Genomic DNA, 57,671 nt, shown 5'->3' with positions numbered 1-57,671 from the left:
TGATTGACGTCTCCATTCGCAATATAGCGCTGGACATCACGCACCATCTGCTCGAATTGCGGTCCAGTTACCGACACTTCCACATTTTCAGGTCTTGTATAATCGATTGCATAGTCAGCTGGCGATAGTAATCGACTTACGATGCCGGCTTCTGCCGCCTCCATCCATTCCCTTTCCACTTCCGACGCATCCAACCCCCGCCCAGGCAGTGTCATGAAATAAGCGGTATCCGTTTCGAGATCGAGGACTGCCCAACGGTCAAATAAATAGAAGAAGACGTCCGGTGCCTCTAGGTCATCCACAGTCATTTCAGGAATCGGCTCATATGTCCGGGCGTAATCATAGCTGATGAACCCGATAGCACCTCCTTGGAAGTCCGGCAGCTCCGGTACATTGTCCATTTTCATCGATTCGACGAATGAAGATACTAGTTCAAGAGGTTCGCCTTCCCTTATTTCCTTCGTCCCGTCACGCCATTGAAGTTCCAATGATTGGTGCTGCTTGCTTGTTAACGTTACTAACGGGTCGACACCCGCGATGCATAGTTTGCCTGTTCGTCCGCTTTCCAGCAAAACGTGCTGTTCCACCGTTTTCGCAAGTTCTTTATATGCGTAAAAAAATTGCTCCTTCGTCATTTCAGTCTTCTTATAATCAGGATGCAATTTATCCATTTCATTTTCCCCCAGCTCGATTTAATATAGATATCTTAACGTGTAAAGCAGGGTTTAGGCTACTATTCTGAATAAAAAAAGAGAGCTGCATTAGCTCTCTCTTCAACAATCCTTCTCTTATTCTTCCTCAAAATGATAAAGCGGGGTGCTTAAGTATCGTTCGCCGTTCGACGGAAGAATAGCAACGACCTTTTTGCCTTTCCCAAGCTTTTCTGCAACTTGGAGCGCCGCGAAAATGGCTGCCCCGGAGGAGACGCCGCCCAGGATTCCCTCTTCCCGTGCAGCTCTTCTAGCAGTATCATAGGCTTCGTCATTCGTCACTTGAATGATCTCATCATAAATGTCCGTGTCGAGCACTTTCGGTACGAAGCCCGCACCGATCCCTTGGATTTTATGAGGCCCTGGCTTTCCACCCGAAAGGACTGGCGAATCTGTCGGCTCCACGGCAACGATACGCACGTCCGGGAAGCGCTCTTTCAATACGCTGCCCGCCCCGGTAATCGTCCCTCCTGTACCGATGCCTGAGATGAATGCATCGACCCGATCGAGCGCATCGGCAATTTCCGGTCCTGTCGTCAGACGATGCACTTCCGGATTAGCTTCGTTATTGAATTGCTGCGGCATGAACCAGCCGTTCTTCTCAGCGAGCTCTTCCGCTTTACCGATAGCCCCTTTCATCCCTTCCGCTCCAGGTGTAAGGACAAGGTCTGCTCCATAAGCGCGCAATAGATTCCGGCGCTCCATGCTCATCGTATCCGGCATGACGAGAACTGACTTATATCCTTTTGCGGCTGCAATCATCGCAAGACCAATGCCGGTATTCCCGCTCGTCGGCTCAATGATCGTGCTACCTTCCTTCAAATCTCCAGACTTCTCTGCAGATTCAATCATTGCAAGCGCAATCCTGTCTTTTACACTCGATCCCGGATTGAAGTATTCCAGTTTTAAATAAATGTCCGCACTGTCCGGATTTGTCATACGGTTCAACTTAACGAGCGGCGTTTTTCCAACTAGGTCCGCAACCGTGTTCCCGACTCTACTCATTCCTACCCACTCCTAATCCCTAGTTATTTGATATGTTTTATTGTATTAATAGTACACCCGAATTGTGAACAGTGTCAATCATTAAAGACTACCTTATCCTTTCCCTCTTTTCATATGTATAATCTAAAAAAAGCTGTTCAGAACCGTCCTTTAAAGACGACTCCAATCAGCTTTTCACTTCATTTTCCATAAAACCATTTTGCATCGAACTCTTTCCAAAACGCTTCGGGATTGACCGATTGAGGAAGCTGTTCGATGGCCAGCTCACGTTTAATGTGCTCCTTCACTTCGTTAAAGGAGAACGTCCTGCCTCCGACCACTTCATTCACTAGGATAATCGCATATGTACCGTCCTGCAGCTTGACAGCATTCCCGAACTTTCCTTCCTTCAGTTTGGATGCCGCTTTGTATATTGCAGGGTCGACCGTCTCCGTCTCAGCATTTATATAGCCGATGTCGCCGCCAAGGCTGGCTGAAGCGAGATCGGTCGATAGCTCTTTTGCCAACGCATCAAAGCTTGACCCTTTCGACAGCTCATCCAATGCCTGCTCCGCCTCTTCCTTTGTCGGAACGATGATGACGGATGTCCGGTAGGCGGTCAAAATATTGTAGAGGGATTCATTTTTCTCATAAAACGCTTTAACTGAAGCATCATCAATGACGACGTCATTCGACAAGACTTTCTCCAAAATAAGGTGAGACCGGATTTTTTGCCGTGTTTGCTCGATATCCATTCCCGAGTGCGATCGGCCGTCCACCGAAGTGATCAACGCGAGTTCCAGTTCGATTTCCTCGTCCGTCACTTTGATGCCGTATTTCTTTGCGGCCGTCTCCATCACTTTATTGTTGACGAGATCGAGAAGCACTTCTCTCCCGACTTCCTTTTCCATAGCAGTCATCCACTGCCCTCTCGTAATCGCTTCGCCCGCTACCGAAGCAACCTCTTCATCAGGTTGCTTCGATTTGTCAGGGATGAGCCATCCGATAAACCAAAGGACGTTACAAGCAAAAAGGACGCCAATAATAGCAAGAAGCGGTTTCGTTTTCAATCTCCTTCTTGGAGGAACCGTCTCCTGGACGTTACGACCTTGACCGTATTTCATCGATAAATCCTTCAAGTTCTTCTTTCGTGAATAGATACTTCTCTAAACAGAAGTGGCACTCGGCTTCCGCTTGGCCGTCTTCATCGATCATTTCTCGGATTTCCTGCTCTCCAAGACCGATGATTGCGTTGCCAAAACGCTCCCTAGAGCAATTGCATCGGAATGCAACGTCCATGCGATCGAGGATTTCAACATTCTCTCTCCCCAACACTTCTCCGAGCACTTCCTCCGGCGTCAACCCACGGTCAATCATCCTAGAAATCGGTTCAACGTTCGCTAACTTTTCCTCAAGCATGCTGATCGTCTCTTCCGTTGCACCCGGCATCACTTGGATGATGAAGCCGCCTGCAGCTTTGACAGTATTGTCGGGATTGACAAGGACACCCAAGGCCACTGCTGAAGGAACCTGTTCCGACACGACAAAATATTGGGTGAAGTCTTCCGCAATTTCACCGGAAACAATCGGAACTTGTCCTGTGAAGAAGTCCCGTAATCCAAGGTCTTTCACTACCGTCAACATTCCTTCTGTGCCGACAGCGCGCCTGACGTCGAGTTTCCCTTGCTCGTTCAGTTCAAAATGGGTGTGCGGATTCGTAATATATCCTCTTACATCCCCATTAGCATCAGCATCAACGACAATTGGTCCAGCTGGGCCGTTCCCTTCGACTTTCACCGTCAGTTTGTCATCGCCTTTCAGCATCGCTCCCATCATGAGTCCAGCCGTCATCGTCCTGCCTAAAGCTGCTGTAGCTGTCGGCCATACATGGTGCTTCTTCTGCGCCTCGCCGACTGCGTCTGTCGAATTCACTGCATACGCACGAATTGTTCCTTCAAAAGCTAATGCTTTTATCAAATAATCATTCATCTAGTACTACTCCCTTCAAACATTTCTTTCGTAGATCAAATGCAGCCCCTTCAACGTAAGGAAATTGTCTACGATATCAATCACATTCGTCTCACTGGCAATCAATTCAGCAAGGCCTCCTGTCGCAATGACAGTCGGCTCCACCTTACTGTGCGCTTTCATCCTTCCAACGATACCTTCCACAAGCCCTACATATCCATAAACGATACCCGCTTGCATCGCGGCTACGGTGTTCTTGCCGATAATATGGTCTGGCCGCGTCAATTCGACACGCGGCAATTTGGATGCCCGATCGAATAACGCCTCCATGGAAATGCCGATTCCAGGGGCAATCGAACCACCCATATACTCACCTTTTTCATTCACATAACAGAATGTCGTCGCTGTACCGAAATCGACGATAATGAGCGGAGAGCCGTAATCATGAATAGCAGCGACCGCATTGACAATACGGTCCGCACCCACTTCGCGAGGATTTTCGTATTTTATATTCAATCCCGTTTTGACGCCCGGTCCGACAATGAGCGGCCGCAAGTTGAAATAATTCCTGCACATTTGCTCAAGCGGAAACATGACCGGCGGAACGACAGAGGAGATGATGATGCCATTGATATCTTCAAAACTTAGGCCTGCATGGGTAAACAGCGCTTTCACGGACATGGCATATTCGTCTTCCGTTCTTTGCCTGTACGTTTCCATGCGCCAGTGGTGCTTCAATTCACCTTTATCATAGACTCCAAGAACGATATTCGTATTTCCTGTATCCAATACTAGAATCATTTTCTTTTCCTCGCTAACATTCGTCATTTTCCAAAACATCATAACAAAAGCGGAAGGTGGCGTCTAGCCAATCAACAGCATGGTTTGATTCGTATAAATTAATACACTCTCCCCAACCGATGCTCGTAACGCTACGCTATTACTCGCAAAAGCCGTTCTTCGTTACGGCTTTAGCTGCCACCTGTAGCTGGATGATACCATATGAAGTGGAAATAAAAACAGCCGACTGCCTTAAAAAAGCAGTCGACTGGAATATCATCCTTTACAGTAGCTCCGTAACGTCAATCTCTTCTATGTTCATCAATCGGAGGAAGGGATTGATCTCCACCATTCTCTTTCGGCAAGTCTCCGATGGAAGGATCTGCAGGTGCGCCTGTCGAATCCGAATGCACAGTGTCTTTTTCAGCATCTGCATCATCCGTTTTCTTTTGTGAGCCATTTCCATTTTTCTCGTATGGACGCTCAGGCAGTGTGCCATGATCTTTCAAGTGATTGATCTGCTCTGCATCCAACGTTTCCACTTCGAGAAGCGTCGTTGCAATCAAGTCGAGCAAGTTTCGGTTCTCCGTCAGGATATTAGTTGTGCGCTCATATTGTTCCTTAATGATGCGCTGCATTTCCTGGTCGATTTCATACGCGATCGATTCGGAATAGTTCTGTTCGGAATTGAAGTCTCTTCCAAGGAAGACATTGCCGCCTTGCGCCTGGCCGAATTGCATCGGTCCGAGCTTTTTGCTCATACCGTATTCGGTCACCATCGAACGTGCAATGCCAGTAGCACGTTGGAAGTCGTTATGGGCACCTGTAGAAACTTCGCCAAGAGCGATTTCTTCCGCTACACGTCCTCCAAGGAGTCCGGCAATTTTATCGAGAAGTTCAGGCTTCGTCATGAAGTAACGGTCCTCTTTCGGCAACATGACCGCATATCCGCCGGCCTGGCCGCGAGGGACGATCGTCACTTTATGGACGATTTCTGCGTCATCCAACATAAGGCCGACAACGACGTGACCCGCCTCGTGGAATGCGACAATGTTTCTTTCCTTTTCAGAAATGACCCGGCTCGTTTTAGCCGGTCCCGCTATGACGCGGTCCGTTGCTTCATCGATATCTGACATGTCGATTTTCGCCTTGCCGCGTCTAGCCGCGACTAATGCAGCTTCATTCAATAAGTTTTCCAAGTCAGCACCCGAGAATCCTGGAGTGCGTTGCGCCAAAGCTTTCATATTGACTGACTCGTCAAGTGGTTTGTTGCGCGCATGCACTTTCAGAACCGCTTCACGGCCTTTAACATCCGGACGGCCGACAGTGATTTGACGGTCGAAACGTCCTGGACGAAGAAGTGCTGGGTCAAGGATATCCGGACGGTTTGTCGCGGCAACGATAATGATTCCTTCGTTTCCATCGAACCCATCCATTTCAACTAATAGCTGGTTAAGCGTCTGTTCACGTTCGTCATGCCCGCCTCCGAGACCAGCGCCCCGTTGACGGCCGACTGCGTCGATTTCATCGATGAAGATAATACACGGCGCATTCTTTTTCGCATTTTCGAACAAGTCGCGGACACGGGATGCCCCGACCCCGACAAACATTTCAACGAAATCCGAACCGGAGATCGAGAAGAACGGAACACCGGCTTCACCGGCAACCGCACGTGCCAAAAGTGTTTTACCTGTACCAGGAGGTCCGACCAAAAGGATTCCTTTTGGAATACGCGCTCCGAGTTCAGCAAATTTACGAGAATCTTTCAAGAAATCCACAACTTCTTCAAGCTCGGCTTTTTCTTCATCCGCACCCGCTACGTCTGTGAATCTGACTTTTTTGCGATCATCGGAATGGAGCTTCGCCTTACTTTTTCCAAAATTCATCACTCGGCCGCCACCGCCGCCTTGTGCTTGATTCAATAGGAAGAAGAATAGGATGATGATGATAATGAATGGAACCAATCCTGTGAAGAAGGCTACCCATGCACTCGTTTCTGGAGCAGGTATGATTTGGATCTGAGGGTTATTCGTTTTACCGGTAGCTTCGATATTGCGAATCACTTCCATAACAGAAGTATCGCTCATCAAAACATTCGTCGTGAATTTTTCTCCCTCTTCATAGCCCTTCATCGTACCTTCAACAGTCAGAACATCACGCACTGGTTGAAACGATAACGTCTCAATATCGCCTTTTTCCAACGATGTATAAAATTCATCATACCGAATCTCTTTCGTTTTCGGATTTGGATTATTTAGTGAACTGAAAATCCCCATAATTGCAAGGAAAATCAATCCGTATAGTAGAAAGTATCGAAGTATACGATTCATCCCAAGCCTCCTCATTTCTTTCAACAGAAAACTACTGTAAATCTTATCATATAACAGATTCAACCTACAAAGGAAATGCCTTTCTTTAAGGTACCGAAAACGAACTGTTTTTCATCCTTAATTATTCATGACTCTAAAGACGAAGATGATAGTATTCCAACTTTAAGCGAATATGGAAAAAGCTTTCCACCGCCCCTTGTAAAGGTTTGTTGAAAAGCTTTCAGAAAGAGTAGATTTCCTTTTTCAATACACCGATATAAGGCAAGTTCCTATATTTTTCTGCGTAATCAAGCCCATAACCGACAACAAACGCATCCGGTACAAGGAATCCGACATAATCCGCTTTCAAGTCCACTTTTCGTCCCGTCGGTTTATCAAGCAACGTTACAATTTTAATGGATTTCGCTTTTCGGTATTTGAAAAGTTCAACTAAATAATTCAATGTCTTACCGCTGTCAATGATGTCTTCGATGATCAAAACGTCCCGGCCTTCCACACTTGCATTCAAGTCCTTGACAATTTTCACTTCGCCGGATGACACCGTCGCATTTCCATAGCTAGATACGTCCATGAAATCCAATTCGATATACGCATCGATCCGTTTAATCAAATCGCTCATGAAAGGCAATGCCCCTTTTAGGACACCAATCGCAAGCGGGAATTTATCCTGGTAATCCTCCGTCAGGACGGCACCAAGTTCCGCAATTTTCTCCTGGATCTGTTCTTCTGTGATAAGCACTTCTTCAATATCGTTTTGCAACATCGAGTTTCCTCTCTTTTCCATTAAGATTTTCACTTAGCTTTCATTTTGAATATGTACTTTTCCCGTTCCGTTTTCCGATTCTTGAACTGGATGCCATATCGCACGCCAGGAATGGCGCAAATTTCACCGTGCGCAGTTGTGACAACCGGCATTTTCCGCCGTTTTTCAGCGCCGATTTTTTCGTCAATGAACAATCTGGACAAACGCTTCGGCCGAGCCATGCCCGGTAGCAATATTCGATCTCCGTCTTTTCTGCCCCTCACGTAAAGCGGCAAGTCTACATCGGGTAAGTCGAAATACATTACTTCCTCAGCTTCCTCGTTGTGTCCGTCAGCAATGTCCCAATACAGCAGCTTATCACCCCAGCTCGTCCATTCGCCTTTTTCCAGCATTTGAATGGGGACGTCTTCGTTGTCCTCATTTTTCACAACCGAAACGATACCGTATTCCCGAACGAACCGGTAGCCTTTCGGAAGATCAATCGTGACATTTCCCGAACTTACAGATAGGTGATGATGCAATTGATTCAAAAGTGCCGTATTGTATTCAACAGGTTTGATTTCCCCGAAGTAAAGATAATTCAATAGTAGTGGAATAAAGCGCTTTTGTAAAGCAGTGTGCATGCTTTTAAACAGATCAGACGGAAAGGTCGGCAACCCGTCTTCAGTGAAGGTCACAATAGAGGCAAAATGCTCTTTCGCCATGCTATTCAATAACATTTCATCCTCCTGAAGCCCAACCGTCATTTTGACGACATTCAATGCTGCCGAAGGATTTTCCGACAAGATGATCGGTGCAACATGTCGGCGGAGCCGATTCCGCAAATAGGCGTCACTTTCATTGCTCGGATCCTCCCTGAATTGTGTGCCATGATTCTTCACATACGTCATAAGCTCTTCCTTCATCGCTGGAAGGAAAGGCCTGATGACGGTGCCGGCATCAATCGTCCTACTCGCAGGAATACCGAGAGGGACGCTTCCCCTGGACAATTGCATGAGCACCGTCTCCAATTGGTCTTCTGCGTGATGGGCGGTTGCCAGCACATCATAGTGCTCCGCACGCATCACCTCGTTGAAAAAGGCATATCTTCCAGTACGGCAGACGTCCTGCACATTTCCGCCTTCCTTAGCTAGAATGGAGGGTACAGGCACATTCCCGCCAAAGAAAGGAATTCCGAGCTCCCTACATAGCTCTTCCACAAACTCGCCGTCATCCGCAGACTCTTGCCCGCGAAGCATATGATCGACATGGACGGCAGCCACCTCAATCCGCAATTTTTCGCCGAGTTTTGCCATGAGTAGCAATAGTGCAACAGAATCCACCCCGCCCGAACAGGCGACAAGAACCCGTTGCCCGGAAGTCACCAATTCCTCTTTATGAATGAAATCAAGGATTTCCTTTTCAAATGCCTGCATTATTCGCCCCTCCACACTGTTGTCTTTTCATCTACCCCCTATTCTACCCCATAACTTTTTCCCGGGAAATAAATCGATTTGTGGGCTTTATTGTCGTCCACTTCGGTAAGACGTGTTCAACTTTCATTACTAAAACGGTTCGGTCATCCGCAACAACACCAAATTTCCTTTCCATCTCGGACATTATACGGTCGGCTAACGGCTCACATGACAAGTGGCCGTACTTTTCCAATATTCCATAGATCGCCTCCTCCTGCTTTTCAATCGTCACCGACCCGTTAAATACGCCGTCCGTCAGCATGACGATAATATCTCCCGATTTCAATTCTTCATTTGTTGCTTCCACCGAAAATGACGGAAGGAATCCGACGGGAACCGATTTGCTGTCAAGTCTAAGGAAGTCTTGTCCACGCTTAATATACGTGCTCATCGAACCCGCCTTCCAAGACCAAAGCCGGCCGTCCTGCAAGTCAATCAAAGCCAAATCGAGCGTCGCATACATGTCGTCAAGGCCATTCAACGACATCATATAATGCAATGTATGCATCGCCGTTTCGGGATCCATTTTTCGATCCAGGCATTCCCGCATGAGACGAATCACTTTTCGACTTTCACGGTATGCATTCATATCATGCCCCATTCCATCTGATAGAAGAACAGCGGTGAGGCCATCATGGATTGGGAACACTTCATAAGCGTCGCCCGCATGGAACGTCCCGCCGCCAGCTGTCGCCACAATCCCATATTCCATTGAAAAACGGACAGCCGAGCAGAACATAATTTGAATATGTGGGAATGGGTCTTGCAGCACGACAGTCTTCTCCACTTTGAACGGCTCGCGATAGACATCCTCCAACAACGGCAATATGAGTCGTTCCGCCACAGTTGTATCCGTCTCGAAATCCGAACGCCTTTCAGGAATTGAAATAACGATCCGATAAGCTCCTTTCTCCTCCGATAAAATATCGATTTGATAGTATTCGATTCCTTGAGACTGCAAATGCTTCCCCAATTCCTCCTCTGCAAGATGGTTAACCGTCAACTCCCCTTTTATATCATTCATGATTTTCTCCAAATGGTTGCTCATATCCCTCAACTGCAACGCAAGCATTTTCCTTCCATGCTGAAGTTGCCCCATGAGAAGGTGGTTGGAAGCCGATTCCTCCAACTCGGAAATCAAACCTGCAGAGCGGATGCACTTATATTTGATCCTTTCCTCGACACGGTGACGTGCCGCTTTCTTCGTCGCGGAATAAGTCCCTTCCCACTCGTAGAGCAGACGAGCCATCCCTCCCCCATTCCCCTCCCAACATTTCGAATATCTAAAACAGGACTGACAAATTGAAGGGATGTTTTGTTCCGCATTGCTGTCATCTGATGAGAAACGATCATTGACAAGATTGGACATGAATTCTGCGAACTGCTGGAAATCGGATAATTGCTCGTCAAGACGATCGGTCAGCCATTGCTGCCGCTTCACAGAAATGTCCTGTTGAGCGCCGGGCGTAATCATCCGGCTAAGCGGCTCCACTTTCTTTGCCGGGACGAAGAAAAATAGAATCGTCGCCAATCCGATCGTCAGAAAATGGGAAGTATCAAGCGGCAATGTGAAATCATATAGCAGAAAAAAAACGGATACCGCAAAGCCGCCTGTGGCAATACCTAATTTTCCGAGCCTGCAAAGAGCGCCTGCAAAGAAGCCTGTCATGCCATACACCGCCATCATCCCGGTAAATGACAGTTCTGCAATTCCCGAAATCGCGGCGATCATCATCGCAATCGTCGTGGAAAATGGGAGACCGCCGGCAAGCGCTGCCAGCAAAATGGTCAAATGAAGAAGCAATCCTGAAATTGAAATCGGACCGACCATGAGATTGCCCATCCCGGTTGTCGCCATGATGCCGACAATACACACAGCCCCGAGGCGTTCCGGCGACCACTGGCCAAAAAAGATGCGCTCCCTATGAGGGAAGGCGACAAACAGGAAAAATGTCATGAATAGTGCCAACACAGCTTCGAAGCCGATCGTCAACTGCACATCGACAGGCGTATGCCCGCTATGCATGATAAACTGCCAAAGAACTTGGACAACAATGATCGACCCTGCAACGGTCAATGGTATGGACTTCCGCATGAGAGGATGCTTACTCACTACATTGAACAATAACAACTGTAATAAATGGATCACTGCTTGTCCTAACCCTAAAAAAGCCCCTCCGGCAATTCCGCCGATGAATACATAAATGAGATGTTTCCTGAATCGCATCTGCGCCAACGCCCAAACCGGCAAGAAAAAAGGCACGGCCGCGTCAAACAAAACTGCTTGCGACAAGAAAAACGTACTTAGTAAAAAGAACGCCGCCATCAATACATACATCTTCCGCTTCCCCACCGTTTCGAACACCTGACGAATCTGCTGGCCTACCGGTCTTTCAAGATTGCCTATCATCTTCATCTCACATTCCCCCTATGTCTACTTGCAACTGAGTATACATAGGCCAAGCCAAAGAATTTGTCTGTTCCTGACAAGTGGATCTAAAAAGATTTCGACTCGTTCCGAAGTCTTTTTCTATTTTTCAACGAAAGGTTGACAGACACCATAAAGCCATGTATTATGGTTATTGTCGTTCAGAACAAATGAACAACATGGCGGCGTAGCTCAGCTGGCTAGAGCGTTCGGTTCATACCCGAAAGGTCGTGGGTTCGACCCCCTCCGCCGCTATATAGAAATGCGTAGGCGGCCTGCTTAGATGCGACAGGCATAAGAAAACCCGGCGTGTGGCGCTTTTTGCCACTTAGCCGGGTTTTCTTATGACCCCGAGCATCTGGCCGCCGAAGCTGGACAATAACTCAAAAAAGCGTCCTGTCAGATGACAGGACGCTTTTTTATGCCGAAAAACGCATAAATCGTTAGATTCACGCATAAAATGAAAAACTCACGCATAACTTCATCCATATACGCATAAACGCCTGCAAATCCGCATAAACTCCCGCAAACGCGCATAAACTCTTCCAATCACGCATAAATTAATAATGTCCTTCTCTCTTTATCGAATCAACTCGATTTATTCCTTATGATGCGAATCATGCCAAACAAAATCCGAGAAATAATTCGTACTCCCCTTGAAGTTCTCATTCTAGCCGACTAACTTCTCCTTTACTCAAGTTAAATTCTCGTTTCCGCACAAAGACTTCTCCTTTATTCCAAGTAAGTTCTCGTTCCGGTCCAATAACTTCTCCTTTATCCCAAATAACTTCTCGTTCTTGCTAAATAAGTTCTCATTCCCATATGCTGAATACAAAAAAAACGATCCAACATCATAAATAGATGTCAGATCGCTTATAAGAGATTCATTTCCACTAATTGAAACAGCCAGCAAGTTACCCTCTTCTTGCGCCACGGCCACCGCGTTTAGATTCTGTTGCTCTTTTCAAAGTTGAAAGGCGTTCTTCACTGTCTTTCATGAATTTAGCCATCTTTTGCTCAAAATTCTCTGGACGTTCATTATGGCTAGGACGGCCACCGCTGTGACGAGGACGTTGAGGGCGTTGAGGACGTTCAGCTTCCGGTTTCGCTTTTCTGATCGATAAACCGATTTTTCCGTCAGTGCCGACATTCATCACTTTCACTTCAACCATATCGCCTACTTTTAGGTGGTCATTGATATCCTTCACATAATTGTCCGCTACTTCACTAATATGGACCAGACCAGTTGAACCGTTCGGCAGTTCGACGAACGCACCGAAGTTTGTGATCCCTGTAACTTTCCCCTGTAACTTGCTGCCTACTTCAATTGACATAAAAAAAATGCTCCTCCTTAAGATTTAAACGGCCACTTTTCAGAAGCCTTTTACCATATGGCGAGTCCTGCAAGTGCAAGATCCTTACTTTCATTATAGCCAACAAAAAAAGAGTGTCAATAAGACTACTCTTTTCCGTCATCTTTTTCGTCTTTTTTCTTCTTATTTTCTGGGACGGTGAAGATGATTTCATTTTTATCAGATAAAAAATATTCTTTCCGTGCAAGCTTGGCAATATAGTCATCGTCATCCAATTTCACAAGCTGTTTTTTAAGAAGTTCTTGCTCTTCCTTCACTTCTTCCAACTTGGCGAGCGTTTCAACTTTTTCCTGTTCTATCTCCTGCAGCGTCTGCTTTTGCTGAATATACATATTCGTCATCCCGCCGAGCACGGCGAAAGCGATCACCGCATAGATGAACAGTTTCTTCTGAAGCCGCTTCTTCTGCTTGTTTCTCCACATTTCTTTTTTGCGCAACGAGCGGATATATTCAGTTTCAATCGATGCAACGGTCTTGGATGATTTCCTTTTCCTTTGCTCCATGTCCTGCACTCCCTCTCATCACTTTACGAAATCCGATAAGTCTAGTAATTATACATCATTTCTCTTCGGATTTAAAGAGAGAGTCAGAGACTTTATAATAAAGATAGATGAATGGAGAAAGAAGAAATCTCACAATCTTGACGAGAAGCTGGAACGTTCGGCTGATGATCTTCGCCACGAGCCTGACGATGAACCAGATCGGCTTGATAATCAACATGTTCAGGATTCTCCCCAAAAATCTGAAAGGCCGGTGGAAAATCGAGGCGTATAAAAGCATGCCGCAAATTTGAGCAACCGGATCATACATCCTCCACGCCCCATCCCGGACGACGAAAAGAACGTAGAACGATGCGCACCCGATTACAATCCATCCGACCACTTCCAAGGGGACCGCGTATTTCCGGATGATCGATTTCTTACCGGTCGCATCCACGCCCGTTCCGATCAAATCCATCAAGACCCCGGCCCCGATGCCTGTCCCAATCATTGCAAGAAGACTAAGAAACTGGACGGAGAGACTCATCCAAACAATTTATGGAGGAAACCGCGTGAACCTGCATCTTCTTCGTCATATTGCATCGTGGTGATCGTGCCTTCCAATGTAAGAAGCCCTTTGTCTACATCCAAATGGACGATGCGCAGCTCCTCCCCGCGAATTACTAATACTCCTTGAGATGTCCTGACAATGAACTCCTCTTGGTCGAACCGATCGATTGTTTTGACAGATGTAAGATCCATTCTTTTTCGATTTCTCATCGTGATGACATGATCCCCTGATGGAATTGCGTATGTTGGATTGTCGGTCTGGATTTGCATACTATTCCTCCTTTGCTTGTACGTTCACTGCCATCTTATGCGCCCCAATAAAAAAACATGACAGGAAAAGTTCCTGTCATACCCTCAATCTTCATCGTCAATAAATTCTGGTTCCACCTTGTCCAGCTTCTCTTCCTTCAAGATTTTATACATCATCGCAGCGTCGTCCTTCTTCGTCGATTCCTTCAGCATCTCGACCTTCGCCGTGACGACTTTTTGACCGAAACGGATAGCGAGCTCGTCGCCCGGTTTGACGACCGACGATGCTTTTGACACCTTACCATTGATCGTTATGCGACCTTGATCGGCCACTTGTTTCGCCAATGTCCGTCTTTTAATCAGACGTGAAACCTTCAAAAACTTATCTATTCTCATTCCTTTTCCCTCCCCTTCGCCAGTTGCCAAAATTCCTCAAGTTCATCAAGCGTATAGGCGGAGAATTCCCCTCTCCCGTTCTTTACGCTTTGCTCGACGAACGAAAAGCGCCGTTTGAATTTCTCATTCGCATGGGCCATTGCTTCCTCGGGTGACAACTTCAAGAACCTCGACAGGTTGACCAATGTAAATAGGACATCCCCCAGCTCATCCGTCTGGCTCTGCTTCGTCCCATTCGCCACTTCCTCTTTGAATTCCTGCCATTCTTCCTCAAATTTATCGAAAGCCCCTGTTATATCCGGCCAATCGAATCCGACCTTCGCCGCTTCCTTTTGATAATTGAATGAAGTGAGCAAGGATGAACTGTGGCGTGCCTGTCCATCCAAGAGCGATTCGGATTGCGGTTTCTCTTCTTTCTTGATTTCCTGCCAATTTTTCAAAACCTCATCCGAATTTTCTACATTACGATTGCCGAACACATGCGGATGGCGGCGGATCATTTTATCGCCAATTGACTGCAAGACATCTTCCATTGCAAAATAGCCGTCGTCCTCACCGATTTGCGCATGCAAGAACACTTGCAAGAGCACGTCGCCCAATTCCTCGATGATGCCTTCATCATCCTCCTGGTCAATCGCTTCGAGCAATTCATGCGCTTCCTCGATTAAATAACGCTTCAACGATTCATGCGTCTGCTCCCGATCCCACGGGCAGCCGTCCGGAGCACGCAACGCCGCGATGATTTCCCGGAACGTCGACCATTCCTTCAAGCGCCCCTCGCGCTCCATAACCGGAGGGACATAGACCGTCGTCAAATTATCAATTTCCGTCTCACGGTCCAACTCGAATAACGGTACAGTACGAAGCTTTTCCAATGAAGAGCCTGCCGCCGTCACGATTCTCACGGGATGGTCATACGGATACTTCTCCATTAGCGAAAGCTTCACTTCAGAAGCGATAAACGCATCATACACTTGGCCGATCAACACATGCTGCGTCATCATCACGTCATCACGCTTCATGTCCGTGCCGTCAAGCAATTGGAATCCTTCAATCGGATCAATCCGAAGCGCTGCAAAAATCGGATCGAGGAAGCTGTTGCCTCCCACGATTTCAAGCACCACTTCACCTGCACGTTCTTTTTCAATCAATAATTGCACTGTGCGCTCTGCGACGAGCGGATGGCCAGGCACGACATACGTAACCGCCTTCTCTTTTGCCAGCGACAATAATTGCTTCGTAATTTCCTCATACACTTGCTCAAATGCATCGTTTTCAATGTAAATATTATCGAAACTCTCTATCGCCATGCCTTCCGCCCTTAATTCCACAATGGCCGGATGCTGGTCCGTCCTTGCAACGACGAACGCAGCTTCTTTCAGCTTTCGGTATGTGCCAAGGGACAGCTGGTCAAGATCCCCGGCACCAAGGCCGATAATCGTAATTGTATTCATCCATTCACCTTCTATTTTTAGTAAGAATCAATTGTACACGTGCTAACCTCTTACCGAACGGCAGCAAATACCATTCCTTCTCCGCCATTATACGCGATTTCATGACAACAAATAAGAAAACGCCCGCCCCTAAACCTACAGCCGTCAGAGCCGTCAATGTTGCCCCCATCCGGGATGAGAGATTGTCGAATAAAATCTGATCCGCCAGAAGCATCCAAGGGAAGATGACTGCCGCCATCGCTAGCGTTGCAAGAAGGAGCGAACCGTAAAAACGAAGTGGGGCAAGCTTCATCGACCACACCGATTTAAAATATATTAGCAGCCCTATCGCAATCACCGCAAATCCGATATTCCCTGCAAGCGCAGCGCCTGTTACGTCAAACAGCGGAACTAATAATTGATTCGCGATTATTTTCACGACGAGGCCGCCTAGAAGGAACAGTGTCGGGATTTTCACTTTGCCGGCTCCTTGCAATATTGCGGTCAACGGCAAAATGAGCGACAGCCAAAAGATTTGAAACGCAAAGATGATCAATGCGACCGAGCCATCCCGTGTTTCAAACAGCATTTCATTCACGTACGGAAGAACGAACGCTAACCCGATTGCAGCCGCCCATCCGAATAAAACGGCCGTCCGGAACGTGAGCTGAATGAACGGCTCTGCACCGCGCCCATCCTTTTTCGCAGCATGATGCGCAATAAGCGGAACAATCGCGAGCGCCAATGTTGAAGCGATCAAAATTCCCATTTGGACGAGCGGCTGCCCTCGATCATAGACGCCCTTCATTTCCATCGCTGCATCCACCATAAAGCCTTTCGTAAGCAAAATATTGTAGATCATAAACGAATCCGCCATTTGGAACAGCAGCAGAATGAGCGAGCTCGCGCTGACGCTCAAACTGACAAACGTCAATTCCTTCACGATACGCCACGTATCCACTTGTATACGCGGCCCTTTATAGGCATTTCTGTAAAACAGGGCAAGTATGACAACGCCTAACGCCTGGCCTATAACAGCGCCCCACATGGCCACTTCGCCGGCTGTGTAAAGGGAAGTTCCTGCGCGCACAGCCACCCACGTACCAATCAGGATGATTGCAACCCGCAACACCTGCTCACCAACATTTGAAACGGCAACAGGCGTCATCTGCCCTTCCGATTGGAATGAACCTTTCAATACCGCTAGCATCGGCATGACAAGCACAATATAAGCACCCGCACGAAGAAGCGAGACGAGTTCAGGATCTCCCATGGCCTGTGCGAAAAACGGAGCAAACGTCATGAGAATGACGAAAAACGAGAAAGACAAGCCAGCTAAATAGAGAAAGGCAACCCGCTTGATCGCCTTCGCTTCTCCGTCGCTTGCGCTGCCTGCGAGCAGCTTCGAGACTGCCACCGCAAAGCCGTATGATGTCCACACGATGAAAATTCCAATGAACGGATACACTTGCTGGTAAATGAAAAAACCTTTATCCCCGACAAGGTTTTGGAACGGAATCCGGTATACCGTCGCCAGTAATTTGACGATAATTGCCGATATCGTCAATATCGATGCACCTTTCATGAATGTTTTCATATTCCAATCCGCTCTCGACATAGCTGCGCCTCTTTCGATGTTTACTGTGTTACTAGTATAGCATTATCGGTAAAATTCGTTCCGCTGAATGGATGAGGAGATCCGGGTAGGGCTCATTCTTTCGCTACAAAGGTCCATTTAGCTCCGGCAAGGTTCCGTTCTTTTGCTGCCAAGGTCCATTTAGCTCGGCAAGGGTGCGTTCTTTCTTGAAGAGTTCTCATTCCCGGGCGAAAACTTCTCATTAATGCTGAAAGAGTTCTCGTTCTCAAGTAAAAGTCCTCATTCATATCAGAAGAGTTCTCATTCCTAAGCGAAGAGTTCTCGTTTATTCAGAATAAGTTCTCGTTACCAGGCGAATAGTTCTCATTCCAAAAAACAGCCACACGCTCCGTGTAACCGAGCATGTGGCTGTTTCATTTCATTTTCCTCAATAAGTACAACAAATAAGGCGTGCCGATCAGCGCTACGATAAGTCCGCTCGGGATGTCTTTCGGCGCAATCAAAATTCGGCCCACAAAATCCGCTGTCACTAAAAGCAAACCGCCCAATAAGCCCGAAACAACGAGCAGCGGCAAGTGGCGGAAACCTACTAATCTACGGGCGATATGAGGAGACACCAATCCGACGAAGCCGATTGTTCCGACAATCGCGACTCCTGCCGTACTGATTGCGACTCCGACGATCAATGCCCAGACACGCGTCGATTTGACGGACAAGCCGAGTCCCGATGCTACGTCATCCCCGAACGTCAACACATCCAAGCTGCGTGTCAAATAGATGGCTGGACCGATGAGCAGAACGAGCAACAATAACGACAGTTGCACATCCTCCCAACCTTTTCCGTACGTACTGCCCGATAACCAGACGAGTGCTGCTGCGACCGCCAATTTCGCCTTCACAACAAACACTTGCGTCGCGGCGGAACCGAATGCCGATATCGCAATACCCATCAAAGCGACGAGCATCGGCTGGAAATTGTTTTTCCAAGCCGTCAGCATAATGATGCCAAGAGCAATTGCTGCTCCTACAACAGCGCCTAGCGGCATATACTGAACAGGGATTGCCGGGATTGCGACCAAAAGCAACATCGCACCTGCGCCCCCCATCGAGGTGACGCCCAACACACTTGCATCCGCCAACGGATTCCGTAAGACGCCTTGCAATAATACCCCGGCAAGCGCTAGCATTACGCCGATGATGAAAGCTGTGAGCACACGCGGCACCCGGAAATTCCAGACGACCGGTTTCATCCACTCGAGCGACCAGGCCATTCCGTTATAAGAAAATGCCAATGCAAAGACAACAACGATCAAAGCGGTGACGATTGAAATGACGACCGGCAGTTTGACCGGCTTCAATGTGCCCCCCATTTGGCGATCACCTTTCGTATGCGACTTCGCCGTCTTCCAAGCCAAATAAAGCAGCCAAGGTCCGCCTGCCAATGCTGTCATCGCACCGACAGGCACTTCCTGACCGGGCTGAATCAACCGACCGAGCACATCCGCCCCGATCATCATCACACTGCCCCATAAGAAGGATTGCAGGAAGATTTGCAAATGGCCACGGACGCCTAGCATCCGGACAATATGCGGAGCCATCAGACCGATAAAGCCGATTGGACCGACGACACTCACCGTCGTTGCTGCAAGCAAAATCGCAGCCGCCCATGCAATCAGTTTGACGAAGCGGACGTTTTGACCAAGTGAAGACGCAACATCCTCACCTAACGACAAAATATCCATCGGCTTCGCAATGCCCAACGCAGCAATGAACAATACGATGATCATCGGGCCCGCAAACGTGACGCCACTCCAATTCAACTGCACAAGCGTACCCGATCCCCATAAAAAGAGGCCGTTCGTCTGATTCTCGAACAACAGCTGCAACGAGCCTGTCATGGAAGCAAACAGCAAGGAGATGATCATTCCCGTCAAGGCGACCCGCACAGGCTCCATCTGCTTCCCCGCCAGAGTGACGACGAGCACGGACGAAAGCACGGCACCTGCAAGCGCAACGAGAAACGGAAAATCGCCGAGCATTGACGGAAAGAAGATCATCGAAAGGACGACAAAGAAATACGCGCCGGCATTAATTCCAAGCGTACTCGCAGACGCCAGCGGGTTATTCGTCAACGTCTGTAAAATGGCACCCGCCACCGCGAGCGCACCGCCCGCTAAAATACCAATTGCCAGACGCGGAAGCCGGAGGGACAGCACGATATCCTGGATGCGCCCCTCCACCCAAACTTCCTTCAATAACTGGGAAACTGTGTAATCAGCTTGGCCTTGCGTCAGATGGATGAAGGATAGAACGACCAACAGGAAAAGACCGATGATCATAACGAACAACGATCTTTTCCCTGAAGCCTTTCCCGCCATTATTTATTAACCATCGTATCGACGATTTGATTCAACAATGTTTCGGCTGACAGCGGACCTCCATACAACCAAGTATCCTCACCAAGGTTAAATAGTCGGTCTTCTTTTACGAAATTCAAGTTTCTCCAAACAGCATTATCTTTCAATTGCTTTTCGTAAACATTGTCTTCTTCCTGTACCGTATACAAATAGTTTGCATCCTCGTACTTCGTCAAACCTTCGACGTTGAATGTGCTCGACCCGAACACTTCAAATTGATCCGGCACATGCACATTTTTCAAGCCGATCTTTTCAAGGATTTGAGAAGCCATTGAATTCGGCGTGAACACCCGGATTTCCGGGGCTTGCGGACCTGTGTAGGCGAGCGTCAAGATGACATCCTTCGTCTTCAAGTCGGCTTTTTCGATTTCAGCTTTCGCTTCCTCATACTTCTTATCTAAGTGCGCCAACACTTTTTCAGCTTCGTCCGTCTTGTCTACAGCCTTCGCAATTTCATTGAAAGTCGTCGTCATTTCCTTGTACAAATCAATGGACTCGTCTTCGGGATACGGATTGAAAATGACTGTCGGAGCGATTTTCTCCAAATCTTTCAGCATTGCATCGTGACGGAAACTGACACCAATGATCAAATCCGGCTCAAGTGCAGCGATCGCTTCCAAGTTCGGCTCTTGCCGTCCGCCGACATCAACGACGTCATCGCTCAATTCCGCGTCGATATTCACCCAGTTATGATATTCCTGAATGTCCGCCATACCAGCAGGCTGCACGCCGAGTGCAAGTAGATCTTCCGCGTACGTCCACTCAAGTACAACAACTTTCTTCGCAGGCTTGTCAAGCGTCACTTCGCCGTTCGTGCCGACGATCGTTACACTGTTCTCGGATGTCTCGCCGCCTGCGCCCTTCTCTTCTGTTTTCTTCGATGAACAACCGGCTATCAAAATCACACTCAGAGCCAGCAATAAAAATGCTTTCATATATCTATTCATGTAGTTCCCTCCACGTTGATAATCATTATCAGTTAGTAGTGTAATCTTTTGGACTGTCATTTGTAAAGTGTTTTCAACAAATCAGTGATTATCATTCTCAATTGGTCGGGAATATGATATGCTTCTTAGTAATCAGTTCATTCCTTTTAGGATAAATGAAACGGAGGCATTCTAGTATGCACCCTACTATAAATACGAAAGATCTTTCCATCGGTTATGAAGATCGTCTTCTTTTCGAGAATTTGAATTTAACGATTCCCCGCGGTGAAATCACCGTCTTTGTCGGCAGCAATGGTTGTGGAAAGTCCACATTGCTACGTTCGATCGCCCGTCTGTTGAAGCCTTCGGACGGCTCCATCTTGCTGGAAGGGAAAGATATTCATTCCATGTCTTCCCGCAGCGTCGCAAAGAAGATGGGCATCCTTCCCCAAGGTCCCGTCTCACCTGAAGGATTGACGGTTCACGACCTCGTTAAACAAGGACGCTATCCTCACCAATCTTGGCTTTCCCGCTGGACGGCGGAAGATACGAAGAAAGTCGAGGCCGCGATGGAAGCAACTAAAATAAGTGACTTACGCGACAAGGCAATCGATACGTTATCGGGCGGCCAGCGCCAGCGTGCGTGGATTGCGATGACACTTGCCCAAGACACGGACGTCATTCTGTTGGATGAGCCTACGACATATCTTGACATGACGCACCAAATCGAAATTTTGGACCTCTTGTTTGAGTTGAATGAACAAAAGGGCCGCACGATCGTCATGGTGCTCCATGACCTGAATCTAGCTTCCCGTTATGCCCATAATATTGTCGCCATTAAAGACGGCGGCGTTTATGCGCAAGGCAGGCCGGAGAATATTATCACTTGCGACCTTGTCCGTGCAGTGTTCGGCATGGAATGCCAAGTGTCGACGGATCCCCTATTCGGGACGCCACACTGTGTTCCATACGGCCGTGGACGCTGCGTCGTCCAGCAAGTAAGGAGCAATACAGGTGCCTAAGCTTAACGACGAGCACATTGCATCGTTAGAACGATTTGGTATCTTTCTGAACAGGCAGTCTGATGCACTCTCGAATGCCCAAGCGATATTGTCGGAAACGGCGAGCACCGAATTGTTTTCGGAAATTCAAACGTTGACCGGTGCGAAAACGGATGCCGTGGCGGCTTCCATCTATATGAGGAGGCACGGTTTCTTCATGGCGGGGCTGTTCCATATGCTCAGCAAATTTGACTTGCTTTTCATCGGCAAGTTAGAGGATGTCTCTTTATTCATCGAAAAGGGTACAATTCAGTTTGCCATTCTTCCTGATTCATTTGAAGACGCTCAAAACAGACACGAAGCGATTCGTTTCATTCTCGAGCAGTACGGACATCCAGTCGTCGAATATATGGGCAAGCGCGCGCATGTTTCCAAGCTGATTCTTTGGGAGAATGTATGGGGCTATGTGCTATGGATGTATTCCATGCTTCTCAACGAAGACTGTCCTGCTGCACAAAGCGACCTTGATTTCTTATTGGAAGATGAAACGTGGAAGCCGCAAATGAGACGCTCGCCCTTTAAACAGTATTTGCAGAATGAAGAGGCACTTGCAGCCATGTCAAATTACAAACGAACGACTTGCTGTCTATTAAAGGAACTGCCTGATACGGAGAAATGTCCGTATTGCCCGTTAAATAGAACATGAAAACAGCCTACCCGCACCGATGCTTACCGGTACGTGCAGACTGTTTTTTTTATTGTTTCTCATCATGAATACCTATGCAGGAGTGCTCATCTTCCAACTGTAAAAACACCTTTGTGAACTGTTTGAAATCGTCTATATGTTTATTTAAAATAGATTCTAAAATATCGATATCTAATACTTGATAGCCATTTACAGCAATGTTGCTGAGGCCAAGCATATTCAATAATGTTCCCGCAAGATTTGCTTCAATCTAACCCGCTTCGTGTAAAAGCTTAAATGCTTCAAGACTCGTTTTTAGAACTCCAAGTTTACGCTAACTTACTGCATGTATAGCCAAGTCAATAAAACATCCACCAAGTTCCACTTCTCGCACGCCTATTAAGGCAAGCTCATTCCCACACTTTCAATCTATCTCTGTCTGAAATAGATTATCCGTGAAGATTGGGGAATTTTAAACCGTTATTATCGGGGGCTTTAACAAGGACCTAAATTCTATCAATTCAACTGTAACCTGTATTTTAGTTGCAGACATATTTGTTAGTTTTAATTGTCTAAATCGTTATCGAGAAATGATTTCCTTGGTTCTTCAGCCTTTTTCACATTATACTTTACCTCTTTTTCTCTCATAAGCAATAAAATAACTCCTAAAACAACAGCAATAATGCTAAAGATAATTAATGAATAACCCACTGCTGATTGCTCACCATAATTCACTTTAGCTATTGAGACTGATATCACATTTGCACTATAAAGTATTGCAGATATCAAGATAAAAATAACTCCCGAAAAAGTTTTCATCATAATTTTCTCTCCACCTTTAATCCACTTTTATAAAATTCAATTACCCTACTTTTTTCTTATATTACATTGGCAAATAGTTATCCTAACATCCTTCCAAACTCCAAAGATTTTTTCTATACACACATTACAGTGATTGTTTTGTGCAACTATATGAACATTGGAAAGACCGTTAGCATTATACAATCATTATATCGTATGAGCTTGAATAGATATAAAAAAACGACCTAGCACCGAAATCTAGGTCGTCTTTTATGTCTCTCTGTGTTTCAGTTTCTATCAATCAATATTTTGTTTGAGCATGTGTAGTAATAGTATCAAAACTCGTACTAGTTACACCTGCCCAACTAATTGCAGGTCCACCATAAGAAAGACTATATGAATAACTAGAGCTAACAGTTGTTTTTGCATGAGAATAGTTTCCATATGCATTAATATAAACTGGAACTACAGATGAATTTTTTGCAATTTTATAATACATGTAACCCTCTAAGTCAACAACTCTTGAAGTGGATGTATTATCTTTCAAATTCATTTTTACACCGTAGCCAGCACCTTGTTTATTCCATGCATTACTTGCTGAAGTATATGTTGCATTCCCCCCATATAGTCCACCTTGCATTGGATGTGTAGTTGTCCAAAGTTGTTGGCCATGTTGGGTTCCTGCTAAAGGAGAAAATGTTGAGTCTATGGAAATACTTAGTGTATCGTAACTTCTTGTAACAGGTATTATATCCCACACAAACTTGTTGTGAACTCTTATGTCTCCGCTAATTCTTTGAATCGATGTAGTAAGTCTTCTATAGCTTGTTTGAGCTGATCCTGTACTAAAAGGTTTGATACTACTCTTTGCAGCTTCTACTCTTTTAAAATATTCTTCTTCACTCAATTCAGTTGAAATGTAATTGGAATTCTCTTCACTTGTTTTCAAGCTGAAAAGTTGAGGTCCTGGAACACCTTCACTGATCTCATAATACTTTGTAGTTTCAGTTTTTGATTCTAATACAAGATCTTTGTTTTCGTCAAAAATCTCTTTATCCATCTGATCGATTGCCAAGTCAGTAAAACCTAAATCTTTAAGATTCTCATATTGTTCTTCTGTAATCTTTATCCCATTAGAGTTAGTTATTTTGTTTTCGGCTGCACTAACAGGATTTTGAAGCATAAAAAAGATAAAAATGGTAAAAAGAGAAATTGTATAACTTATTATCTTCTTCATTTTTTCCCCTCCACTGTATTTATTCTTGGTGTCCATGTAACGCTAACATAGTTCTTCTTGCTATTTAATAGATTTTTCAAAAACGGGTAATAGCTACTAGTAAAATTATGAATAATACTCAATAAATAGATATACCCTTTATCACTATTCTTTCTTTTTCAGTAATTTATAAATAAAAAGAACTACTTTTTTAAAAAAACTACATATTTTCATTGTTCTTTCAACCATTATATTTCGTGAGCGTTTTATGACATTTAGAAACATTTTATAGGTAATCCTCTACCTAATTTGTCATTTCAAGAGGCAATTATCGCTTATTTTAATCGTTAATTTGCACAACCAAATTTAAAACCCATCCCACAGCTTGTATAAGTGCTTTCATTATTTAGAAAGGCCATGCACAATAGCATTTCGAAGAAGTGCAATTTACCAACTAAAGTGCAACCTAAATGCCTTTAAATGCTTTTCTTAATTGAATAAATCTTGTTCCATCATAAGAATGAATATTAACGCACATATTCCTACTAACGGGCGACGGCTTCGTTATTATATCTCTCATGCTCATCTATCTAGTTTTCATCGGGATGATCAATGGCTTGGCAAATGACAGGAAGGCCGCCGTTTTATAAAAAAATTGAATTCACGCGAAAAAACAGCCAGCACGCACCAATCTTTCCGGTACATGCAGGCTGTTTTTCATTGTTCCATTTGTTTCGCCAAAAAATGTGCTGCAGTTTCTGCTGCTTTTTGTTCGGCTTCTCCGATGAAATGGACTTTCGATAGCAAATAAACTGCGCCGATTGTGTCTCCGCCCGCTACGATCGGGGCGATGCAGTAGGATTTTACTTGCTCGACTTGTCCAGGCACCCATTCCACTGCCTTTTCAAGCTTTTCCGTGACGATGGTGCGGCCCTTTAAAATCTCCTCCACGTCCGGAGCCAATTGGCGGTTCAAATAATCTTTTTTCGATAATCCGGATACGGCGATCATTTCATCCCTGTCACTGATCAGGGCGGGTGTTCCGAGGGTTTCATATAGTGTTTCTGCGTACTCTTTCGCAAATTGACCGAGCTCGGAAATAGGGGAATACTTCTTTAAAATAACCTCGCCATCCCTGTCGGTAAAGATTTCAAGCGGGTCCCCTTCGCGTATGCGGAGCGTCCGTCTGATCTCTTTCGGGATGACCACCCTCCCCAGATCATCAATTCTGCGCACGATTCCTGTTGCTTTCATGCATGATGCCTCACTTTCCAAAAATTAAAACCGTTTTCCGTTCGGACATAGTATGCATCATGCTTGGACATTTTATGCAACAGTTCCTTTAGACGGAATCTGCCGATGAGGGCTCTTTAATTGCCGATTGTAAAATTTTCATCATCTCTTCAAGGACGTCAAATTCCGTCATTTTACCTGTATGGCGCTCATCCACCGTGATGATCAGCCTGCCGTCCTCCATCGTAAACCCGACCGCACGGCCATATGCCATTGAGTCTGCAACAATCTTAGCCCCATCCGTCTTCGCCGTTCCTTCTTCAGTTAGACGTATTTCGATGATAGAACGTTGTTTTTTGATTGATTCGACGCCTGCTATGCGTCCCCATGCTTTGATTCTTCCGACGCGCAGCAACAAGTCTGCCTCTAACGGCAAGTCGCCGAAGCGGTCTGTCATCTCGTCGACAAGCTCGGAATAATCTTCTTCATTTTCAATCGCTTTTACCCGTTTATACATTTGGATCTTCTGGAATCCGTCTTTAATATACGAATCCGGCAAATACGCATTGACCGGCAATGAAATCTCGACATCCAGAATTTCCGATTTCACTATGCCCGTCTGCTTCTCTTCAATCGCTTCCTGTAGCATTTGCGAATAGAGATCGAAGCCGACAGAGTCGATGAAGCCGTGCTGCTGAGAGCCAAGCAAGTTCCCCGCGCCGCGAATCGACAAGTCCCGCATCGCAATTTTGAATCCGGATCCGAGCTCCGTGAATTCCTTGATTGCCTGGAGCCGGTTTTCCGCCACCTCCGTCAGCACTTTGTCCCGCTGATAGAGGAAATAGCCGTACGCGACACGGTTCGACCGTCCGACACGGCCGCGCAGCTGATACAGCTGGGATAAGCCCATGCGATCTGCGTCATGGACGATGAGCGTGTTAACGTTCGGGATATCGATTCCCGTCTCGATGATTGTCGTCGTGACAAGGACATCGTATTCGCCTTCTAGGAAGCTCAAAATTACCGATTCAAGCGTTGACTCGCTCATTTGCCCGTGTGCAAAAGCGACCCGTGCCTCCGGGACGAGCTGTTTGATTTCATCGACTTTGCGCGTCATGTCTTCGACGCGGTTGTATAAATAGAACACTTGACCACCGCGTCCCAGTTCCCGCTCTATCGCTTCCCGGACTAGTGCGAAGTTGTGCTCCATGACATATGTCTGGACCGGGAAACGGTTCGCTGGAGGCGTTTCGATGACGGATAGGTCTCGAACACCAAGCATCGACATATGCAACGTCCGCGGTATCGGCGTCGCCGTCAATGTAAGGACGTCTACATTCGTTTTCAGCTGTTTCAGCTTTTCCTTGTGCGATACGCCGAAACGCTGCTCTTCGTCGACGATGAGCAGGCCTAGATCTTTATACACGACGTCCTTGGATAGGAGGCGATGGGTGCCGACGACGACATCGATCGTACCGGCCTTCAACCCTTTCAATGTTTCCGTCTGCTCTTTTCGTGTACGGAACCGGTTCAATAGTGATACTTCCACCGGAAAGCCGGAGAACCGCTCCTTCATCGTCTCGTAATGCTGCTGGGCAAGGATTGTCGTTGGGACAAGGAAAGCGACTTGCTTGCCATCAGCGACCGCCTTGAACGCAGCCCGGATCGCCACTTCCGTTTTTCCGTACCCGACGTCGCCGCAAAGCAGCCGATCCATCGGACGCTCTTTCTCCATATCTCGTTTCACTTCTGCGATGGAACGCAGCTGGTCTTCAGTCTCGTCGTATGGGAATGCATTTTCAAATGAACGCATTAGATCATCATCTTCCGAGAACGCATACCCTTTTTCGGCTTCGCGCTTTGCATAAAGTTTGATCAGATCATCCGCAATGTCTTTGACAGCGGATGACACTTTGCTCTTCGTCTTTTTCCATTCAGCTCCGCCGAGTTTATGGAGTTTCGGCTCCTTTTCTCCGGAAGCAACATATTTCTGAATCAAATCGATTTGATCCGCCGGGACGAAAAGTTTGTCCTCCCCACGATAGCGGATATCGAGGTAATCTTTATTGATGCCGTTCACTTCGAGCGTCACGACGCCATAATATTTACCGATTCCATGGTGGACGTGTACAATATGGTCCCCAGGCTTGATTTCCGAATAGCTTTTGATGCGCTCTGCGTTCGTCATTTTTTGCGGACGGGCTTTCCGCTTCGGTTTCCCTTTGAACAACTCCGCGTCTGTTATAACCGCAATACGGTGGAACGGTAATTCGAATCCTGCTGACAAGTCTCCTTCTATAATGGAGATCGTTCCTGCACCAGTCGTCTTGCCGTTTAAAGCCGCGTCCATCTCATAGTCTCTTAAAATCGATTGGACTTTCTTCATCCGTTCTTCTCCATCGGCAACGATGAAGATATTGTATTTCCCTTGCTGCCAACGTTCCATTTCGTTTTTCAACAAATTCATTTGCCCATGGAATTCCTGCATCGGTTTGCAAGAGAACGAGACGGTTTTCTTTAAAGTAATTCCCGGCACAGCCCGGACGAACAATGATAAATATGACTTTTGCTGATCGAGCATTTTGTGCATTTCTTCGAATGAAAATGAAATTTTCGCGTCATGGACGATCTTACCTTCCTCAAGAAGCGTCAGAAACCATTCCTTCTCTTCACTTTCAAGAGAGGAAGACACTTCTAGGATCCGTCCGATTTCATCGAATAGTACAATGCCATCTTCCGGAAAATAATCACCTAGATAGGATGGAACACGGTCCGAAAACGATACATGCTTCATCATCCCTTCCGGAGTGATTCCATCCCGTAAAAGGCCGATATCCCGGGTGATGTTCATCGTAAGCGATTCTTTCGCCTCTTCATTTTTCATCCGCTTCAAACTTGCGCGAAGGGCGTCTTCCAAGTTCGAGGCGATTTGTGACAATTCTGTTGCGTCCCACACATATTCTGTCGCGGGAAGAATCGTCACTTCTGTCAGTTTGTCTGTCGAGCGCTGATCTTCCGCAGAAAAAGCCCGAATGGAGTCGACATCGGTGTCGAACAGCTCAATCCGGATCGGGTTTTCCATATTCAATGGATACACGTCCAAAATACCGCCTCGAAGAGCGAAATCGCCTGGCGCGGTTACCATGTCCTGTCTTCCATAGCCCATTTCCACAAGTTTCCGCGTCCAGTCGTCCACGTCAATGCTGTCATCCAGATGGACAGACAAGGAATTATCGAGCCATTTCTCTTTCGGAGGAAGGAGTTTCTTCATTCCCGCTACAGGCGTAATATAGATTCCCTTGCCGACGCGCGCCATATGGTCGAGAGTATCAATCCTGTTCGCGCGCAGTTCATAACTGGACACAGAAAAATCGGCAGCGATCAATTCCTCTGCCGGGTACAAATGAACGAGTGAATCGCCGAGCATCTTCACAAGATCTTCGTATGTACGTTGTGCTTGCAGCATGTTGGGAGTGATAATCAGGATCGGCTTTTCTGCTGACTGCTGGACAGTCTTAAAAAAGACGGCCTTTGCGCCACCCGAGAGGCCCGCCAGCAATTGACGGTCCTGTCCTGTTTTCAACCCCTCAACTACTTTATTAATCTCTTTGTCTTGTAGAAATAAATCTATGAGCGCATCCAATGATCATTTTCCTCGCTTTGCAGTAGATAAAATTAAGTGAAAAAAGCTTTGCGCGCATGATACGCCAAAGCAGAAAATTCTATTGTATCCATTTCCGTAATGCATAGTAGTCCGGATTCATTCGCAGCGACTGTTCACATTGCTCACAAATGCAACGAACCGTCATGGAACCATTATCATCATATTCTAGGAAGTGCTCGCCATTCCCTTCTTCTGCCCTTTGCAGTTCCCGGATAACTTCTTCGGCAGATGCAAACGGGATGCTGCCGACCTCAGTATTGCAATGTCTGCAAGAATAACGTAAATTCTTCAGTTTCATCGGCCCCTTTTTAACAAAGTATAGGCGGATGAACCGATGATTATTCCTTATGCGCCATTATAGTTATTCATTACTTCTAAAAAAGGGCTTTTGAGCCAATCCATGCAAGCAGCAGCGCTTTTTTCTACCATCTCGTCAATAAGCGGCTGTTCTTCCTTGCTGAATGGAGCCAGTACATAATCGGATACTTTCATGCCGCCTGTCGGTCGACCGATTCCGATACGGATCCTGTTGAAGGAATCAGAGCCAAGATGGGCAATCAACGACTTCATGCCGTTATGGCCCCCAGCGCTTCCTTTTTGGCGCAATCGCAATTTGCCGGGAACGAGGTCAAGATCATCGTATAGGACGACAATATCTTCGATTTGTATATCGTAATAGTCCATGAGCGGACCGACACATTCGCCGGACAGATTCATATATGTCAAAGGTTTGACGAGCATCACTTTTCCTTCCGGACGGTGGATGATCGTATAAGCGCCGTTGAATTTCATTTGCATGGCGGGCGCGTCCAGCCGACCTGCCAATTCATCGATTGCCTGGAATCCGACGTTATGCCGAGTCTTCTCGTATTGCTTCCCCGGATTTCCGAGGCCGATTATCATTTTCATAAGGCGTATCTTCCTTTTGATTTCATTATAAAAAGGGCGCACGCTTTACACGTGCGCTCCAACAGTTGCTTATTATTCCTCTTTTTCACCGATGACTTCCGGTTCTGCATCTGCAGCACCCGTATCGGCTTCAAGTTCCTCCAATTCCTCTTCGGAACGTGGAGCTGAGATGGTCACAAGTGCGTAATCATCATCCGTAATAATTTCAAACTTGGATTTCCCGCGTACGTCTGCGACTGACAACGTGTCGCCGATTTGCATTTCGGAAATATCGACTTCAAACGACTCCGGGATATCCGAAGGTTTGACTTTGATTGTCACTTCGCGGTTTGGCTGTTGTACGACGCCGCCTTCCTTCTCGCCGATCGATTCGCCGACAAGTTGCACTGTAACGTCGACTTCAAGCTCTTCAGCCATATCGATCGAAAGGAAGTCAGCATGACGAATCTCGCCTTTCAAAGCATCTTCCTGAAATTCATTCAATACGACATTCAATTTCTTGCCGTCGAGTTCAAGCTGAATAACGCCATTACGTCCTACTTCACGCAATGTCTTTAGTAGATCTCCCTCTCTTACGGCAATCGGTGTATTTTCTGTATTATATCCATAAACGACGGATGGGATGAACCCATCATTTCTTAGTGCTGTTAATGCTGATCTCGTTTTTGTTTCTCTTGTTTTCGACTGAATTGCTGTACTCATTTGCGTAGTCACCTTTCCTGAAAAAAGTTATTCTATCTCTTGAAATACCCAAAATCAGACGACATGAAACTAACTAGATTGCTTATTCAAACAACGTGCTGACAGATTTTTCTTCAAATACACGGATAACTGCTTCACCTAAAAGCTTGGCAATTGATAATTGCTTGATTTTCGGTGACTTTTTGCTTTCCGGCAGTTCGATTGAATTCGTGATGACCAATTCTTTTATTTGCGAATTGTCGATCCGCTCGATTGCAGGGCCGGATAATACCGGATGCGTACAGCAAGCGTACACTTCCTTTGCGCCATTCTCGATGATCGCGTTCGCTGCGATTGTAATCGTTCCGGCAGTATCGATAATATCATCGATGAGGATAGCTGTTTTCCCTTCAACGTTCCCTACGATGCTCATCACTTCGGCAACGTTTGGACGTGGACGGCGTTTGTCGATAATTGCAATTGGCGCCTTCATGCGATCCGCCATTTTTCGTGCACGTGTAACACCGCCATGATCCGGAGATACGATGACGAGTTCATTGCCCTCCAAGCCTTTTCCTTTGAAGTATTCCGTTAAAATCGGCTCTGCTACGAGATGATCGATTGGAATGTCAAAGAAGCCTTGGATTTGCGGTGCATGCAAATCAATGGCGATGACGCGGTCCGCACCAGCTTTTTCAAGCAAGTTCGCTACAAGCTTCGCCGTGATCGGTTCACGAGAACGTGCTTTGCGGTCTTGGCGTGCATATCCATAATAAGGCATGACAACATTGATTGTACGGGCTGATGCGCGCATCAATGCGTCAATCATGATAAGGAGCTCCATCAGGTTATCATTGACTGGATAGGAGGTTGATTGGATGACAAAGACATCGCAACCTCGGATACTTTCTTCGATATTGATTTGAATTTCTCCGTCGCTGAAACGTTTGACGGAGCACTTGCCGAGTGGGCGTCCGATTTCGTCTGCTACTTCTTGTGCAAGTGTTTCATTGGAATTTAAAGAGAATATCTTCAGTTTATCATTAGGATAATGATTAGCCATCATGGTCCCCCTGGTTAGTTAAGATTTAATTTTGTTGCGTATCCTTCTTTATTCTCCTGGCGCGCGCGCCCAATTGCAAGTGAACTTTCTGGGACATCTTTTGTAATGGTCGATCCGGCCGCTACATAAGCACCTTTTCCAATTTTTACAGGTGCAACTAGATTGGAATTGCAGCCGACAAACGAGTCATCTTCGATCGTTGTCTGATGCTTGTTCTTTCCGTCGTAATTCACCGTGATCGTTCCGCAACCGATGTTCACATTTGTACCGACTTCCGCATCACCGATATAGCTGAGGTGAGAAACTTTGCTTCCTTCTCCTAAACTTGACTTTTTAACTTCGACGAAATTGCCGATTTTTACATTGTCGCTGAGTTTGGATTCCGGACGGATATGTGCGAACGGGCCTACTGTCGTACCGGACCCGATAACGCTGTCCCGTACAACTGACGAATGGATGGTTGTATGACTGCCAATTTCACTATTGGCGATATGACTATTCGGTCCAATTATACATTTTTCCCCGATGACCGTCTGTCCTTCGATCATCGTGCCTGGTTGAAGAACTGCATCCCGACCGATTTTGGCATCCACGCTAATATACGTGTTGCCTGGGTCAATGATTGTTACACCGTTGCGCATATGGGATTCTGCAATCCTTTGGCGCATCACTTTTTCCGCTTCCGACAGGATGACCCGGTCATTGATACCGATTGTTTCGCTAAAATCGTCGGTTACATAGGCGGAAATCAACGCCTGTTCAGCCTTCAGAATGCCAATGACATCAGGCAAATAGTATTCGCCTTGTGCGTTATCGTTCTTCACTTTTTTCAAAGCTTCAAACAGTGCGCGGTTGTCAAAACAGTAGGTTCCTGTATTAATCTCGGTTACTTTCCGCTCTTCCGGCGATGCATCCTTATGTTCCACGTTGCGAAGGACGTTTCCTTGCTCATCCCGGATAATGCGGCCGTAGCCTGTAGGATCGTCGGCGTGCGCGGTCAGGATTGTCGCTTTCGCCTTCGTGTCGGAGTGGTGTGCAATCAGTGCTTGCATCGTTTCCGATTTGATGAGCGGTGTGTCTCCACAGACGACGAGCGTAATCCCTTCGAGTTCGCCTAGCCGGTCCTCTGCCTGCTGAACTGCATGTGCTGTGCCGAGCTGTTCTGCCTGAAGGGCATATTCGCTTTTGGCACCGAGTGTTTCTTCTACCATTTCTGCTCCGTGGCCGACAATCGTTACGATTTTATCCGCGCCGATTCCGAGGATATGGTCGACAACGTGTTCGACCATCGGTTTTCCACAGACAGGATGCAATACTTTATATAAATCGGACTTCATCCGCGTCCCTTGCCCTGCAGCTAGGACGATGGCATATGTATTCGTCATTTGCTGGCCTCCATCCATAATTTCATTATTGACTATAGCGGAAAATAATATAAATTTCAACTATACCCTCTTGACAACGGCAGATAATTCTTTTAATATTGTTCGTTTCTTTTTTCTAGGGCCATTATTATTTGGGTGAAATCGGATTTTCGCTACAATCCTGTATTAATTCAAAAAAGCTGTTACAGATAGTCAGATGACTTCTGCACAGCCTCTTGGTTGCTATTCAAAATCCATTTACTTATGCCCCGGCCTCTTCCAATACCCCTTTTTCCTCGACCATATGATACGCGGTTAGGACGGCATCTTGGACTTTCATCCTTGCCGTAGTATTGATGGGATGCGCCACGTCGCGGAATTCCCCTTCTGGCGTACGTTTGCTTGGCATTGCGACAAACAATCCGTCATTCCCCTCAATGACACGGATATCATGCACAACAAATTCGCCGTCCAAGGTAATCGATGCGATCGCCCTCATCCGGCCGTCCGTCTCAACTTTCCTCAGTCTTACATCTGTTACTTCCATCATTCCCCACTCCCTTTGTTGTTTCGTCTAGCGTCAGGCGCTGAGTCGTCCTCCGCTTTTGTTTTACAATGCTCAAAGATTAGATTCTACAAAAAGTCAGCATTTCCCTTTTATTTTTTCAAACTTTTTCTAAAAAACTTTTTTCTCGGCCTTTTAAGCAATAAAAATGACGGCATGCTCACTTTCTGAGCATGCCGCCACATATTAATTATTCGCCGGCAAGGGCGATAACTTCGATTTCAACTGATGCGTCTTTCGGTAGTCTTGCCACTTCCACTGTCGAACGGGCAGGAGTATGTGATCCGAAATGTTGTGCATATACGTCGTTTAAAGCTGCAAATTGGTTCATGTCCTTGATGAACACTGTCGCCTTGATCACTTGGTCAAGGGAAGAACCTGCCTCTTCCAATACGGCTTTCAAGTTGGCGAAAACTTGGTTTGTCTGCTCTTCAATTGTTCCTTCGACGAGCAGTCCATCCGGTGTCATCGGAAGTTGTCCGGATGTGTATACTAATCCATTTACTTTCACTGCTTGTGCGTATGGTCCGATTGCTTTCGGCGCGTTATCTGTTGCTACATAGTTCATTTCGTTTTTCCACCCTTCATGAAATAGTTTCCTTCTTCCAGTTCGATTGTGCGGTCCTTCTCATTCACTGCGCGGAGTTTGACCAGAGATAGATAATCTTCTACGAGCACTTCCTCGGTATGTTCCGCCTCTACTAGGACAGCGATTCCTGCAAGCTCGCAGTCGAATTCCTCTAGTAGATTCTTCATGCCTGCCATCGTCCCGCCCGCTTTCATGAAGTCATCGGTGATCAATACTCGTTTACCGCTCTTCATGCTTCTTTTCGACAATACCATCGTCTGGATACGACGAGTGGAACCGGACACGTAATTGATGCTGACGGTCGATCCTTCCGTCACCTTGCTATCCCTTCGGACGATGACGACAGGGACATTCAAGTGGCGTGCAATCGCATGGGCGATTGAAATGCCTTTTGTAGCGACTGTCATGATTACGTCAATCTCCGTGTCGCTGAAGGCAGACGCAAACACTTTTCCGATACGGTCCATAACTTTTGGATCGCCTAAGAAATCTGTCATATATAGATAACCGCCCGGCAGCAGACGGTCCGACCGCCCAAGACTTTCTTTAATATGGGCCATCACTTCACGGACTTCAGTCTCGGAGACTTGCGGAATATATTTCACACCGCCAGCAGCACCCGATACAGTCATCAGCTTGCCTGTCCCATTCTCTTCGAACGTCTCCTTGATGATTGCCAAGTCTTCGCTAATGGATGACTTCGCCGCATGATAGCGCTCGGAAAAGAAAGTGAGCGGTATGAGTGTATGAGGATTTTCCAATAGGTGACTCGTCATATCGACGAGTCTTCCGCTCCTTTTCCACTTCATCGTTAACAACCCCTAAATCCGAATATTTTAATCGTACATTATCATAATTGTACGCCTTTAATCAAGCAGAAAACGTTCTCCCGTCATTCTGACAGCATGAACTTCCTTGCAAAAGCCCTTTAATCCATTGTAGATCCTTGAGACTCTCGCTTCCTGCCTGACGAAACCGAAAACGGTCGGTCCGCTTCCGCTCATCAATACTGCATCGGCCCCGAACTGGTTCATTTTTTCCTTTAAGCCGACGACTTGTGGATGCATTTTCATCGTCACCGGTTCCAGGACATTGCCCAAGGATGCGCACATTTTGTCGTAATCCCCTGAATGCAACGCTTCAAGCATTCCTGCTGTGTCAGGATGCTCGATGGAGTTGACATCGAGGTTCCGGTAGATATCTGCCGTAGAGACGGAGATTGATGGTTTTGCGAGAATGACCCAACAGTTAGGCGGTGCCGGCAAATGCTGGATCTTCTCACCACGTCCTTTTGCAAGAGCTGTTCCTCCATGCACGCAGAATGAAACATCCGATCCGATCTTTGAGCCGATATCGGCCAATTCGTCCGCGCTTAGCTTCAGATTCCAAAGCCGATTTAACCCGCGCAATGTAGCCGCGGCATCGGAACTGCCGCCCGCAAGTCCTGCAGCAACAGGGATTTTTTTGTCGAGCATAATTTCGACCCCATCGCGGATGCCGTATTTCCGCTTAAGTAGGTCCGCTGCTTGATAAGCCAAATTTTTTCGGTCATTCGGCACGAACCGTTCAGACACTTTTATGTGAATTTGCCCGTCATTCGATGGGCGAAGCCAGACACGGTCAGCCAAATCGACTGTCGTCATGATCATTTCCACTTCATGAAAACCGTCAGGGCGTTTATGTAGGACATCAAGTGTCAGGTTGATTTTTGCAGGCGCTTTCTCATATAACATCCAGCCCCCTCCATTCCAAGCTTGTCATTGTTCCCTATTTTACCATAGGGTGATTGGATTTCATCCTCAAACTTTACACCGATGGACGAAATAAAGAAAAGAGCTGCACGACGTCTGTAACGACATCCATGCAGCTCTTCCTTTGTCAGTCGTTCGTGAGATGGGTGGATCTTAGCTGTCGTTCCGTTTTTCCGCCATTCCACGCTCAGCCATTTGAATGGCATGCTTCACCATATTACCGGCGTCACGCGATTTGATGCCTCCCCAACCTTCCCGCTGAACAACATCGTAAAAGCCAAGCTCTTTCGCAATTTCTTCTTTCAAGTGCTCAGACATTATACTCCGTCTTCTCGCCATTAGGTTTTTCCTCCTTTTCGACTGACAAATCTAGTATGGGCAATGAAGATAAAAAAACACCTATGCTTCCAGAAAGGAATGCATAGGCATTTTAATAAAAAACAATGCATGATTGCTTTAAAGACTATTTGACGATGAGCGCAGTTTCGTCTCCGTCATCCAGAACTGTTATTTCGACTGCTTCAGTCAAAATATCCGCGTAGCTGTAAGACACCCTTTCAAAAGCATTTTCATCCTGGTCCAGTTCAACAACAAAAACTGCCCGATACGTCTCACGAAGGATTCCGGCACGTTCGATTGTTTTCTTACGGCCTCCGTTTGCTTTTAAGTGCAAACGTTTCCCCAAGTGAGCATCCAATGACTTCTTAATGTCCGCTAATGTTTTTGGCACGTCGCTTACACCTCACTGGATACAAGTATAACACTTTTAAAAAGTTCTGTCAATTAAAACAAGAATTTTATCAGTAAAACCTTATCGTTGTCAATTCTTTTTTCACTATTCTCGATTGTTTAAGCCAAGAAACGCCCTATTTGTCATGACTTTTTGAAATCGGAATACAAAGCATTCGACAATTTCCCGAACTCCTCGATAGATAATGTTTCGCCTCTCCTGCCAGAATCCATGCCGATCCGCTCGAATGCCTCGAGAATCTGTTCCTTCTTCGCCTTCCCGTTTGGTAAGGAAGATTGGAGATTGTTGAGCAACGTCTTTCTCCTTTGGACGAACGAACCCCTTGCTACTTCGAATAGGAAGTCTTCATCTATCACTTCCACTGGCGGTTCTGCTTTTTTTGTCAGCTTCAACACCGCTGATTCGACATTCGGTTGCGGGATGAACACCGTCCTCGGCACAATCATTGAAACTTCGGCATCCATGTAATATTGGACCGCAATCGATAAAGATCCGTAAGCTTTCGTACTTGGAGATGCTGTAATTCGATCTGCCACTTCCTTTTGCATCATGATCACCATTCCCCGGATCGGAACTTTACCAAGCAGGAATTTCATGATGATCGGCGTCGTCACGTAATAAGGAAGGTTGGCAACGACGACAATGTCGTCAAATCCGCTGAACTGTTCCTCGACCACTTTATTCAGATCCGCCTCAAGCACGTCCTGGTTGATGATAGTGACATTGTCATACGGCGATAATGTATCTTCCAACACAGGCAGCAGACGTCCATCAATTTCAAATGCGACGACCTTGGCCGACGACCGTGCAAGATGTTCCGTCAACGCCCCGATTCCTGGACCAATTTCGATGACTCCCGTCTTGTCCGTCAACCCGGCATGCGAAACGATATTACGTAAAATATTCGGGTCGATCAAAAAGTTTTGCCCTAGGCTCTTCTTGAATGAAAACCCATGCTTCTCCAAAATTTCCTTTGTTCTAATAGGCGTTGCAATATCCCTATTCATGGCCATCCTCCTCGTGCAGGACTTTCAATGCCTCCATTAATTGATGTTGCCCAATCCGGAACATTTCAAGTCTCTTTTTCAATCCTTTGCCGTTCACTTGTCCGATTTGAAGTATTTCGCCAAGTCGGTCACGCCGTTTTTTCGCATCGGGATGTCCGACAAGCCTTGCCTCAATCAGAACCCGCAAAGGAATTTCCTCAACGGGTTGGACATCGACGGAATAGACGGCTTCCAACGCTTTTTGGATATCTTCATCTTTCGCATGCTCAATGCCAAGTCCTTGCCCATTTTTCGCGATCGTTTTCGATTTATGCAGAAATGCATGCTTTACTCCCGGAATCCGCTCTTCGATAATGGAGCGGATTCTTCTGCCCGGAAAGTCGGGATCCGTGAATACGATGACCCCTCTCGTTTCTTGGGCGAGTCGGATCCGATCCAATGTCTTTTCGTCAATCGCCGATCCGTTCGTCTCGATCGTATCGGCCCCAGTCGCCCTTTTGATTGCGACTGTATCGGATTTTCCCTCTACGACAATTATTTCTTTTATTTTCACTGTGACCCTCATTTCATTAGGTTACGTTTGTTTAATTTTACGTGTTGAAGCGGCTGTTGTACAGGCAATCGAACAGCGAAGGGTTCGATTTGCCGTATTTCTGCGCACTTTGCAGAAATTAAGGCATCCTGCAATATCCTGCTCGCAACGCTGCGCTTATGCTCGCAAACGCCGTTCTCCGTAACGGCGTTCGCAGGAGTCGCCGCCTTCCACTCAAATCCCCTAAATCCTTACCAATTATAAATACCTTAAAAAGATGAAAAAACCGTGGGACTGGTTAAGCCCCACGGATTGATGTGGAAATAAAATGATTGCTATGGAATTAGTCGATCACTTTGATTTTCACTGTGCGGCGACCAAAATTGTATGCTGCCGCCTTTGTCGGTACATGAAGGTCAATCTTCTTCCCTTTTATCGCTCCGCCGGTATCTCCTGCGATTGCGTATCCGTATCCTTCAACCCAAACTTTGGAGCCGAGCGGGATGACACTAGGATCCACCGCAATGACTTTCAGATTCGGATTGGCCCTGAGGTCTATGCCCGTTGCTGTTTTCCCTGTGCAGCCGTTACAGTGCGCTGTATAGGCAGTAGCGGTCACGTAAAATTCATTCCCGCCTGAAGGTGCTGCCGAGCTGCCGCGAGATACTGCGACATTGGATTTTTTCTTGACGGCGCTTGCCATTATCACTTTGGAACCGACCGCAACAATTTTCTTTTGAGGCTCCTGAATGACTCTTTCATTCAATAACGTACGAGATACTTCCTTGCCATTCTCTTTGACAATTTCAAACTTGCGTTCAACAGATCCCTTCTTGCCTTCTTGGACAACCTTTTCCCGTCCTTTTAGCAATTTGGCATCGCTCTTCGTTACAACCGCAAAATTTGTTGGTTCTTCCACTACATCGGTGACCTTTTCTACCCGTATGACTTCAACTATGGAACCTGGCTTCACGAATCCGTCAGCCTTCCGGTTCAACTTGTCATGTTCATTCAATTGAATGTTTTCTTTCTTTAAAAAGTCAGCGACCGTAGTCGAAGTGGACCACATTTGTTTCTCATTCCCGCCATCGATAAGCGTCAATTGGAACGCTTTTTGAACATTGATGCGCAGATCTTCTCCGAGGCTTTCATCTGGATTTGGCGTGACCTTATCATGCTCTGAAAGCTTGATGTCGGCCTCGGCTAAAATATCGCCGACTTTCCGATCCGTTGTCCAAACCTTTTCAGTTTCCTTGCCTGTTTGAATCTCTACTTGCTTTGCCTGTTCCCACCTGATCGATAATCCTTCCTCGATCGTGGTATTCACTGAGGGTGTTACTAAATCGTGTTCGGCAACTTCGAAATCCTCGCTGGATAGAAGTTGCCCAACTGTATGTGCAGATGTTTTTATTTCAATTTGCTCATCGTTCACATGTAGTGTGACCGATTTCTTAGATCCTTCGTAAAGAACAAGTGAAATGATTGAAACGAATAACGCAAATGCTATAGAAAAGATTGCTATTCGTTTACTCCTCAATGACATCGAGAACAGATTTTTCATGGTATTTTTTGTCATGAAAAAACTCCTCCTTTATCACTCGGCAAATTATAAAGCTTCCAATTCGACGTGTCAACTTATAGAATCTCCAGTCTTTTCACTGAAGATAGATGAATCCAGTCGGGAAGCCGTACAATCACCCTTCGCATTATTTCGAAATACGGAATATCTTCAAAGCATTTTCGGTCGTTCTCTTTGCCACCTCTTCAACTGGAATGTCCTTTAAACGGGCAATTTCCTCCGCCACGAGCGTGACGAGTGCCGGCTCATTCCGTTTTCCGCGATGAGGATGGGGAGCAAGGTAAGGAGCATCCGTTTCAATCAATAAATGATCCAAAGGAATGTCTGTCGCCACTTGCTTCGGCATTTTTGCGTTTTTGAAGGTGACAGGGCCTCCGAGGGATATGAGGAAATTCATATCAATGCACTCTCTAGCAGTTTCGACACTGCCGCCGTAACAGTGCATGATGCCGCCCGTTATATGGGCTTCCTCTTCCTTCAATATCCTGACGACATCCCCTGTTGCGTCACGATTGTGGATGATGACGGGAAGGTCGACTTTTTGTGCAAGCCGGATCTGCTTTCGGAACAATTCTTGCTGAACGTCCTTCGGTGATTTGTCCCAATAATAATCCAGACCGGTTTCCCCGATGCCGACGACTTTCGGATGTGCCGCCAATGATTCTATCCATTCCAGATCTTTGTCGGTGCAATCGATAGCATCTACAGGATGCCATCCGACGACAGCGTAAATGAACGAGTATTGCTCAGCCAACTCCATCGCTTTCTCGATCGTTACACGATCAAAGCCGACAACGACCATTCTTTCGACCCCCGCGTCAATTGCGCGTTGTATGACTTCTTTAACGTCCTCTTCGTATTGCTCTGCATTTAAATGAACATGAGTATCGATATACATTTTGTGTCTCTCCTCACAAACTTCATTCTATTTCAATGGCTTATGTCTTACGTTACAGTATGGTAACAAATCGGTTAAAAGATAAAGACGGCGCCTCTAAAGGAAACGCCGTCTTTGCCATTTACTTCACTTGTGCACCGTTTTCCAATGTCGGATCGACTGTCGCCAATTTCAGAACACCATTGGATTTTCCAGCTAATATCATCCCTTGTGACAATTCGCCACGTAATTTTACGGGTTTTAAATTAGCGACAACAATTACTTTCTCGCCAATCAGAGCTTCCGGTTCATAATGCTCCGCGATACCTGAGACGACTTGACGCTGTTCATACCCCAAATCGACTTGTAGCTTCAACAGCTTGTCCGCTTTCGGCATCTTTTCACATGCCGTCACGGTTGCGACACGCAAATCGACTTTCATGAAGTCATCGATCGTGATCTCTTCTGTTTCCTCTTCGGCTTTGACATGCTCTTCCTCCTGCTTTTCCTTTGGCGCTGTAATTGCCATCTGATCACGGATATAGACAATTTCTACTTCCGGATCAAGACGAGGGAAAATCGGAACCCCTTTTTCGACAACTTTGGTTCCTTCAGGAAGCGCCTTGAAATTACCTAATGTGTCCCATGCAAGCATCGTTTCATCCAACCCGAGCTGTTCGATGATTTGAATAGGTGCCTTCGTCATGAACGGTTGTAAGAGAACCGCAATCTGGCGGAGCGATTCGGCAAGGTGAGCCATGACGGAAGCCAATTTTCCTTTGTCTGCTTCGTCTTTCGCAAGAACCCAAGGGGACGTTTCATCGATATATTTATTCGTACGGGAAATAATCGTCCATAGCTCCGAAAGGACGACGCTAAATTGCATCTTCTCCATGGAAGCTTCATATTTTCCAATTGCGCTAGCTGTGAAGTCACGCAGCACACTGTCGAATTCCGTCGGCTCAAGTCCTTCAGTCGGAATGACGCCGCCGAAATATTTATTGATCATGGATACTGTCCGATTCAACAAGTTGCCTAGGTCATTGGCCAAGTCGTAATTCGTCCGCTCCACGAATGATTCAGGGGAGAATGTCCCGTCTTGTCCGAACGGCAATTCCCGAAGGAGGAAATAGCGCGTCGCGTCCAAGCCGTAACGCTCGACAAGCATTTCAGGGTAGACGACATTCCCTTTCGATTTCGACATTTTACCGTCTTTCATCATAATGAAGCCGTGGGCGAAAACTTTTTTCGGCAATGGCAGATCAAGCGCCATGAGGAAAATCGGCCAATAAATCGTATGGAAGCGGACGATATCCTTCCCGACGACATGCACATCTGCCGGCCAGTATTTCTTAAATAACGATTCATCATCGGAACCGTACCCGAGTGCCGTAATATAGTTCGTCAATGCATCGACCCACACGTAAATGACATGTTTCGGATCTCCAGGTACTTTAATGCCCCAGTCGAATGACATACGGGATACGGATAAGTCTTCAAGCCCCGGTTTGATGAAGTTATTGATCATCTCATTTTTACGGGATTCCGGTTCAATAAAATTCGGGTTGTCATTATAATATTGCAGAAGCCTGTCTGCGTACTTTTGCATATTGAAGAAGTATGACTCCTCTGAAACCCTTTCCACTGGGCGATGACAGTCCGGACAATTGCCATCTTCAAGCTGCGCCTCTGTGAAATAGGATTCACATGGGACACATTTCCAGCCTTCATACTCGCCTTTGTAAATGTCGCCATTATCGAGGAATTTTTTGAAAATCTTTTCGACGGCCGCTTTGTGGCGTTCCTCCGTCGTTCTAATGAGGTCATCATAAGAGATGTCCATCGTTTTCCATAAATCGATAGCGATATCCGCGATTTGGTCTACGTATTGCTGCGGCGGAAGACCTTCCTCCTCCGCCTTCTCTTGGATTTTCTGGCCGTGCTCGTCCATTCCTGTTAGGAAGTGCACGTCATATCCACGCAATCTTTTATAGCGGGCCATCGCATCCGAAGCAACGGTCGTGTAAGCAGTTCCTATATGAAATTTCCCGCTCGGGTAATAAATAGGAGTCGTAATATAAAAAGTTTTTCGTTGTTCAGCCACCAAAATACCTCCTGTGTTTCAATCTATACTAACCATATTACTTAAATTTCAACAAAAGCGCTATGTAGACACGCATAAAATCGTTATTACACGTATAAATCCCTTCAGAAACGCATAAATCCTCAAAAATGCTCATAAACGAAGCCACGCGACGCATAAACGAACGAAAACGCCCATAAACCTCTTCAAATTCGCCTAAACGCAATCATTCGCTAGTTTTAGAATTTCCTTATTAATGCTCAAATCATCTTTCGCTTCTATTTCCCTAATTCCTCTCATTATTGGCTACTTAATACCCCACAGACTCAAAGAATACCAAACATCAAAAGTCCCGTTTTCTCAAGAAATCTATTATTCTACACATAATAATCAGCAAGATTTATTGACGTTAAATGGAAGTCTTGGTATGATATTTGATAGACAAGAGAAATATGTCGAATTTTGACGAAAATTTAAATCGTTTAGGAGGAATTCTTGTCATGAAATCTACAGGAATCGTTAGAAAAGTCGACGAATTAGGCCGTGTCGTCATACCAATCGAACTTCGTCGTACACTTGGAATTGAGCAGAAAGATGCTTTAGAAATCTATGTCGATGATGATAAAATTATCTTGAAGAAATACATGCCGAATATGACTTGTTCAATCACTGGCGAAGTGTCCGACAATAACTTGCAACTTATCGACGGAAAGCTGATTTTAAGCCAAGATGGCGCTAGACAACTCATTAAAGAGATCGAAGAGAAGATAAAATAATATTATCATCGCAATAATAATTTGAATCCAGAACGAAATAACTGTTCTGGATTTTTATTATGAATTCCTGTTCACATGGTACTCCTGATAGACATCCCTTTTGGACAATCCTCTTTCCGCTGCCACTAATTTGATTGCTTCCTTCGATGAAGCGCCTTCCTTCTCCATCATCATCTCTACATGAGAATCAATGCTTATATCCTTCCACCATTTTTCAGTCTCTTCTTCCATGTCCTCATTCCCTGCTATGACGATACAGAATTCCCCTCTAATTTCATTTGATTCCACCCATGAAACGGCTTCCTCAAGCGTTCCCCGGAGGAACTCTTCATACCGTTTTGTCAATTCCCTTGCCAACACGACTTGACGTAACCCACCGAATGCTTCTGCCAAAGCCTTGACCGTTTCCTTCAGGCGATGGGGAGCCTCATACAGAAGCAAAGTCTCCTCCTTTTGCTTGAGCTTCCGTAACTGCTCGGTGCGTTCCTTTTTCTGCCGCGATAGGAATCCGAAGAAATAAAATGGCTGCGTCTGAAGTCCGGAAGCGACCAATGCACTGATGGCAGCGTTAGCTCCGGGGATCGGAACGACATCGAAACCTTCTGCAATCGCTTTCGTAGCAATATCTTTCCCCGGATCCGAAATGCACGGCATCCCAGCATCACTCACCAAGGCGACCGTCTTCCCTTCCGCCAATAAAGACAGGATTTTCTCTCCGCCTTTTTCGATATTATGCTCATGGTAGCTCATGAGTGGTGTTTTTATATCGAAGTGGTTGCAAAGCCTGATTGTATTCCTCGTATCTTCCGCAGCTATCATATCCGCTTCCTGCAAGATACGGATTGCACGGAATGTCATATCCTCCAAATTGCCGATCGGCGTTCCGACAAGAAATAGCTTTGCGGAGCCTGCTTCAACGCTTTTCTGTGATTTCATCGATACATTGCCCCTTCCTCATATAACGTTCCTTTGCCGCTCGTGTTAGTTGCTTAAACTGATATTCAGCCCGCATCGCGTCCCGCTTCGTTTCATAGCTTTCCCTGTAGATGAGATGGACTGGAAGCTTGGCACGCGTATATTTTGCGCCCTTTCCTTCATTATGGGTACGGATTCGCTTTTCTAAATCATTTGTATAGCCTGCATAGTAGGAGCCGTCATTGCATTCCAGGACATAGAACAGATGCTCATTCGTCTTGTCCATATAATAACAGCCTCACTTCTTCGGTATACTCCCCGTCTTCGCCGTATACGTAGAGTGGCGGCAATATTTTCAAATCAGGCTTGCCGTCCTTTATTCCTTCAATTAATAATGTGTTAGCCTCTTTGCCTTCCTTCGGGTATACGAAACGGATTCTTTTCGGTTCAAGCCTGTTCGCACGCATTGCCGTCACAATATCTAGCAGCCTGCCCGGCCGATGGACGAATGCCGCTTTCCCGCCTTGCTTCAGCAGCTCACTGGCGGACTGTACGGCTTGTTCAAGCGTCAGTCGGATTTCATGCCTTGCAATCGCGACATGTTCCTTTAAGTTTTTCTCACTCGCTTCGATAGCTGGGAAATAGGGCGGATTGCATGTGACTGTGTCATATTTTTCAAAGCCAATTTTCCTAGCAATCCCAATCACATCGTCGTTCACAATTGTTATCCGATCGTCCAATCCATTATAACCGACACTTCTCCGTGCCATATCCGCAAGCCTCTCTTGCAGCTCAACCGCTATGATGTCAGCATTCGTCCGGGCGCTTAGGAAAAGCGGAATCGCGCCGTTGCCTGCGCATAAATCGACAATTTTACCCGAACGGATCGGTACATACGCAAATTTCGAAAGGAGGACCGCATCGAGCGAAAACGAAAAGACGGAAGGGCTTTGAATAATCCGCAAGTTTTCCGCCAATAGATAGTCCAGTCGTTCATCTTCTTTCAATAAACTCTCCATGTATTTTCCTCCGTTCAATAGAAAAGAGCCGATGCCTACATGATTATAGGATCGGCTCATCTCAAGCATTCTGTTTGCTCAGGAAGGATAGGCAGAACAAACAATCTTCCCCTTTACGACTGCTTCCGTAATGGACATTGCAGACGTGATATCCTTCATTATATATCCTGGCCAGGTTGTCCACCCCTTCGCCGATATCGACTCTGTGGGGCTTTTCAGGCGGCCGTTTTTCATCCATCAATTGAGTTTTGTCAGTCAATTCTTCAAGCCGCGTCCGGAGATGATGGTTTTCCAGTTGAAGTGAGTGGTTCTCTTCCGTCATCTTCGCCACAAATCCAATAAGTTCCCGGAATTGCTCCTGCATGGCTTCGAGCTGCTGCTCAAACTCCATCACTCTGTCGAGAAAGTTCCCTTCTTTCAACTATTTCACCCCATCATTTCGTCAATTGAGCTACTGAGTTCTTTCGACTCTCTATTTCTTCCCATGAATATTCCAAGACCTGCTCCTGATCTGCCAAATTCACTTGCAAAATTCTTTCAAGCAAATTTAAGCCGACCACTTTCCCTGGCCCTTCAGGTGTCTGAACCCGCTCCCCGATATCGGGCATAAGGGCTTTGGCCTCTTCATATTCATCGTTTTCGTATTTCAGGCAACACATAAGGCGGCCGCATAATCCGGAGATTTTGGATGGGTTGAGTGACAGGTTCTGATCCTTCGCCATCTTGATGGATACAGGTTCAAAGTCGCCCAGGAATGTCGAACAGCAGAGCATTCTTCCGCACGGTCCGATTCCTCCAAGCATTTTCGCCTCATCACGGACGCCGATTTGACGCAATTCGATGCGCGTTCGGAAAATGGCGGCCAGATCTTTTACGAGATTGCGGAAATCGACCCGTCCTTCCGCTGTGAAATAAAAGACAATCTTATTGCGATCAAACGTATATTCCACATCAACAAGCTTCATGTCCAGCTCATGTTCCCGTATCTTCTCAACACATTTACCGAAGGCCTGCTCAGCATCCGCACGGTTTTCATCCACTTGGATCTGGTCTTCGACAAGCGCCTTGCGGATGATTTTCTTAAGTGGCAAGACGACGTCATTTTCATCGACTTCCCTCACAGGACTAGCGACTTTTCCGTACTCGATTCCACGGGCTGTTTCGACGATGACATAATCACCGACGTCAAGCGGATAATCGAGAGGATCGAAATAATATATTTTACCCGCTTTTTTAAAGCGGACACCTACAACATTATACAAGCGTTAACCCCTCCTGCAAATTGAGCACCAGCTGTTCCATTAAAAGTGTGCGGTTCATATTGCCGTACAGCTTTTTCTTCGCTTGCAGAATCGCTTCCATATTGGCCGATAGCCGGCTGTATGTCATCTTCATCGATAGACCGCGGAAAATTTGCTGCTGATCGGGATACGTTAATTCCGATTGCAGCCCGGCTTTCATCGAGACGATATCACGGTACGCATAGAGAAGCAAGTCAAGACCACGCTCTACGTCTTCCTTCTCTTTCATTGCCGGCAACCATTCCGATTGGATGAACAGAAGCGCTTCATTGACATTGCGATCTGATGCTTCAATCAATTTTAACACTGTTTTTCGCATGTGTGCAAATTGATCATTTTCCGCAAGCTGTTTTGCTTGCTCTATATCCGCTGTCATCATCGTAACCGTCGCAGCCATCGATGCGGTAACCCCTGCATCGGTCAATTTTTCAATCATCTCTTCCCTCCTTGGGGGAAGGAAGCTGACGCGCTGGCATCTAGATTGGATTGTCGGAAGGATCGACTGATACGAATCGGTCAGAAGTATTGCCGTCACTTCCCCTTCAGGTTCCTCCAAAAACTTCAGCAGCGTATTGGCAGCCGCAACATTCATCCGGTCCGCGCGGGATATGATATACATCTTACGTCCCGGCTCATACCCTTTTCGCGTCATTTTCATAATCAACGAAGACATCTGCTCTTTCTTGATGTCTTGTCCATCCGGTTCAATTTTCGCCACATTCGGGTGATTTCCTGACGCAACCCGTCTGCAATTGCGACATGTTTCACATGGAACAGCATTTTCAGGCTTTTCACAAAGCAAGAGCTTCGCAAAATGGATGGCTGCCTCTTCTTTTCCAGTGCCCGCCTCGCCATCAAATAGATAGGCATGGCCAATCCGATTATTCCGGTAGGTCGCTTCCAATCTATCGATGACGGCCTTTTGCCTTCGCTTGATGCCATTCTCCGTGCCTTCCATGCTTAGCTTGTACCTCCTTGCTCCAAAAAACGTGTAAAAACACGGGTCATCTATATATATTGATGAGGAGTCCTTTGATTTCCCCAATTTTCCCTAATAACTCGACAGACGTCTGTTCATCATCCAATAAAGCTTCCGCCAATTCAATGAGCTTCTCATCGATCGTCTGGACAATCTTTAATCTTCGTCCCTCGCCGAACTGATTCCACGTATGAGATTGTTTTAATCCCATACCAGATTCAACTGACTCCTTCAGGAAACGTCGGACGAGCATTTTGAACTTAGCCATATCCCTTAAATTCCGTGAACGGGCAAGACGGTCCCCTGCCGAAGAAATGTCTCCAAGAAGTCTTGTAATCTGTTCGCCGTGCAAGCGTTCTTCCTGTTTCAGAACCATTTGACCAAACCGGGCGTTCCCTTGCGTCGAGCGCAATGGATCATTCCTGAGCTTATCGGGCCCGGTCCGGTACTCTCCATTCACTTTCATTTCTACATCACCTCATTTCATCAAAAATGATGAAATTGTTCAATTGGCAAGACAAACACCGTCGCGCCGCCCACTTCCACTTCCACAGGGTATGGGATATAGGAGTCGGCATTGCCGCCCATCGGTGAAACAGGAGCGACCATCTGATCGCGCGAACGGCAATTTTCACGAATTAATTCCAAAGCTTTTGGAACGAGGCTATCATCCGTTCCGATGAGGAAAGTCGTGTTCCCCGACCGCAGAAACCCTCCAGTACTGGCTAGTTTCGTAGCACGAAAGTCATTTTTCGTCAAAGCCGCAGACAAGCGGTTGCTATCTTGGTCCTGTACAACTGCCACAATCAATTTCACGGTACCCTCTCCTTTTAGCTTTCTTATTATTATATCATGAATCCTCTTTAGAAATGAGTTGAGAACTTATAATTTTCCAAACATTTTCAGTTACTTCTGACAACGGCTTGCTTGCGTCTGTACTGACGATGCGGTCTGGGTGCTGTTGCAGCAGCAATTGATAGCCTTCGTAAACTTTTTCATGGAACTGCAATGTTTCTTTATCCAGACGGTTTTGCTCCCGTCCGTCGTTTTGGGAAATCCTTTGCAATCCTTCTTCAGGCGAAATGTCAAAGTAAATGGTTAGATTCGGCATTGTCCCACCAATTGCAAATGCGTTGATGGACATCACTTCGTCCATCCCGAGCCCACGTGCATAGCCTTGGTACGCGAGGGAACTATCGACGAAACGGTCGCAAAGTACGATCTTCCCTTCCTTCATTGCCGGAATGATCTTCTCGACAAGATGTTGACGGCGGGCCGCCGCGTAGAGGAGTGCTTCCGTCCTGCCATCCATCTCCTGATGATCGTTGTCGAGGATTATGTCACGGATTTTCTCCGAGATACGGATGCCTCCTGGTTCACGGGTAAGAATCGTTTTTTTTCCTTCCTGCTCCAGTCTCTTATTTATTTCTGCAATCACAGTCGTTTTTCCTGCACCTTCGGGACCTTCAAAGGTAATAAATATCCCTTTATTTAACATAGTATGCCTCCGTCAATCAATGATTACTTGTATTTGTCTATCATTAGCCCGAACGGCTCCTTGAAATTTCGCATTCATTTGCAAGTATTGTAAAAGCGACGCGACATGCCGCTCCGTAACTGTTTCCCCTCCGATAAGCAGCGGGATACCAGGCGGATAAGGAATGATGGAAGCTGCCGCCACATGGCCAACAGACTCTTCAATCGTTTTCCATTCAGTGTCACGCCCAAGAAGTTCTTGCGGGAGATAGGTCAGCGTAGACAGCCCTTCATCCATCGGAATCGACTCATTTATTTCCTGCCCTTTCTTGATCGACAAGCCGTCCACCGCAGCGGCAATCTTTTGCACGCTTTCATTGAACGGGTACTCTTTACCCTTTTTCAGCAACGGCAGAACAAGAAGCACTTGGAACGGGTCGGCGAGTTCTGCGAAAACGCCTTCCGCTTCGAGTCTTGAAAGCAGTTCAAACCCTGTATTCCCATCAGCTCGCAGCAATAGCTTCAACGGATCGTCCGTTTCGACGATTTGCAATGCCGGAATGGTAAGCAGGTTGTCGATGAAAGTTTGGCGATTTTCCAAAAAATCATCTTGATCTTCCTTCGTATAGGACTCGGCATACGCCCGTGCATCATCGAGGGACGCCATAAGCAAATAGGACGGGCTGCTCGATTGGAGCATGCCCAAATAATGCGCTATCCTTTCAGGAGAGATGAATGTCGACCTGATATGTAAAAACGACGCCATCGTCATAGCGGGCAATGTTTTATGGGCAGAATGTACAACGACGTCCGCCCCTAGCCCCAATGCGGATTGCGGAAATGCGCCTCCTGCGACAAAATGGGCTCCATGCGCTTCATCCACCAATACGGGAATGTCCTTTGAATGACTGAATTGAATGATGTCCGCAAGCTCTGCGCCTGCCACCCCATAGTAGGTCGGATATGTCAGAACGACCGCCTTAGCATGAGGATATGCTTCAACCGCCTCCTTCACCCGTGCAAAACAGACAGCGCCCGGCGTATTCGATTGGGCATCCCATGCGGGTGACACAAAGACCGGCTTGGCGCCTGTCAATTCAATTGCATGGAAGATCGATTTATGCGCATTACGCTGCACGATGACCGTATCTCCAGGCCTGCATGCCGTGTACATCATCGCCAAATTGCCGACCGTCGATCCATTGACGAGAAAGAAGCTCCGGTCGGATTGATACAGAGCCGAAAGCCGTTGCTCCGCTTCACGAATCGCTCCAGACGGCTCATGCAAATCATCCAGCCCTTCCAATTCCGTCGTATCGTATTGCATAACGGATTGCATTTCTTCCGGTAAGCCGGACAGCAAACCATTTTTATGACCTGGCACATGAAAGGAGATCGGCCGCTTTTCCTTGAATTGGCTCAGTGCTTGGACAAGCGGTTTTGATTCTTGATTCATTACAATTCACACTTCCTTTGTCACCATTATAAAGGAAGTCGCTTAACTAAGGGTGAAAACTCCTTCCTGGAAATGAAAAAAGCCGAGGGGGACCCGGCCTTACACATATCTTATTCTCGACAATCCGATGGAAAGGAATACAGCGGCAAATCCGAGCAATACGAAGTATGACGTCATGATATCTCCGACAGCGCCGCCTTCCGTAATGAGCGTCGTAAATCCTTCCATTGCCCATGCCTGTGGGACGAAATTGGCGATTTTCTGCATCATGTCCGGCACCATGCTGATAGGCCAATAGACGCCGCCAAGCATACAAGTCGAAATGATCACTAAGGTGCCGATCGCATTTTGCTGCTCAGCCGTCTTTACAAAGCCTGCGATGGCAATACCAAGTCCGACGACACATAGAAGCAGCGAAGTGATCAGGACTAACAAACCAATTGGATCTCCCCACTCTACGCCGAACAGGACCGAGGAAAGGACGATGAGAAGGAAGAACTGAATCCACCCTACGAGGAAAAATGACAAGAAATAACCGGCCAGTATTTCTATCCTCGTAGCGGGTGTCAGGAACAATCTCGACCAGATTCCCGTCTGCCTCATCTCAATTAATACACCTGTCATGGATAGCATCATCATCATGACAAACATGATGGCAAATCCTGCCGAGCTGTACGAAATACCGGTCATTCCAGCCTGCTGCGAAATTGAGCCTTGTTCGGTCCATGCATGGATCCGGCCTACATTCGCAGTAAGTTTGTCAAAGATTGATTCCCAGTCTTCCTGCAGATAAAAACTTCCTACCTGTGCTGCTGCAAGATAGATGTCGATGCCTTGAATGGTTCGACTGATCTGTTGTTCAATCAAGGGTGCCGCCGTCGTTCCCGGCAAAAACTGAAGATGGATGGCCTGCTGTTTACTAACAAACTTTTCAGCAACGTCTTTTCCGATTGTGACTACCCCTTGCACCTCCTGCTCCGCGAGCATTTCCTTCGCCTGTTCCTCTCCTACCGATTCGAATGTAACCATTTCATTCGTCATTAGCCGCTTTACAACCTGTTCTGAGAAAGGGGTCCGGTCTTCATCGACAAGCGCTAAACGCCATTTCGTCTCCGAGCCTGATCCGAATAACGCTCCAAAAATCAAAGTGAATAATAGTGGCATGGCAAACATCATGACGTATGCCCATTTCTTTTTAAATGTCCGTTTCATTTCAAATAGACAAATCGTTGCAATCCTCTTCATCATCCACCCCTCCTATAACGAATGAAGCTTTAATCTGAACGAACCGACTAAGGTCCCTATGCTGCCAATAAGCAGCAAGGTTCCCGCAGGCAGCCATAAAGCAGACCAGGCTGTACCGGACATGATGGACGTGAAACCTGTCAGCGCCCACGAATTCGGCGTCAATAACGCGATATTCCGTAAGGCTTCCGGAAATACCGATAACGGCAACATCGAGCCGCCAAGCAATGCCATAACTTGAACCCCCATGCTACCGACGACATCTGCCATTTTCTCATCCGTCGTAAAGACGGCCATCACCATTGACAGGCCGGAAACAGCAATGCAGTAACAGATGGCGATAAAGAATGTCTGCAAGCTGTTCGTGCCCCAGTCGACCTTCAATAGATAATGTGTCACCGCCATGAAAATGGTGAACTGGAAGAACGCGAAGAAGAATGTCCCGATGAACTTCCCGGCAAGAATGGAACGGACGGAAGTCGGCGTCATCATTAGCCTTGTCATCGTCTCCGTCTGCCGCTCCCGATGGAATGACTTTCCGCCTGTCATTGCATTAAATAGAAGGAACATTGCCGCCATCGCAGCGGCATAATATTGCATCGCACTTACAGATTGTTCCCCGACGGATGTTTCCTCCACATAGTCCCTCGGCTCGTTTGCAATCGACTGCAGCGTAGCGGCAAGTCCGTCATGCAACGCCTTCACATCCACCTCTCCACCAGCTGCAGAGATGGTAGCCGCCTCTGTCATCAGAAGCTCCGTTGAAACGGCGATGGCGTCCGCTGTCATGGCATACGTGTCAAAAATCTGCCGGATGATTGTTGCTTCGGATCCGTGTCCAGCAACCGGTAAAATGACAGCACGCCCTTCACCTGATACGTCTCCCCAATCGGACGGGATAAGTACTCCCACATCCACTCGCCCTTTCTCCATCCATTCATGCAGTTGTTTCTCCGTCGATGCCTGCTCGACTGTTATGGCGAGCGCTTCATCTTCCAGTGAACGGAGGATAGATGTCGCCCACGCATTCGCGCCGTTCGAATAAACCCCTAATACCGTTTCAGGCATCCCTCCCCCTCCCATTGCTCCTTTCAGTGCGGAACCGAGTATCGCTGTCAACACGATTGGCATAACAATCATCATGAGCAGCGCTTTCCGGTCCTTTACTAGGATTTTGACGTCTTTACCGGCAATCAATAGGCTCTTCATTCCACCCACCCTATTCACGTAATGTCCGTCCCGTCAATTGGAGGAATAACGTCTCCAAATTGGATTCCGCCAGCTGCATATTGTGTATTTGTACATTCGATCGGCTTGCAAGTCCGATAACAGCCGACAGCAATTCCGTTTCGGATTCCATATGCAGGTGGATTTCACCGTCGGGCTTCGTGATGACCTTTTCAACCCCGTCCAACGTCTTCAGATTTTCAATGAAAGAGGGTTCCGCCGATTCGACCGCCAGCTTCAGCACGCTCCCACCCGCCAATCGATCGGCCAGATCTTTCTTCGTTCCGCTTGCAATCAGTTTCCCCTCGTCGATAATGGCGATCCGCCTGCAAAGGTACTCCACTTCTTCCATGTAGTGACTCGTATAGATGACCGTCAACCCTTGCTCGTTCAATCGTTTGACCGTTTCCAAAATGTGATTTCGAGATTGGGGATCGATGCCCACCGTCGGTTCATCCATAATGAGCAGCTGCGGCTCGTGCATGAGTGCTGCCCCGATATTAATCCGCCGCTTCATTCCGCCCGAAAAAGTTTCAATCCTATCCTTTGCGCGCTCCGTGAGCCCGACGATTTCCAACACTTCCTTCGCGCGCACTTTCGCTTTTTTGCCCGATAGACCGTACATCTTCCCCCAGAATATGAGATTATCGAGCGCCGACATTGTTGGGTAAAGTGCAATGTCTTGAGGAACCATGCCGATGAGCTGTTTAATCTCCCGTAAATGCTTGCCAACAAGTTTTCCACCTATCCGTATTTCACCGCCACTCGATGGAATCAGCCCGCAAATCATCGAAATCAATGTCGACTTGCCAGCACCATTCGGACCGAGCAATCCGAATGATTCTCCTTCCCTGACTTCAAGCGATATCCCTCTAATCACCTCTTTTGATTGATAGCTCTTTTTCACGTCCGCAACTGTAAGCATGACAGCCCCTCCTTACTCTCATCTTACGTTTTAGCCATTTTTCTTTCATCGAGCGTGCGATAGATTTTTGGACATAAAAAAAACGACACCAATGTGCCGTTTTGCATAGTGTGTTATGAAATAAGTGGTATTAAAAAATTGTAATGCCATACCGTACGGCAAATATGGCTGCCTGTGTACGGTCGCGGAGCCCAAGCTTCTGAATGACATTGGAGACATGGTTCTTGACTGTTCCTTCTGTGATGAACAACGTGTCGGCAATTTCCTTATTGTTCAACCCTTGCCCCAAATGCATGAGAACCTCCCTTTCCCGATCCGACAGCTCCCCTAGTCCGTCCGGAAATTCGACAGGCTTATCATGACTTTTCATTCGCAGCTCCGGCAGCACTTGTGACGTAAACTCCTTCGGAAGCACGACACCGCCATGATGGACGGTCAAGATGGCTTGAGCAATCGTATCCGTCGGCATATCCTTCAACAAATATCCGCTCGCCCCTTCCCCGAGCGCATCGAACACAAATGCACTGTCATTGAACGTCGTCAATATTAATACTTTCACATCTGGCAGCCTTTCCTTGATCAACTTCGTCCCTTCGACCCCATTTGTTTTAGGCATCCGTATATCCATCAGCACGATATCCGGTTGAAGCAGCAACGCTTTATTTAATGCATCTGTCCCATCCTCGGCCATCCCGACGACTTCGATCCCGGGCCGCAAGCCAAGCAATGTGCCGAGCCCTTCACGTACCAACGGCTGGTCGTCGACAATCATGATTTTTATCATACCGACACCCCCACTTCTTCCCGCTCGATTGGAAAGGTGATATAAATCCTAAAACCTTCCCCTTCCTCGCTTCGGATTGCAAATGAACCCCCATGCTCCACAACCCGTTCCTTCATGTTAATCAAACCGAAATTCGGAACAATATTTTTCTGCCCAATGCCATCGTCCTTGATCGTCAAACGGATCTCACTATCTTCTAGATGAATGTCCACTAGGCAAACACCGGCATTCCCATGTTTCTTCGCATTCGTCAACCCTTCCTGGACAATCCGTTTAATCGTCGGTTGCAAGGGCGAGGGAATGGCGGAAGAGTCACTGTTCAATGTTAGACGCGTTTCCATTTGCGTCATGGCAGAAAACTCATCCAGCAGCTCCTGCAGCACTTCGTGAAATGAAATTCCCCGACCATCCTCTTTTAATGTCCTGACAGACACCCGCAGCTCATGAAGGGAATCGCGCGTCAACTGCTCACAGACAGCAATCACTTCTTTCGCTTTTCCCGCATCCCTCTCTGCCATTTCATGGGCCACCTGCAGCTGGACAACGAGTGCCGTCATTTTATGGCCAACTGTATCGTGGATCTCCCGAGCAATTTCATTCCGCTCCCGGATGACCGTCAACTGCTCAACTTGCTCCGCATATTCCCGCAACTGCTTGTGCGCAGCCTGCAAAGCTTCATGAGATTCATTCAACTGCCCATATTGAACAGATATCGTCTCTTTTGCATTACGGAAATTCCGGATGAGGCTTCCGACAAAAGCGCCGTAAAAGACGAACATCCCATTCACGATATTACTCGAAAGTGAAAATACGCTCGTTTGCGCATAGATCTGTAAACTGATCATGACCCATACGGCAAAGAACAACCCTGAAAAGAGTCCAAGAAGCTTTTTATTTTCATACAGTAAGAATACAGTCGTAGACAGTACACCAAAAAAGATTAAATATAAATAACCGCTCTCATGAAATAAAAAACCGAATCCAGAAATCATAATGAAATCAACGAAAGAGCAAACCACCCTGACAATCGTTCGAACATTTGACATTTGAATGAAATGGCTAACGATAAAGACAGGAATGGCGAAAATAATATAAATCGTTCGGAGATCCCCACCGGCTTCCACCATCTGCAGAAAATAACCGCTTAAAATGACAAGCATCAAAACCCTGACTAACGAAAATAAAAACAAAGAGAAACTTTTCATCCCCACTCCCCCGTTCTCTCTGCAAAGACCAAGATAGTAATACGTTTCATAAATGCACCCCGTCCAGTGTCTATTATCCTAATCATGAACTACTCATAGTCTTTAAGCAATAGCGATAAGATAAGTCTATAAGGGAGGCTTTTTATTGCGATGATAGGATAATTTCCTTTATATACGGACGGAAAACACTTGTTAGCAACCTAAAAACGCATAAATCTAAATAAAACCTCATAAATCAATATAAACGCGAATAAATAAACCTTTAATATCTGAAAGTTGGTATAATTGATAGTAAAAGAGAATCTGTGAAGGAGGGGTTTTTTTGAATTACAAGCCATGGAGGTTCTTTGTTTTAAGCATGCTTATTCTACTCATCGGCTGCTCCGCAAATGAATCAGTTGAAAGCGAGTTCATTTTTCCTGAAGATACACCAGACTTTGTAGCAGTGGGTGATTTTGAGAAAATCGATTGGGATAAAAAAGCCGTTACATTCAACCGCAATATTATTGGTAATGAAAACAAATCAGGTGTGATTGGTGCCGACATGCCAAGCATTACTATAAAACAAAAGTGGATGTGGCATCTTTGGGGAATTGAAGATCCTTCAGCAACCAATCTAACTGTTGTTGGCCTCCACAGAGATACCGGCACTGTCCATCCAGTCTTAACAACCGGTTGGACGACAGGTCTTGGAGGACCGAATAACGGAGCAGATGCACACGCCCCTTCCAACGTACACATTCCTAAGGCAGGGGAATGGGCTATATTGCTTTATACTAATGCAGAATTATTTGATGTATTGATCTATGAAATTAATGAATGATAGGTGCGCTCCCTATGGCAGAGGACGGTATTTAGAAGAGAAATGAGGGCTTTCTTAGGGTGTAGAACGGGTTTCTTTGGACATGGAATGGCTTACTTTGGGCGCGGAGTCATGACCTTTGGACGTAGGACTGTTGCTTTGGACGTGATATGAGTTTCTTTGGACGTGAAGCGGTACTGTTTGGACGCGGCACATTGCCCTTTACTCTACAATATTGCTCCAATGTAGATGGATTGCTAAACACAAAAAAACCACCCCCCACAGGGGATGGCCTTTGCCCGGCGACGTCCTACTCTCACAGGGGGAAGCCCCCTACTACCATCGGCGCTGAA

The 57,671-nt window shown here is 46.5% G+C and carries 58 protein-coding genes and 1 tRNA gene (1 of these 59 running past the window's edge); 5 read left to right on the top strand and 54 right to left on the bottom strand.

Annotation, left to right across the window (positions count from 1 at the left end; genetic code table 11):
- From AB1K89_RS16400 to AB1K89_RS16360, 9 genes are all read right to left on the bottom strand, one after another.
- Window positions 1-671, bottom strand: the beginning of a protein-coding gene (locus AB1K89_RS16400) for an anthranilate synthase component I family protein (RefSeq protein WP_413055775.1). It extends 745 nt beyond the left edge of the window; 671 of the gene's 1,416 nt are visible here — the first part of the coding sequence; the start codon lies at window positions 669-671; its stop codon lies off the left edge, out of view.
- A 117-nt stretch (window positions 672-788) separates the two neighbouring features.
- Window positions 789-1,715, bottom strand: a complete 927-nt coding sequence (gene cysK / locus AB1K89_RS16395; protein WP_413055774.1) for a cysteine synthase A — start codon at window positions 1,713-1,715, stop codon at window positions 789-791.
- A 179-nt stretch (window positions 1,716-1,894) separates the two neighbouring features.
- Window positions 1,895-2,818, bottom strand: a complete 924-nt coding sequence (locus AB1K89_RS16390; RefSeq protein WP_413055773.1) for a peptidyl-prolyl cis-trans isomerase — start codon at window positions 2,816-2,818, stop codon at window positions 1,895-1,897.
- On the bottom strand, window positions 2,796-3,683 hold the full coding sequence (gene hslO, locus AB1K89_RS16385) for an Hsp33 family molecular chaperone HslO (RefSeq protein WP_413055772.1): 888 nt from the start codon (window positions 3,681-3,683) through the stop codon (window positions 2,796-2,798). Before hslO ends, AB1K89_RS16390 begins: the two co-directional genes overlap by 23 nt.
- 15 nt (window positions 3,684-3,698) lie before the next feature.
- Window positions 3,699-4,463 (bottom strand): type III pantothenate kinase, encoded by a 765-nt coding sequence (locus AB1K89_RS16380; RefSeq protein ID WP_413055784.1) that lies wholly within the window; start codon window positions 4,461-4,463, stop codon window positions 3,699-3,701.
- Window positions 4,464-4,744: 281 nt separating this feature from the next.
- Window positions 4,745-6,772, bottom strand: a complete 2,028-nt coding sequence (gene ftsH, locus AB1K89_RS16375) for an ATP-dependent zinc metalloprotease FtsH (RefSeq protein ID WP_413055771.1) — start codon at window positions 6,770-6,772, stop codon at window positions 4,745-4,747.
- A gap of 220 nt (window positions 6,773-6,992) precedes the next feature.
- Window positions 6,993-7,535: a hypoxanthine phosphoribosyltransferase gene (gene hpt, locus AB1K89_RS16370; protein ID WP_413055770.1), complete on the bottom strand. Its 543-nt coding sequence runs from the start codon at window positions 7,533-7,535 to the stop codon at window positions 6,993-6,995.
- 29 nt (window positions 7,536-7,564) lie between these two features.
- Window positions 7,565-8,950 carry a tRNA lysidine(34) synthetase TilS gene (gene tilS / locus AB1K89_RS16365; protein ID WP_413055769.1) on the bottom strand — a complete coding sequence of 462 codons (1,386 nt, stop codon included), beginning with the start codon at window positions 8,948-8,950 and terminating at the stop codon, window positions 7,565-7,567.
- A gap of 43 nt (window positions 8,951-8,993) precedes the next feature.
- Window positions 8,994-11,405, bottom strand: a complete 2,412-nt coding sequence (locus AB1K89_RS16360) for a SpoIIE family protein phosphatase (protein ID WP_413055768.1) — start codon at window positions 11,403-11,405, stop codon at window positions 8,994-8,996.
- A gap of 193 nt (window positions 11,406-11,598) precedes the next feature.
- Here AB1K89_RS16360 and AB1K89_RS16355 point away from each other — a divergent pair.
- A tRNA-Met gene (locus AB1K89_RS16355) sits at window positions 11,599-11,672 on the top strand.
- 659 nt (window positions 11,673-12,331) lie between these two features.
- Here AB1K89_RS16355 and AB1K89_RS16350 read toward each other — a convergent pair.
- The 9 genes from AB1K89_RS16350 to AB1K89_RS16310 all read right to left on the bottom strand — a co-directional run bounded on the left by AB1K89_RS16350 (window position 12,332) and on the right by AB1K89_RS16310 (window position 20,878).
- Complete coding sequence (locus tag AB1K89_RS16350; RefSeq protein ID WP_060204384.1) at window positions 12,332-12,751, bottom strand: S1 domain-containing RNA-binding protein; 420 nt, start codon at window positions 12,749-12,751, stop codon at window positions 12,332-12,334.
- Between the two features lie 125 nt (window positions 12,752-12,876).
- Window positions 12,877-13,293: an FtsB family cell division protein gene (locus AB1K89_RS16345; protein ID WP_413055767.1), complete on the bottom strand. Its 417-nt coding sequence runs from the start codon at window positions 13,291-13,293 to the stop codon at window positions 12,877-12,879.
- Between the two features lie 55 nt (window positions 13,294-13,348).
- On the bottom strand, window positions 13,349-13,816 hold the full coding sequence (gene yabQ / locus AB1K89_RS16340; protein ID WP_413055766.1) for a spore cortex biosynthesis protein YabQ: 468 nt from the start codon (window positions 13,814-13,816) through the stop codon (window positions 13,349-13,351).
- Entirely contained in the window at window positions 13,813-14,109 is a 297-nt protein-coding gene (gene yabP, locus AB1K89_RS16335; protein WP_252505040.1) for a sporulation protein YabP, read from the bottom strand. The genes yabQ and yabP overlap by 4 nt, the downstream gene beginning before the upstream one ends.
- 84 nt (window positions 14,110-14,193) lie before the next feature.
- Window positions 14,194-14,484, bottom strand: coding sequence for an RNA-binding S4 domain-containing protein (locus AB1K89_RS16330; protein WP_413055765.1), 291 nt, complete (start codon window positions 14,482-14,484; stop codon window positions 14,194-14,196).
- Entirely contained in the window at window positions 14,481-15,938 is a 1,458-nt protein-coding gene (yabN, locus tag AB1K89_RS16325) for a bifunctional methyltransferase/pyrophosphohydrolase YabN (RefSeq protein WP_413055764.1), read from the bottom strand. Before yabN ends, AB1K89_RS16330 begins: the two co-directional genes overlap by 4 nt.
- A gap of 4 nt (window positions 15,939-15,942) precedes the next feature.
- The gene (locus tag AB1K89_RS16320) at window positions 15,943-17,535 is read right to left on the bottom strand and encodes a putative polysaccharide biosynthesis protein (RefSeq protein ID WP_413055763.1); all 1,593 of its coding nucleotides are present in this window, start codon (window positions 17,533-17,535) and stop codon (window positions 15,943-15,945) included.
- A gap of 392 nt (window positions 17,536-17,927) precedes the next feature.
- Window positions 17,928-19,853 (bottom strand): iron ABC transporter permease, encoded by a 1,926-nt coding sequence (locus AB1K89_RS16315; protein WP_413055783.1) that lies wholly within the window; start codon window positions 19,851-19,853, stop codon window positions 17,928-17,930.
- Between the two features lie 38 nt (window positions 19,854-19,891).
- Entirely contained in the window at window positions 19,892-20,878 is a 987-nt protein-coding gene (locus AB1K89_RS16310; RefSeq protein ID WP_413055762.1) for an ABC transporter substrate-binding protein, read from the bottom strand.
- Window positions 20,879-21,054: 176 nt separating this feature from the next.
- Between AB1K89_RS16310 and AB1K89_RS16305 the strand changes: the two genes are divergently transcribed.
- The gene (locus AB1K89_RS16305) at window positions 21,055-21,879 is read left to right on the top strand and encodes an ABC transporter ATP-binding protein (RefSeq protein ID WP_413055761.1); all 825 of its coding nucleotides are present in this window, start codon (window positions 21,055-21,057) and stop codon (window positions 21,877-21,879) included.
- Window positions 21,872-22,564: a hypothetical protein gene (locus AB1K89_RS16300; protein WP_413055760.1), complete on the top strand. Its 693-nt coding sequence runs from the start codon at window positions 21,872-21,874 to the stop codon at window positions 22,562-22,564. Before AB1K89_RS16305 ends, AB1K89_RS16300 begins: the two co-directional genes overlap by 8 nt.
- Window positions 22,565-22,613: 49 nt before the next feature.
- On the opposite strand, the gene AB1K89_RS16295 is transcribed toward AB1K89_RS16300, so the two are convergent.
- From AB1K89_RS16295 to metG, 21 genes are all read right to left on the bottom strand, one after another.
- A complete protein-coding gene (locus tag AB1K89_RS16295) occupies window positions 22,614-22,814 on the bottom strand; it encodes a HepT-like ribonuclease domain-containing protein (RefSeq protein ID WP_413055782.1) in 201 nt (66 codons plus the stop codon).
- 293 nt (window positions 22,815-23,107) lie between these two features.
- A complete protein-coding gene (locus AB1K89_RS16290; RefSeq protein WP_413055759.1) occupies window positions 23,108-23,365 on the bottom strand; it encodes a hypothetical protein in 258 nt (85 codons plus the stop codon).
- A gap of 280 nt (window positions 23,366-23,645) precedes the next feature.
- A complete protein-coding gene (locus AB1K89_RS16285; protein ID WP_413055758.1) occupies window positions 23,646-24,581 on the bottom strand; it encodes a hypothetical protein in 936 nt (311 codons plus the stop codon).
- Between the two features lie 696 nt (window positions 24,582-25,277).
- Window positions 25,278-25,814 (bottom strand): stage V sporulation protein T, encoded by a 537-nt coding sequence (gene spoVT, locus AB1K89_RS16280; RefSeq protein WP_413055757.1) that lies wholly within the window; start codon window positions 25,812-25,814, stop codon window positions 25,278-25,280.
- Window positions 25,815-25,902: 88 nt separating this feature from the next.
- Window positions 25,903-29,436, bottom strand: a complete 3,534-nt coding sequence (mfd, locus tag AB1K89_RS16275; protein ID WP_413055756.1) for a transcription-repair coupling factor — start codon at window positions 29,434-29,436, stop codon at window positions 25,903-25,905.
- 79 nt (window positions 29,437-29,515) lie between these two features.
- Window positions 29,516-29,755, bottom strand: coding sequence for an anti-sigma-F factor Fin (locus tag AB1K89_RS16270; RefSeq protein ID WP_413055755.1), 240 nt, complete (start codon window positions 29,753-29,755; stop codon window positions 29,516-29,518).
- 47 nt (window positions 29,756-29,802) lie between these two features.
- Entirely contained in the window at window positions 29,803-30,366 is a 564-nt protein-coding gene (gene pth / locus AB1K89_RS16265; protein WP_413055754.1) for an aminoacyl-tRNA hydrolase, read from the bottom strand.
- 72 nt (window positions 30,367-30,438) lie between these two features.
- Complete coding sequence (locus AB1K89_RS16260) at window positions 30,439-31,068, bottom strand: 50S ribosomal protein L25/general stress protein Ctc (protein WP_413055753.1); 630 nt, start codon at window positions 31,066-31,068, stop codon at window positions 30,439-30,441.
- Between the two features lie 82 nt (window positions 31,069-31,150).
- Entirely contained in the window at window positions 31,151-32,110 is a 960-nt protein-coding gene (locus AB1K89_RS16255; protein WP_252505027.1) for a ribose-phosphate diphosphokinase, read from the bottom strand.
- A gap of 14 nt (window positions 32,111-32,124) precedes the next feature.
- Window positions 32,125-33,495, bottom strand: a complete 1,371-nt coding sequence (gene glmU, locus AB1K89_RS16250) for a bifunctional UDP-N-acetylglucosamine diphosphorylase/glucosamine-1-phosphate N-acetyltransferase GlmU (protein ID WP_413055752.1) — start codon at window positions 33,493-33,495, stop codon at window positions 32,125-32,127.
- Window positions 33,496-33,736: 241 nt separating this feature from the next.
- Entirely contained in the window at window positions 33,737-34,021 is a 285-nt protein-coding gene (gene spoVG, locus AB1K89_RS16245; protein ID WP_413055751.1) for a septation regulator SpoVG, read from the bottom strand.
- A gap of 208 nt (window positions 34,022-34,229) precedes the next feature.
- A complete protein-coding gene (locus AB1K89_RS16240; protein WP_413055750.1) occupies window positions 34,230-34,607 on the bottom strand; it encodes a RidA family protein in 378 nt (125 codons plus the stop codon).
- Window positions 34,604-35,437 (bottom strand): pur operon repressor, encoded by an 834-nt coding sequence (gene purR / locus AB1K89_RS16235; protein ID WP_413055749.1) that lies wholly within the window; start codon window positions 35,435-35,437, stop codon window positions 34,604-34,606. The genes AB1K89_RS16240 and purR overlap by 4 nt, the downstream gene beginning before the upstream one ends.
- A 57-nt stretch (window positions 35,438-35,494) precedes the next feature.
- Window positions 35,495-36,361: a 4-(cytidine 5'-diphospho)-2-C-methyl-D-erythritol kinase gene (gene ispE, locus AB1K89_RS16230; RefSeq protein ID WP_413055748.1), complete on the bottom strand. Its 867-nt coding sequence runs from the start codon at window positions 36,359-36,361 to the stop codon at window positions 35,495-35,497.
- A 171-nt stretch (window positions 36,362-36,532) separates the two neighbouring features.
- Entirely contained in the window at window positions 36,533-36,718 is a 186-nt protein-coding gene (locus tag AB1K89_RS16225; RefSeq protein WP_252505021.1) for a small, acid-soluble spore protein, alpha/beta type, read from the bottom strand.
- A 124-nt stretch (window positions 36,719-36,842) separates the two neighbouring features.
- Window positions 36,843-37,109, bottom strand: coding sequence for a biofilm formation stimulator Veg (gene veg, locus AB1K89_RS16220; protein ID WP_252505020.1), 267 nt, complete (start codon window positions 37,107-37,109; stop codon window positions 36,843-36,845).
- Window positions 37,110-37,252: 143 nt separating this feature from the next.
- Window positions 37,253-38,137: a 16S rRNA (adenine(1518)-N(6)/adenine(1519)-N(6))-dimethyltransferase RsmA gene (rsmA, locus tag AB1K89_RS16215; protein WP_413055747.1), complete on the bottom strand. Its 885-nt coding sequence runs from the start codon at window positions 38,135-38,137 to the stop codon at window positions 37,253-37,255.
- On the bottom strand, window positions 38,130-38,690 hold the full coding sequence (gene rnmV, locus AB1K89_RS16210; protein ID WP_413055746.1) for a ribonuclease M5: 561 nt from the start codon (window positions 38,688-38,690) through the stop codon (window positions 38,130-38,132). The genes rsmA and rnmV overlap by 8 nt, the downstream gene beginning before the upstream one ends.
- A 322-nt stretch (window positions 38,691-39,012) precedes the next feature.
- Window positions 39,013-40,245 (bottom strand): resuscitation-promoting factor, encoded by a 1,233-nt coding sequence (locus tag AB1K89_RS16205; RefSeq protein WP_413055745.1) that lies wholly within the window; start codon window positions 40,243-40,245, stop codon window positions 39,013-39,015.
- Window positions 40,246-40,375: 130 nt separating this feature from the next.
- The gene (locus AB1K89_RS16200) at window positions 40,376-41,146 is read right to left on the bottom strand and encodes a TatD family hydrolase (protein ID WP_413055744.1); all 771 of its coding nucleotides are present in this window, start codon (window positions 41,144-41,146) and stop codon (window positions 40,376-40,378) included.
- A 121-nt stretch (window positions 41,147-41,267) separates the two neighbouring features.
- Entirely contained in the window at window positions 41,268-43,229 is a 1,962-nt protein-coding gene (gene metG, locus AB1K89_RS16195; RefSeq protein ID WP_413055743.1) for a methionine--tRNA ligase, read from the bottom strand.
- A gap of 479 nt (window positions 43,230-43,708) precedes the next feature.
- Here metG and abrB point away from each other — a divergent pair, with 479 nt between their 5' ends.
- Window positions 43,709-43,984 (top strand): transition state genes transcriptional regulator AbrB, encoded by a 276-nt coding sequence (gene abrB, locus AB1K89_RS16190; RefSeq protein WP_252505014.1) that lies wholly within the window; start codon window positions 43,709-43,711, stop codon window positions 43,982-43,984.
- Window positions 43,985-44,041: 57 nt separating this feature from the next.
- Here abrB and rsmI read toward each other — a convergent pair whose 3' ends face one another.
- The 15 genes from rsmI to AB1K89_RS16115 form a co-directional block, all read right to left on the bottom strand.
- On the bottom strand, window positions 44,042-44,920 hold the full coding sequence (gene rsmI, locus AB1K89_RS16185; protein WP_413055742.1) for a 16S rRNA (cytidine(1402)-2'-O)-methyltransferase: 879 nt from the start codon (window positions 44,918-44,920) through the stop codon (window positions 44,042-44,044).
- A complete protein-coding gene (locus tag AB1K89_RS16180; RefSeq protein ID WP_413055741.1) occupies window positions 44,898-45,185 on the bottom strand; it encodes a GIY-YIG nuclease family protein in 288 nt (95 codons plus the stop codon). The genes rsmI and AB1K89_RS16180 overlap by 23 nt, the downstream gene beginning before the upstream one ends.
- Window positions 45,169-45,918, bottom strand: coding sequence for a tRNA1(Val) (adenine(37)-N6)-methyltransferase (locus tag AB1K89_RS16175; protein ID WP_413055740.1), 750 nt, complete (start codon window positions 45,916-45,918; stop codon window positions 45,169-45,171). The genes AB1K89_RS16180 and AB1K89_RS16175 overlap by 17 nt, the downstream gene beginning before the upstream one ends.
- A gap of 61 nt (window positions 45,919-45,979) precedes the next feature.
- Complete coding sequence (gene yabA, locus AB1K89_RS16170) at window positions 45,980-46,339, bottom strand: DNA replication initiation control protein YabA (RefSeq protein WP_413055739.1); 360 nt, start codon at window positions 46,337-46,339, stop codon at window positions 45,980-45,982.
- Window positions 46,340-46,352: 13 nt separating this feature from the next.
- Window positions 46,353-47,180: a PSP1 domain-containing protein gene (locus AB1K89_RS16165; RefSeq protein ID WP_413055738.1), complete on the bottom strand. Its 828-nt coding sequence runs from the start codon at window positions 47,178-47,180 to the stop codon at window positions 46,353-46,355.
- On the bottom strand, window positions 47,173-48,177 hold the full coding sequence (gene holB, locus AB1K89_RS16160) for a DNA polymerase III subunit delta' (RefSeq protein ID WP_413055737.1): 1,005 nt from the start codon (window positions 48,175-48,177) through the stop codon (window positions 47,173-47,175). Before holB ends, AB1K89_RS16165 begins: the two co-directional genes overlap by 8 nt.
- Window positions 48,178-48,223: 46 nt before the next feature.
- A complete protein-coding gene (locus AB1K89_RS16155; RefSeq protein WP_413055736.1) occupies window positions 48,224-48,664 on the bottom strand; it encodes a YaaR family protein in 441 nt (146 codons plus the stop codon).
- A gap of 20 nt (window positions 48,665-48,684) precedes the next feature.
- Window positions 48,685-49,014 carry a cyclic di-AMP receptor DarA gene (locus AB1K89_RS16150; RefSeq protein WP_060206001.1) on the bottom strand — a complete coding sequence of 110 codons (330 nt, stop codon included), beginning with the start codon at window positions 49,012-49,014 and terminating at the stop codon, window positions 48,685-48,687.
- A 34-nt stretch (window positions 49,015-49,048) separates the two neighbouring features.
- The gene (tmk, locus tag AB1K89_RS16145) at window positions 49,049-49,696 is read right to left on the bottom strand and encodes a dTMP kinase (RefSeq protein ID WP_413055735.1); all 648 of its coding nucleotides are present in this window, start codon (window positions 49,694-49,696) and stop codon (window positions 49,049-49,051) included.
- A 12-nt stretch (window positions 49,697-49,708) separates the two neighbouring features.
- Window positions 49,709-51,130: an aminotransferase class I/II-fold pyridoxal phosphate-dependent enzyme gene (locus AB1K89_RS16140; RefSeq protein ID WP_413055734.1), complete on the bottom strand. Its 1,422-nt coding sequence runs from the start codon at window positions 51,128-51,130 to the stop codon at window positions 49,709-49,711.
- A gap of 99 nt (window positions 51,131-51,229) precedes the next feature.
- Window positions 51,230-52,375 (bottom strand): ABC transporter permease, encoded by a 1,146-nt coding sequence (locus AB1K89_RS16135; RefSeq protein ID WP_413055733.1) that lies wholly within the window; start codon window positions 52,373-52,375, stop codon window positions 51,230-51,232.
- Window positions 52,376-52,387: 12 nt separating this feature from the next.
- Complete coding sequence (locus AB1K89_RS16130) at window positions 52,388-53,584, bottom strand: ABC transporter permease (RefSeq protein ID WP_413055732.1); 1,197 nt, start codon at window positions 53,582-53,584, stop codon at window positions 52,388-52,390.
- Window positions 53,585-53,594: 10 nt separating this feature from the next.
- Window positions 53,595-54,527 (bottom strand): ABC transporter ATP-binding protein, encoded by a 933-nt coding sequence (locus AB1K89_RS16125; RefSeq protein ID WP_413055731.1) that lies wholly within the window; start codon window positions 54,525-54,527, stop codon window positions 53,595-53,597.
- Window positions 54,528-54,657: 130 nt separating this feature from the next.
- Complete coding sequence (locus tag AB1K89_RS16120; protein ID WP_413055730.1) at window positions 54,658-55,311, bottom strand: response regulator; 654 nt, start codon at window positions 55,309-55,311, stop codon at window positions 54,658-54,660.
- Window positions 55,308-56,516: a sensor histidine kinase gene (locus AB1K89_RS16115; protein ID WP_413055729.1), complete on the bottom strand. Its 1,209-nt coding sequence runs from the start codon at window positions 56,514-56,516 to the stop codon at window positions 55,308-55,310. The genes AB1K89_RS16120 and AB1K89_RS16115 overlap by 4 nt, the downstream gene beginning before the upstream one ends.
- Window positions 56,517-56,838: 322 nt before the next feature.
- Here AB1K89_RS16115 and AB1K89_RS16110 point away from each other — a divergent pair, with 322 nt between their 5' ends.
- Window positions 56,839-57,339 carry a DUF4871 domain-containing protein gene (locus tag AB1K89_RS16110; protein WP_413055728.1) on the top strand — a complete coding sequence of 167 codons (501 nt, stop codon included), beginning with the start codon at window positions 56,839-56,841 and terminating at the stop codon, window positions 57,337-57,339.
- Window positions 57,340-57,671: the final 332 nt, after the last annotated feature.

It is taken from the genome of Sporosarcina pasadenensis, from assembly GCF_047228845.1.
Taxonomy (GTDB): Bacteria; Bacillota; Bacilli; order Bacillales_A; family Planococcaceae; genus Sporosarcina.
The sequence above is the reverse complement of the archived record's forward strand: the minus strand, read 5'-3'. Positions and strand labels throughout refer to the sequence as shown.

Excerpts from the sequence above, each read along its gene's own strand:
- rsmI (WP_413055742.1), bottom strand. The coding sequence starts at position 44,920 with ATGAAATCACAGAAAAGCGTTGAAGCAGGCTCCGCAAAGCTATTTCTT.
- yabQ (WP_413055766.1), bottom strand. The coding sequence starts at position 13,816 with ATGAGTCTCTCCGTCCAGTTTCTTAGTCTTCTTGCAATGATTGGGACA.
- AB1K89_RS16140 (WP_413055734.1), bottom strand. The coding sequence starts at position 51,130 with ATGAATCAAGAATCAAAACCGCTTGTCCAAGCACTGAGCCAATTCAAG.
- AB1K89_RS16180 (WP_413055741.1), bottom strand. The coding sequence starts at position 45,185 with ATGGACAAGACGAATGAGCATCTGTTCTATGTCCTGGAATGCAATGAC.
- AB1K89_RS16115 (WP_413055729.1), bottom strand. The coding sequence starts at position 56,516 with ATGAAAAGTTTCTCTTTGTTTTTATTTTCGTTAGTCAGGGTTTTGATG.
- AB1K89_RS16120 (WP_413055730.1), bottom strand. The coding sequence starts at position 55,311 with ATGATAAAAATCATGATTGTCGACGACCAGCCGTTGGTACGTGAAGGG.
- yabP (WP_252505040.1), bottom strand. The coding sequence starts at position 14,109 with ATGCAAATCCAGACCGACAATCCAACATACGCAATTCCATCAGGGGAT.
- rsmA (WP_413055747.1), bottom strand. The coding sequence starts at position 38,137 with ATGAATAGGGATATTGCAACGCCTATTAGAACAAAGGAAATTTTGGAG.
- glmU (WP_413055752.1), bottom strand. The coding sequence starts at position 33,495 with ATGACGAATACATATGCCATCGTCCTAGCTGCAGGGCAAGGGACGCGG.
- AB1K89_RS16270 (WP_413055755.1), bottom strand. The coding sequence starts at position 29,755 with ATGAAACTGAAGAATTTACGTTATTCTTGCAGACATTGCAATACTGAG.
- abrB (WP_252505014.1), top strand. The coding sequence starts at position 43,709 with ATGAAATCTACAGGAATCGTTAGAAAAGTCGACGAATTAGGCCGTGTC.
- AB1K89_RS16135 (WP_413055733.1), bottom strand. The coding sequence starts at position 52,375 with ATGAAGAGGATTGCAACGATTTGTCTATTTGAAATGAAACGGACATTT.
- AB1K89_RS16255 (WP_252505027.1), bottom strand. The coding sequence starts at position 32,110 with ATGGCTAATCATTATCCTAATGATAAACTGAAGATATTCTCTTTAAAT.
- pth (WP_413055754.1), bottom strand. The coding sequence starts at position 30,366 with ATGAAAATGATAATCGGCCTCGGAAATCCGGGGAAGCAATACGAGAAG.
- AB1K89_RS16315 (WP_413055783.1), bottom strand. The coding sequence starts at position 19,853 with ATGATCATCGGTCTTTTCCTGTTGGTCGTTCTATCCTTCATCCATCTG.
- AB1K89_RS16225 (WP_252505021.1), bottom strand. The coding sequence starts at position 36,718 with ATGGCGAGAAGACGGAGTATAATGTCTGAGCACTTGAAAGAAGAAATT.
- yabN (WP_413055764.1), bottom strand. The coding sequence starts at position 15,938 with ATGAATACAATTACGATTATCGGCCTTGGTGCCGGGGATCTTGACCAG.
- AB1K89_RS16125 (WP_413055731.1), bottom strand. The coding sequence starts at position 54,527 with ATGCTTACAGTTGCGGACGTGAAAAAGAGCTATCAATCAAAAGAGGTG.
- AB1K89_RS16260 (WP_413055753.1), bottom strand. The coding sequence starts at position 31,068 with ATGAGTACAGCAATTCAGTCGAAAACAAGAGAAACAAAAACGAGATCA.
- AB1K89_RS16330 (WP_413055765.1), bottom strand. The coding sequence starts at position 14,484 with ATGAGAATAGATAAGTTTTTGAAGGTTTCACGTCTGATTAAAAGACGG.
- AB1K89_RS16350 (WP_060204384.1), bottom strand. The coding sequence starts at position 12,751 with ATGTCAATTGAAGTAGGCAGCAAGTTACAGGGGAAAGTTACAGGGATC.
- tmk (WP_413055735.1), bottom strand. The coding sequence starts at position 49,696 with ATGTTAAATAAAGGGATATTTATTACCTTTGAAGGTCCCGAAGGTGCA.
- hpt (WP_413055770.1), bottom strand. The coding sequence starts at position 7,535 with ATGTTGCAAAACGATATTGAAGAAGTGCTTATCACAGAAGAACAGATC.
- AB1K89_RS16345 (WP_413055767.1), bottom strand. The coding sequence starts at position 13,293 with ATGGAGCAAAGGAAAAGGAAATCATCCAAGACCGTTGCATCGATTGAA.
- AB1K89_RS16285 (WP_413055758.1), bottom strand. The coding sequence starts at position 24,581 with ATGAAGAAGATAATAAGTTATACAATTTCTCTTTTTACCATTTTTATC.
- AB1K89_RS16205 (WP_413055745.1), bottom strand. The coding sequence starts at position 40,245 with ATGACAAAAAATACCATGAAAAATCTGTTCTCGATGTCATTGAGGAGT.
- ispE (WP_413055748.1), bottom strand. The coding sequence starts at position 36,361 with ATGTTATATGAGAAAGCGCCTGCAAAAATCAACCTGACACTTGATGTC.
- spoVT (WP_413055757.1), bottom strand. The coding sequence starts at position 25,814 with ATGAAAGCAACAGGAATCGTGCGCAGAATTGATGATCTGGGGAGGGTG.
- cysK (WP_413055774.1), bottom strand. The coding sequence starts at position 1,715 with ATGAGTAGAGTCGGGAACACGGTTGCGGACCTAGTTGGAAAAACGCCG.
- purR (WP_413055749.1), bottom strand. The coding sequence starts at position 35,437 with ATGAAGTGGAAAAGGAGCGGAAGACTCGTCGATATGACGAGTCACCTA.
- holB (WP_413055737.1), bottom strand. The coding sequence starts at position 48,177 with ATGGAAGGCACGGAGAATGGCATCAAGCGAAGGCAAAAGGCCGTCATC.
- hslO (WP_413055772.1), bottom strand. The coding sequence starts at position 3,683 with ATGAATGATTATTTGATAAAAGCATTAGCTTTTGAAGGAACAATTCGT.
- AB1K89_RS16175 (WP_413055740.1), bottom strand. The coding sequence starts at position 45,918 with ATGGAGAGTTTATTGAAAGAAGATGAACGACTGGACTATCTATTGGCG.
- AB1K89_RS16390 (WP_413055773.1), bottom strand. The coding sequence starts at position 2,818 with ATGAAATACGGTCAAGGTCGTAACGTCCAGGAGACGGTTCCTCCAAGA.
- AB1K89_RS16310 (WP_413055762.1), bottom strand. The coding sequence starts at position 20,878 with ATGAATAGATATATGAAAGCATTTTTATTGCTGGCTCTGAGTGTGATT.
- AB1K89_RS16380 (WP_413055784.1), bottom strand. The coding sequence starts at position 4,463 with ATGATTCTAGTATTGGATACAGGAAATACGAATATCGTTCTTGGAGTC.
- AB1K89_RS16240 (WP_413055750.1), bottom strand. The coding sequence starts at position 34,607 with ATGAACTATGTAGCAACAGATAACGCGCCGAAAGCAATCGGACCATAC.
- tilS (WP_413055769.1), bottom strand. The coding sequence starts at position 8,950 with ATGCAGGCATTTGAAAAGGAAATCCTTGATTTCATTCATAAAGAGGAA.
- AB1K89_RS16360 (WP_413055768.1), bottom strand. The coding sequence starts at position 11,405 with ATGAAGATGATAGGCAATCTTGAAAGACCGGTAGGCCAGCAGATTCGT.
- spoVG (WP_413055751.1), bottom strand. The coding sequence starts at position 34,021 with ATGGAAGTAACAGATGTAAGACTGAGGAAAGTTGAGACGGACGGCCGG.
- AB1K89_RS16200 (WP_413055744.1), bottom strand. The coding sequence starts at position 41,146 with ATGTATATCGATACTCATGTTCATTTAAATGCAGAGCAATACGAAGAG.
- AB1K89_RS16320 (WP_413055763.1), bottom strand. The coding sequence starts at position 17,535 with ATGTCGAGAGCGGATTGGAATATGAAAACATTCATGAAAGGTGCATCG.
- AB1K89_RS16290 (WP_413055759.1), bottom strand. The coding sequence starts at position 23,365 with ATGATGAAAACTTTTTCGGGAGTTATTTTTATCTTGATATCTGCAATA.
- ftsH (WP_413055771.1), bottom strand. The coding sequence starts at position 6,772 with ATGAATCGTATACTTCGATACTTTCTACTATACGGATTGATTTTCCTT.
- AB1K89_RS16305 (WP_413055761.1), top strand. The coding sequence starts at position 21,055 with ATGCACCCTACTATAAATACGAAAGATCTTTCCATCGGTTATGAAGAT.
- AB1K89_RS16155 (WP_413055736.1), bottom strand. The coding sequence starts at position 48,664 with ATGAAAGTGAATGGAGAGTACCGGACCGGGCCCGATAAGCTCAGGAAT.
- AB1K89_RS16130 (WP_413055732.1), bottom strand. The coding sequence starts at position 53,584 with ATGAAGAGCCTATTGATTGCCGGTAAAGACGTCAAAATCCTAGTAAAG.